A 55,372-nucleotide genomic window follows, 5' to 3' on the forward strand; every position below is an offset into this window, starting at 1 on the left:
GCGCATGGGGGCGCTCCTGGAGGGCCTTTCGGTCACCCATCACCGGGTCGACAACCCGGTGGGCGTCACGAAGCAGGGGCCGGCCGATCCGGCCCGGGGCGATGCCCTGGCCTATGTCGGCCGCCTGACCCGCGAGAAGGGCGTCGACCTCGTCGCGGACGCCGCCCAGGCCGCCGGGCTTCCGGCCCTGTTCGTCGGCACCGGTCCCCTGGAGAACGAACTGCGTGGGCGCCCCGGGGTCGAACTCGTCGGCTGGCAGACGCCGGAGGCGGTCTGGGCGCTGCTGCGCCGCCGGGCCCGGGCGATCGCTGCGCCGTCACGCTGGTACGAGACCGGGCCGCTGACGGTCTACGAATCCCTGGCCCACGGCATCCCGGTCCTGGCCTCGAACCGCTCCGGCGCTTCCGAGAAAGTCCTCGATGGGGTGAACGGTTATTCCGTTTCTCCGGAGCCTGAGGCCTGGGCGCGGGCTGCCGCCACGCTCCACGACGACGCCCTTACGGCCCGTCTCGGCGCCGCCGCGCATGCCCGCTACTGGGCGAGCCCGATGACGCTCGGGGCTCACAGCGATGCGCTGATCGCGGTCTACGAGCGCATCCTCGCGACGCGGGCCGTCGCGCCGGAGCACGCGCGGGCCATCGCCCCGGCGGCTTGAAGACGGCGCCGAAACTTGGCAAAATTCTGCAACTTTCGAGATCCGTGATCTTGACGCAGATGTTGCACCGCAACATAAGTCTCTCGCACTGCATTGAATGAGTCGATGCACAGTGGAGAGAAGCCAGATGAACGGTCAGACCTTCGAGATCCCCGCCGAGATGCGCGCTTTCGCCGAGAAGGGCGTCGATCAGGCCCGTACGGCCGTGAGCAGCTTCATCGGAACGGCCGTCAAGACGGCCGAGCAGATGCAGACCACGTCGAAGTCGGTGCAGGAATCCTTGCAGACCGTCGTCGCGAAGGGTCTCGACCAGGTTCAGGAGAACGCCGCCGCGACGTTCGACTTCGCGCAGAAGCTGGTCCGGACCCGCGACGTCCGCGAGGCGATGGCGTTGCAGGCCGAATTCATCCGCAGCCAGATCGCCAACCTGCAGGCGCAGGCCAAGGATCTGGGCGCCGTGGCCCAGAACACCCTTCGCCCCTCGGCCTGAGCCCGGCCTCGGACTCGCGACCCGCGGACGTCGCCGTCCGCATCGTTGGGATTCGCGGACGTCGCCGTCCGCATCGCGGGAATCCGCGGACGTCGCCGTCCGCATCACGGGAATCCGCGGACGTCGCCGTCCGCATCACGGGGCGCCGGCCGTGTGCGCGGCGCCCCGCAGACATCCCGCCGATTCGGGCTATTCTTCCCCTGACGTCGTTCGTCCCCCGAAGCGGCAAGGAGACACAAAGCCATGGCCAGACGGCGCAGAACGCCCTCCAAAGCTCAGGACCGAGCCGGAACGCTGCCGCAGACCGCGGCCAGCCAGGAAGATGGGCCGATGAACACCGACATCGCACAGGCTGTCGCGGTTGGTGATCCGAAGGAGTCATCGGGACCGGAATCCTCGGGACAGGAATCCTCGGGACAGGAATCCTCGGGACAGGAATCCTCGGGACAGGACTTCTCGCAGACGGAATCCCCGGGATCGGAACACGGGCGGAACGTCCATGACGCGCTCCTCGAAGGTGTGTCCCCGGGCGCGCTGGCGACGGCGAGCGACAGCGATGGCGAGCCATCCCCCGTCGTGACCGCGTCCGCTCCGGCCGCGACCGAGACCCCGGACCGCGTCGCGGATCTCACCGTGGTCCCGGAGGAGACGGCGGCACCGGCCGCGGGCGTGCGGGAAACGCTCGAGGCCGCGACCGACGCCGTCGAGACCGTCGTTCGGACCCTGCCCGCGACCATGGCCGAGCCCCTGCCGGCGGCGATGTCCGCCCGCGAAGGCTCCCCGGCTTCGTTCGGCACGAGCGCCGAACGCGCCCTGTCGCCACGGATCTCCGAAGGGCGGATCTCCGGGGTGCGGATCTCCGGGGTGCTGGGCGAACTCGGTGAGGTGAACACCACCGTGCTCAGCTACCTGCGCGGCGAGGGCGCTGCGGCTCTGGCCCACTGGCAGGCCCTCTCGGGGGCCAAGAATCCGGCCGATGCCATCCGCCTCCAGGTCAGCGAGATGCAGCGCGCGGCCGACGCGTCGCTCAGCTGCTTCGCGGCCCTCGCCAGGCGCGCCAGCCGGTTCACCGGCACGATCGGCCGGCGCTGACACATCCGGTGCCGGCGCCCCTCGCGCCGGCGGCCCGACCCGTCTAGATATCCCGGAATCCGTCGCGGCGCCGTCCCAGACCGGGGCAGGGCGCCGCGCCCTCGTTCCGGGAGTTTCCATGCCGCGCACGTCCCTCATGCCGCGCACCCTCCTTCTGCTCGTCCCGCTGCTGACCGCGACGCTCGCCGCCGCGCCTGCCACGGCGCAGATGATGAAGTCGCCGGCTGCCCCCGAGCCAGGCACGCCCGACAAGGTCGTCCCCCTCGCCAAGGGCCAGGTGCAGCTCTCCTTCGCCCCCGTGGTGAAGCGGGCCGCCCCCTCCGTGGTGAACGTCTACGCCTCGCACGTGGACACGCGGGGCCAGAGCCGCAGCGCCATGGACGAGTTCATGCGGCGCTTCTTCGGCGACAATGGCGGGGGCCGCGGGCGCGGCGGCGCGCCGGGCGAACGCGCCCAGAAATCCCTCGGCTCCGGGGTGATCGTCGATGAATCCGGCCTCGTCATCACCAACAACCACGTCATCGAGAACATGAACGAGGTGCGCATCGCGCTCGCCGACCGGCGCGAGTTCGAGGCCACCATCGTGCTGCGCGACCCCCGCACCGATCTCGCCGTGGTCAAGATCAAGAGCCCGTCCGGCGGGCTGATCCCGATGGCCTTCGGCGATTCCGAGTCCCTCGAGGTCGGCGACTTCGTGATGGCGATCGGCAATCCGTTCGGGGTCGGCCAGACGGTGACGCAGGGCATCGTCTCGGCGCTGGCGCGCACGCAGGTCGGCTCCTCCGACTATCAGTTCTTCATCCAGACCGATGCGGCCATCAATCCGGGCAATTCCGGTGGTGCCCTGGTCAACCTCCAGGGCCAGCTGGTCGGGATCAACACCGCGATCTACTCGCAATCGGGCGGCAGCCACGGCATCGGCTTCGCCATTCCCGCCAGCATGGTCCGCGCCGTGGTGGAGACCGCCAAGGGTGGAGCCACCGCCGTGCGGCGCCCCTGGCTCGGCGCGCGCGTGCAGAGCGTGACGCCCGATATCGCCGAGAGCATGGGCCTCGATCATCCCACCGGCGTGCTGGTGGCCAGCCTCCAGGCCAAGAGCCCGGCGGAGGAGGCCGGCCTCAAGCGCGGCGACCTCATCCTCACGGTGGACGGCAAGAGCGTCGACGATCCGGAAGCCTTCGGCTACCGCTTCGCCCTGAAGGGGCTCAGCGGCCAAACCCAGTTCGGCATCCTGCGCGGCACCGGACGCTCCAGCGTCTCGGTGAAGCTCAGCCCCGCGCCGGAGACGCGTCCGCGCGAGACCCTCAAGGTGCGGACCCGCTCGCCCTTCCTGGGCGCCACCCTGATGAACACGTCACCCGCCGTGGCGGAGGAGCTGCAGGCCGATTTCCCCGCGGACGGCGTCGCGGTCGCCAGCGTCGACGAGGGCTCGATCGCCGCGCGGGCCGGCCTGCAGAAGGGCGACATGATCGTGGCCATCAACGGCATGCCCGTCGCCACCACGAAGGACCTCGAGCGGATCACCCGCAACAGCCTCAACATGTGGGAGGTTTCGATCAACCGCGGCGGCGAGGTCATGACCTCGATGTTCGGGGGCTAGCACGTTCGAAGCGCGCCGCCTCACGCCAGCCGCTTGCCTCGGCGAGCGCAAGACGCTAACTACAACCTAAAGTTGAGATCGGTGCGTCGCTTCTCGGACGCCGGATGCCGGAGATGGGCGTGTCACTCAGGCTGCCCTCGAACGTCACGGCGGAACGCGCCGCTCATATCCTCCACGGGGACACGAACGGGGGCGGCCACTCGCCGCGAACCGGACATCCCGGAAAGTCGCACTTTCCAGGATCATGGTCGGATCAGACGATCCTTGATAAGATCTCCGAGATCGCGCTGGATCCGACGCTTCCCAAGCGGCCGAGTTACCAGGGCCGCCTGATTGTCGAAGGGGTGCGATCGGGTGTTCGGGTCAGGGTGGTCGTCGACCGGAACGGCCGGGTCATCACGGGATTTCCTCTCTAGACAGGTTGGTGCTCCGTCATGAGCGACGCCCTTCAGCCAAAAGCCGCGATTCTCGCCGGGATCCTCCAGGCCATCGAGAGCGAACTGGGCGACCACGATGCGACGGACATCCGCTCGTTCATCGCGGCGGGCGAGCTCGGTCTGGCGGCTGATACGCTCTTCTCGGCGATCGCCGCGCACGACATCAGGCTCGACGAGACGGTGATCGCGCAACTCGCCGCCGTGGAAGACCTCTACAACACCTTCGGCGACCTCGATCCCGAAGTGTCCGGGGAGGTGCTGCGGCACGAGCAACGGCCATCGTCCCTTCGCCTGTAGTCGACCCTCATCCGAAGTCCGTTTCCAGCGGGTGTTTCGGACGAAGGCGGAGCACCGCGCAGCGACATGCGCCGGATCGTTGGTGACAGGTGCGAAGGCTCGGTTGCTAAGCGGCGTCACCCGCGTCTTTGATGCGCCGATGTCCGATCTGTTCGCCTCGGCCGGCTTGGCAAACGCCGCCCCCCGCCCCCTCGCCGATGCCCTGCGTCCGAAAACCCTGGCGGAGGTCGTCGGGCAGGAGCACCTGACCGGGCCCGACGGGGCCCTGACCCGGCTCCTCAACGCCCGCTCCTTCGGCTCGCTGGTGTTCTGGGGGCCCCCGGGCACCGGCAAGACCACCGTGGCGCGGCTGCTGGCGCACGAGACCGACCTGCATTTCGAGCAGATCTCGGCGATCTTCTCGGGCATCGCCGAACTCCGGAAGGTGTTCGACGCGGCGCGCGGGCGCCGGGCCATGGGGCGGGGCACCCTGCTCTTCGTCGACGAGATCCACCGCTTCAACCGGGCGCAGCTCGACGCCTTCCTGCCCGTGATGGAGGACGGCACGGTGACGCTGGTCGGCGCCACCACGGAGAACCCCTCCTTCGAGCTGAACGCCGCACTCCTGTCGCGCGCCCGCGTCCTCCTGTTCCGCGCGCTCGACGACGCGGCCATCGCCAAGCTGCTGCTGCGGGCGGAGGCCCTGACCGGGCAACCGCTTCCCCTCGACGCGGAGGCGCGGGGCGTTCTGGTCCGCATGGCCGACGGGGACGGGCGCGCCGCGCTGACCCTGGCCGAGGAGGTCTGGCGCTCGGCCAAGCCCGGCGAGATCTTCGATGCCGAACAGCTGCAGGCGATCATCCAGCGGCGGGCGCCGATCTACGACAAGTCCCATGAGGGGCACTACAACCTCATCAGCGCCCTGCATAAGACGGTGCGCGGCTCCGACCCGGACGCGGCGCTCTACTATCTCTGCCGGATGCTCGATGGCGGCGAGGACCGCCTGTTCATCGCCCGCCGCCTCGTGCGCATGGCGGTGGAGGATATCGGGCTGGCCGACCCGCAGGCCCTGGTGGTGGCGACCGCCGCCAAGGACGCCTTCGACTTCCTCGGCTCGCCGGAGGGGGAACTGGCGCTCGCCCAGGTGACGGTCTACCTCGCCTGCGCCCCGAAATCGAACGCGGTCTACAACGCCTACAAGGCCGCGACGCGGATCGCGAAGGAACACGGCTCGCTGCCGCCGCCCCGCACCATCCTCAACGGCTCGACGAAGCTGATGCGGAAGATCGGCTATGGCGAGGGCTATCGCTACGATCACGACGAGCCCGACGCCTTCTCGGGCCAGGATTACTGGCCGGAGAAGCTCGGGCGCCAGCGTGTCTACGCGCCCACGGATCGCGGCATGGAGCAGCGCTACACCGAGCGGCTGGCCCATTGGGAGGCCTTGCGCCGGCAGCGACGCACCGACGAGGCCTGACCCTCCCGTCCCGCCCGCCGAAGGTCCGCGAACCCCGCGCGCCGGCGGCGGGAGCCTAGTCGTCCGCGCCGAGGCGGAGATGAAAGCCGTCCCGGATGGCGCTCGGGACCGGTCCGGTGAACTCCGCCGCCTCGCCCAGGCGCAGGGCGAAGGCCGTCTCGTTGGTCAGGATCGGCGTCGCGGCGACGGGCGGCATCGCCTGCGCCAGACAGGTGCCGAGGCCGATGGCCGCGGCGACCTGCGCGCCGATCCAGGGAAGGAGCTTGCGGAGGAGGGGATTGGGCTGCGACCCGGTGGTGGTTGCGTCCAAATTCGCCAGCGGCGTATCCAAGACCAAGGTCGCCCCGGGGACCGCGCCGTTCGGCGCCAGCGGGAATTCGCTGAAGTCGAACACAGCGGAGTCGTGGCTCTGCGGAAAGGGCAAGGTATCCATATCGCTCAGACTGGATCGATTCCGCTAACATCGTCTTAACTGCTTCGACCCGCGGCGAATCTGCACCGGCACGCAGGAAAGCAAATCTCGCGAGGGACAAGTCTTGCGAGGACCAAGTCTTGCGCGGTGTGCGCTACCCAGCGCCGGCCGGGCCTCGGGACGAGGCGATCGCGCGCGCCGGCCTTGCAACCTGGGGGCCGCCATGGTGGGATTCGCGCCGCGGGCCGTCCGGCGCGTGACGCCCCAGACCCGTTTTCCCGCGGCCGGCCGGCACCGTGTCGTGCCCACGCCTCGCTCCGACAGGACCCTCCGAGTCAGCATGCAGGCCTACGCGATCCTCTCCGCCCGCTTCGCGCGCCTCGGCGCCCTCGGTGACGCCGCAGGGCTTCTCCACTGGGACCGCCAGACGCTGATGCCCGCCGGGGCGGCCGACATGCGGGCCGAGCAGCTCGCGCACCTCGCGGTCATCGGCCACGAGATCCTGACGGCCGCCGAGACCGGCGACCTGATCGCCCGGTCCCTGGACGACGCCGCGAGCCTCGGGCCGTGGGAACGGGCGAACCTGCGTGAGATGCGCCGGGCCTATCTCCACGCCGCCGCGGTCCCGGCCGATCTCGTCGCCGCGAGCTCGAAGGCGTCCTCGCACTCGGGCATGATCTGGCGCGAGGCGCGGGCGCGCGCCGATTTCGCGATGCTGGCGCCGGCATTGGGCGAGACCCTGCGGCTGCAGCGGGAGGTCGGCGTGGCGAAGGGCTCCGCCCTCGGCCTCGATCCGTACGACGCCCTTCTCGACGGCTACGATCCCGGGATGCGCCGCGGGACGATCGACCCGCTGTTCGCCCAGCTGCGCGCCGCGTTGCCGGACCTGATCGCGGCGGCCCACGCGCGCCAGGCGCGGGAGCCGGCCCCGCTGCCGCTGACCGGCCCATTTCCGGTGGCGGGTCAGAAGGCGGTCGGCGAACGGCTGATGCGCGCCGTCGGCTTCGATTTCGAGCGGGGCAGGCTCGATGTCAGCCTTCACCCCTTCTGCGGCGGCGCCACGGACGATGTGCGGATCACCACCCGCTACGATGACGCCGATGCCACCAGCGCCCTGATGGGCGTGCTGCACGAGACCGGCCACGCCCTCTACGAACAGGGCCTGCCCGCCGCGTGGCATCACCAGCCGGTGGGGACGGCCCGCGGCATGACCCTGCATGAGAGCCAGTCGCTGCTGGTGGAGATGCAGGCATGCCGCTCGGAGGCGTTCTGCGCCTATCTCGCGCCGATCCTGGCGGAGGCCTTCGGCCGGGAAGGCCCCGCCTGGAGCGCCCGGAACCTGTACCGGTGCTACACGCGGGTGGCGCCGGGCTTCATCCGGGTGGATGCGGACGAGGTCACCTATCCGGCCCACATCCTCCTGCGCTACGCCCTCGAGACCGCGATGATCGCGGGCGATCTCGCCGTCTCCGACCTGCCCGGCGCCTTCAACGACGGCCTGCACGATCTCCTCGGCCTCACCGTCCCCGACGACCGGCAGGGCTGCCTCCAGGACATCCACTGGCCGAGCGGAAGCTTCGGCTACTTCCCGACCTACACCCTCGGCGCGATGGCGGCGGCGCAGCTGTTCCGCGCGGCGCGGGAACAGGTGCCGAGCGTCCCGGCCGATCTGACCCGCGGCGATTTCACGGCCCTGCGCGGTTGGCTGCGCGACGCCGTCCACGCCCGCGGCTCCCTGCTCGAGACCGATGACCTGCTCACCGCCGCCACCGGCAAACCCCTCGGCGCGCAAGACTTCATGGATCACCTGCGGCTCCGGTATCTCGGCGAGGGGGCGGTCTGAGGATCCGCACCGCCGCTGCGGGCTGCCCGAACGCGTGGCGATCTCGCGTGGGGTCGACAAGTCGGGCGGTCCAAGAGTCAGGCGGTCGAAAAGTCGCGCGGTCCAACCGTTGCAGCGCGGCGCGATCCGCCCCGGCCCGGGGCTCCGCGCGTGCAGGATGGTGGACCGGAAGCGGGTCAGCCTGTAGGCCGACGGCCCCTTACCTCAGCGGACCTGATGTCCGGAGATCCTCATGGCGGCCTGCGGCCTCGATTTCGGCACCTCGAACACCACCCTTGGCCTCGTCACCGGACAGCGCCCGCAGCTCGTGCCCCTGGAGGGGCGCCACGTCACGATCCCCAGCGCGATCTTCTTCCCACCGGGGCAGGCGCCCTTCGTCGGTCGCGCCGCCATGGCCGAGTACCTCGAGGGCACGCCGGGCCGGTTGATGCGGAGCCTCAAGTCGGTGCTGGGCTCGTCCCTCCTGGAGGAGACGACCCCGGTCGGGCGCGAGCGCATCAAGTTCCGCGACGTCATCGCGCGCTACCTCGCAGCCGTAAAGACGCGGGCGGAGGCTGAGGCGGGCCGCGCCCTCGACACGGTCGTCCACGGCCGGCCGGTTCACTTCGTCGACGGTGATCCGGAGGGCGATGCCCGCGCCGAGGACGCCCTTCGCGCGATCGCCACCGGCATCGGCTTCCGCCACGTCTCGTTCCAGTTCGAGCCGATCGCGGCCGCCCTCGATTACGAGCAGCAGGTCCGCGCGGAGGAGATCGCCCTCATCGCGGATATCGGCGGTGGCACCTCGGACTTCTCCATCGTGCGCCTCTCGCCGGAGCGTCATGCGCGGCCCGATCGCAGCGGCGATATCCTGGCCAACGATGGGGTGCGCATCGGCGGGACCGACTTCGACCGTCGGTTGAGCCTCGGCACGGTGATGCCGCTGCTCGGCCTCGGCAGCCCGATGACGCGGGGCGATATCGACGTCCCCACGGGCTATTTCCACGACCTCGCCACCTGGTCGAGCATCAACCGGCTCTACAATGCCAAGACCCTGCGCGAGATCGAGGAGGTTCGCCGCGACGCGCAGCGTCCCGACCTGCTGGCGCGGCTGCACACCGTCGTCGAAGCCGAGCGCGGGCATTCCCTGGCGATGGAGGTGGAAGGCGCCAAGATCGCGACCTCGGAAGCGGGCCAGGGCCGGATCGACCTGGACTGGGTCGAGGCGGGCCTCGAGGCCGAGATCGACCGGCAGGGCCTCATGGTCCAGACGGACGCGCTCGCGCGACGGATCGCCGAGCGGATCGAAAGGTGCCTCGCGCAGGCCGGCCTGACGGCCGACCGGATCGACGCCCTGTTCCTCACCGGGGGCTCCACCGGCCTGCCGCATGTCCGCGCCGCCCTGACCGCCGGCGTCCCGAACGCCCGGGTGGTCGATGGCGACACCTTCGGCTCCGTGGGCACCGGGCTGACCCTCGAAGCGGCGCGACGCGCAGCCTGACGCCGCCGGGAAGGCCCGAAACATCGGCGCGAACGGGCGACACGCGCCGTGCGCCCTTTGTGGTGGCGCCGTCGGGTGTTACGAGCACGCCATGACCACACGACCACCTTCACGCGGCGGCTCCGGGCGCAAGGGAGCCGGCAAAGGCCCGGGCGCCGGCAAAGGTACCGGCCCGGGCGCCGGCACCGGACGCGGCGCTGCTCCTGGCCGCCCCGGCCGGCCCGGCAAGCCGGGCGCCTTCAAGCGGCCGGACCGCGAGCGCACAGGGCCGCGCACCAGCGCCCTCGATGCCGCCCAGCGGGCAGCACAGGCCCGCGGAGATGCCGCGGCCAAGCATGCGCCCTGGCGCCCCGGTCAGGAGGCCCGGGACCGCGAGACCGGGTCCCCTGACGGCTTTGAACGTGACGGCTTCGCGCAGGACCACTTCGAGAAACCTGACGAAGCCCCCCGGCGTGCGCCGCGCACCCGCGCCGAGCGGCCGGCACCGGCCGGTGGCGCGCCGGCGCGTCGCCCGGGCGCGGCCCCGCGCGCGACCACGCCGGTGCCGGAGGGACCGACCCGGCGCGAGCAGCGCGCGGCCGCCTCCGCCACCCTGGCCTCCGGCGTCCAGACCCTCACGGTGGAGGAGGACGAGGCCGGGATGCGGATCGACCGCTTCCTCACCACGCGTTTTCCCCAGCTTCCCTTCACCCGCGTCCAGAGCATCGTGCGCAAGGGCGAACTCCGCGTCGACGGCAAGCGTGCCAAGCCCAACGATCGGCTCGAGCCGGGCATGAGCGTGCGCGTGCCGCCACTCAAGCTCGAGGCCCAGGGCGAGCGCCCCCGCTCGGCCGCGAAGGACGCCACCGACGCCGATTTCATCCGCTCGCTCATCCTCTACGAGGATGCCGAGATGATGATCCTGAACAAGCCCTTCGGCCTCGCGGTGCAGGGCGGCTCCGGCACCGTGCGCCACGTGGACGGTCTCCTGGAGGCGCTGACGGGCAAGGACGGCCAGAAGCCGCGCCTCGTACACCGCCTCGACAAGGACACCGCGGGCTGCCTCATCGTGGCCAAGACGCGGCTGGCCGCCGCGACGCTGGCCAAGAGCTTCCGGTCGCGCTCGGCCCGCAAGGTCTACTGGGCCCTGACGGCCGGCGTGCCGCGGGTGGCGCAGGGCCGGATCTCGACCTACCTCGCCAAGGAGGAGCCCACGGACGCGGATGCGCGCATGCGGGTCGCCAAGCACGGCGACGAGGGCGCCGCCCATGCCCTGACGTATTACGCCATGGTCGACAACGCGGCGCAGAAGCTGTCCTGGCTCTCCCTGAAGCCGGTGACCGGGCGCACCCACCAGTTGCGGGCCCACGCCGCCCATATCGGGCACCCCATCGTGGGCGACCCGAAATACTTCAGCATCGAGAACTGGGAGCTGCCCGGCGGCATTCAGAACCGGTTGCACCTGCTCGCCCGCAGAATCGTGATCCCGCACCCGCGCACGGGCCAGCCCGTGGACGTCACGGCCCCGCTTCCGCCGCATATGGCGCAGAGCTGGAACCTGCTCGGGTTCGACGCGTCCCGCTACGATCCCATCGTGGAGGCGCCGGAAGCCTGAGGCCCGCGCCCACCTCCGGGAGGTGCGGCACCTCGCCAGAGGACGAGGGGGAGGGCGGCCACGGTTGCACCTTGGCAAGCGCCCGCCATACCTTATCCTCCTGATCCATCCCGGCGGGCGCGTTGCCACCGGCCAAGGACCGTCGCGCCACGATGCATCGAGACACGATCCTGACGCCGGCGATCGGCTTCGCCCTCCTGGCACTCACGGCGATCGGCGCTGGCAGCACGCTCAGCACCGCCGCGACCGCACAGGCCACGCCGCCCGCCCAGACCAAGGCGCCGCCGTCGGCCCAGGCGCCGGCCTCGCCCCCGCCGCAGGCGACACCGCCGAATTCGGGACCGCAGCCGCCCTCGGCGCCCGCCGCCCAGCCCCAAGGGTCAGGCGCGCAGGGCCAAGGGTCGGGCGCGCAGGGCCAGGGCTCGCGACCGGCGGGCGCCAGCCAGGCCGTGGGGACGGCCGGTGGCCGTGGCGCGGCACAGGTCGGCCGGCCCCGGCGGCGATCCTACGCAGCCTGCAACCGCATCTCGCACACGCGCGGTCTGCGCGGCGGGGCCCGGCGTCGGTTCCTCGTCCGGTGCAAGCTCGGCTATGATCGCCCCCGAAACGGTCAGCCCCAGAGCACCCGACAGCCGTGAGGAAGGCCGCTCACCGCACGAGTCCGAACCCGTGAAGCTCATCGTCTTCGACGTCGACGGAACCCTCGTCGACAGCCAGCACCTCATCGTGGCCGCGCAGGGCGTGGCCTTCGCCGAGCATGGCCTGACGGCGCCGAGCCGGATGGAATCGCTCTCGGTGGTCGGCCTGTCCCTGCCGCAGGCCTTCCGCCGCCTGGTCGGGGACGACGGCCCGATCGAGGGCCTGTCCGAGAGCTACAAGCGCGCCTTCAACATCCTGCGCCTCGACCCGAGCTTCGAGGAGCCGCTGTTTCCCGGCATGGAAGCGCTGCTCACGCGCCTGCATGCGCGCGACGACGTGCAACTCGGGATCGCCACCGGCAAGGCGCGGCGCGGGGTCGATCGCCTGATCGAGACCCACGGCTGGGGGGGCTGGTTCGCCACGACCCAGAGCGCCGACGACGCGCCCTCCAAGCCCGATCCGGCCATGCTGCTCCAGGCGATGGCGGAGACCGGCATCTCGCCGGACGCCACCGTGATGATCGGCGACACCACCTACGACATGACGATGGCGATCAATGCCGGGGCCGCTGCCGTGGGCGTGGCCTGGGGCTACCATCCCGTCGGTGCGCTGTTCGGTGCCGGCGCCTCCATCGTCGTCGACACCGCGGAGGATCTCGGGGCCCTCTTCTCCGGCGATCCGCAGGCCGGGGCGGCGATTCGGGCCTGACCGGGCGCGAGACCCGCGACCCAAGGTGCGAAGCCCGAGACCCGGGACCCGAGATCCAAGGCGCGAGACGGAAGCGGAGAGGCGAGGCGTCTCGCAGCCCGCGCCGCGATGCCCTATCTGCAGGACCATGAGCGACGCTTCCAAACCCGATTGGCTCGGTGAGCCCGAGCCCCCCGCCCAGCCCGATCCGACCCGCGCGGCGCGCGGCCCGGGCAAGCCCGCCTTGCCCAAGCGGTTCTACGCGGAGGCCGGCCTCGCCCCGCATGGCGACGGCTTCCGGCTGACCCTCGACGGGCGCCCGGCGAACACGCCGGCGCGCAATCCCCTCGCCCTGCCGACGCGCGCCCTCGCGGAGGCCGTGGCCGCCGAGTGGGCGGCGCAGGTCGCGGTCATCGACCCCGCCACCATGCCCCTGACGCGGCTCGCCAACACCGCCATCGACGGGGTCGCGCCGCGCCGCGAGGCGGTCATCGACGACCTCTCGGCCTACGCGGGCACCGACCTGCTGGCGTATCGCGCCGGCGATCCCGAGCGCCTCGTGCGCGCCCAGGCCGAGGCCTGGGACCCGATCCTCGACTGGGCGCACCGGGATCTCGGCGCGCGCTTCATCCTGGGCGAGGGCGTGATGCACGTCACCCAGCCGGCCACCACCGTGGCGGCCCTGCGCCGGGCGATCGGCGAGACCGAAGGTCCTTTCCGGCTGGCCGCCCTCCACACGCTGACCACCCTGAGCGGATCGCTCGTCCTCGCCCTCGCGGTGTTGCGGGGTCAGGTCGGTCCGACCGATGCCTGGACGGCGGCCCATGTCGACGAGGCGTATCAGGCGAGCGTCTGGGGCCGTGACGCGGAAGCCGAGGCGCGCCACGCCGTTCGGCAAGCCGAGTTCGAGGCCGCGGCCCAGTTGGCCCAATTGAGCCGTTAAATCGATTTTCGCGGAAAGCGCCGCGTGCTAAGGCCGGTTCAAATCGCGACCGCCAAGGTTCGTGCGGAACGCGACGGGATCTCTCCAACCAGGGCTGGGCGCGCATGAAGGACATTCTCGAGAAGCTGGAAGAGCGGCGCGCCCAGGCCCGCCTCGGCGGCGGCGAGAACCGCGTCGTGGCCCAGCACAAGCGCGGCAAGCTGACCGCGCGCGAGCGCATCGAGCTCCTCCTCGACCACGGGTCGTTCGAGGAGTTCGACATGTTCGTGCAGCACCGCTCCACCGATTTCGGCATGGAGAAGCAGAAGATCCCCGGCGACGGCGTGGTCACGGGCTGGGGCACCATCAACGGCCGCACCGTCTTCCTGTTCTCCAAGGACTTCACGGTGTTCGGCGGCTCCCTGTCCGAGGCGCACGCGGCCAAGATCGTCAAGGTCCAGGACATGGCGCTGAAGATGCGCGCGCCGATCATCGGCATCTTCGATGCCGGCGGCGCCCGTATCCAGGAGGGTGTCGCGGCGCTCGGCGGTTACGGCGAGGTCTTCCGCCGCAACGTCGCCGCGTCGGGCGTCATCCCGCAGATCTCGGTCATCATGGGCCCCTGTGCGGGCGGCGACGTCTATTCGCCGGCCATGACCGACTTCATCTTCATGGTGCGCGACACGAGCTACATGTTCGTGACCGGCCCCGACGTGGTGAAGACGGTCACCAACGAAGTCGTGACCGCGGAAGAACTCGGCGGCGCCAAGGTGCACACGACCAAGTCCTCCATCGCCGACGGCTCGTTCGAGAACGACGTCGAGGCCCTGCTGCAGGTCCGCCGCCTGGTCGACTTCCTGCCCGCCAACAACATCGACGGCGTGCCGGAGATCGAGAGCTTCGACGATCCGCTGCGCCTCGACCTGAGCCTCGACACGCTGATCCCGGACAACCCGAACAAGCCCTACGACATGGGCGAGCTGATCCGGCGCGTGGCCGACGAGGGCGACGTCTTCGAGATCCAGGCGACCTACGCCCGCAACATCATGACGGGCTTCGGACGCATCGAAGGCCGGACCGTCGGCTTCGTGGCCAACCAGCCGATGGTTCTGGCCGGCGTGCTCGATTCGGACGCCTCCCGCAAGGCGGCCCGCTTCGTGCGCTTCTGCGACGCGTTCTCGATCCCGATCGTCACCTTCGTGGACGTGCCGGGCTTCCTGCCGGGCACCGCGCAGGAATACGGCGGCCTGATCAAGCACGGCGCCAAGCTGCTCTTCGCCTACTCCCAGGCCACCGTGCCCCTGGTGACCATCATCACCCGCAAGGCCTTCGGCGGGGCCTACGACGTGATGGCGTCCAAGCACGTGGGTGCCGACCTGAACTACGCCTGGCCGACCGCGCAGATCGCCGTGATGGGGGCCAAGGGCGCCGTGGAGATCATCTTCCGCAGCGAGATCGGCGATGCGCAGAAGATCGCCGAGCGCACCAGCGAGTACGAGGACCGCTTCCTCTCGCCGTTCGTGGCCGCCGAGCGGGGCTACATCGACGAGGTGATCATGCCGCACTCGACGCGCAAGCGCATCGCCCGGGCCCTCAGCATGCTGCGCACGAAGGAGATGGAGCAGCCCTGGAAGAAGCACGACAACATCCCGCTCTGAGGGCGGGGACCGGCCCGGTGTCCGACCGAGCCAGCGTCGCGAAACATTCCGGTGGCCTATTCCCGGAACGGTGCCATGATCCCGCACCCACAACCGGGAGGAGACAGGTCATGGCGACTGAACAGAAGCGTGGAAGTCGCGAGGCGAAGAAGCCCAAGAAGCCGGTGACGAAGACGATCGCGGCGGCGCCCTCGACCAAGGGGACGGTGGTGGCCGCGCCGAAAGCCGGCAAGAAGTAGGCCCGCAGGGCACCGGTGCGGGTCAAGCCCGCGCCGGGTTGCGGCCGAGGACCCTTCAGCCCTGGGCGTGCCCGGTTCCCTGGACGGTCTTGCCCGCCGGATCGGACGCGCCGCCGAGGTTCAGCAGGACGATCTCCGGCGGCACCCCCAGGCGCACCGGGATGCGGCTGACGCCGAACCCCCCCGAGACGATCATCTGGCGGCCTTTCCGGACCACGTGGCCGTAGGCGAAATCGTTGTTGCCGTGGATCGCCGCAATGGCCGGCGAGTAGCCGAACAGGCGAACCTGGCCGCCATGGGTATGGCCCGCGAGGGTCAGGGACACGCGGTCCGGCACGTCGAGGAACAGGTCCGGCTCGTGGATCATCAGGAGCACGGGCGCGGAATCGGTCACCTTCGCGAGCGTGCCCGGCAGGTCGTCGCGCCCACCCGCGTCATCGTCCACGAGGAACGGGATCTGGTCGCCGACGCCCGCGATCCAGAACGGCTTGCCGTCCTTCACGAGACGCAGGGCGTCGTTCTCCATGACGGGAATCCCGACCCCCTCCAGCGCCCGCTGCGCCTCCACGGGTCCGTCGCGGCGCGCCTGCGCCTGCTTGTCGTCCCACCAATCGTGGTTGCCGAGAATCGAGTAGACGCCGAGGGGGGCGCGGAGCTCCGACACCACCCGGGCGAAGTCCGTCAGCGGGACCTTCCGGTAGGTGACATTCGGTCCGGCCGGGTAGTCCCCCAGCATCAGGATGAGATCGGGCTTCAGCGCATTGGTGGTGTCGACGATCTCGGCGATCCGGTCGAGGGGCATGAACGGCTCGCCGACATGGAAGTCGGCCAGCACGGCCACGCGCAGGGACAAGCCGGGGGTCCAGTTCGGAAGGACAGGCGCGTAGGGCGTGACGACGAGCCGGTAGAGCGGCTCGATGCCGAAGGCGTAGACGCCCGTCGACCCGACGACACCCGCACTCGCCCCGAGCCCGGTCAGGAACTGCCGGCGGCTCGGCAGGATCAGCATGGTCAGGCTCCTCGGTCGCGCGACGGGCGCGGTGCGTCCCTCTCGCCACAAAAGATGACGAAAGCGAGGAGCGTGCCGCAGGCGCGGTGACGGATAGGCCCGCGGCGTCGAGGAAGGAAGACCGCTGCGGTGGATTCGCGCCCGGCGACGCAACCCACCCCGGTCGGTCAGGCGAGGGGCGTGTCCTCGTGCTCGAAGCGCGCCGAGCGTGTGCCGCTCAGGAGCCCCGTCCGGGCCGACTTCTGCGCCGTGGACACGGCCTGCACGGCCGCCGCCAGGGCCGGAAGCGCAACGGGCCGGAACGTCTCGGCCTGATGATCGACGATGATGGTCGAGCGATCGGAGCGTCGAGCGGTGCCTGAAGTCTGTTGGCGCGGATGCATATCACCAGTGTCCTGTTGTGCTCGACAGCTTCGGTCAGGGTCTCGTGCTGAATCCTGAGCGATGAACGTCTCGCGGGCACCCAATGGTTTGACCCGGACGCCTGTCGAGCGACGTGAAGACCATACAGCCGCGGCCGACCTGAATGAAAGCTTAAGGCGCTCACGATCCCTCGACCAAAGCGTAAATCAAGACGCTTACCGAGCGCTACAACACTTAAGCAGCGACAGTTTTGCGGCGCAAAAGACATCATGCACTGCGAAGAAGACCTTCGCAGTGCCGTCTCGACCCTCACGCTTCGCGGAGCGGCGCGGCCTCGAGCTTCTGCTCGGCGATCCAGGCCGCAGTCCGGTCGAGGGCGCGCGTCAGGCGATCGAACAGGGTGTCGATCTCGGACGGTGCGATCACCAGAGGCGGGCAAACCGCGACGCGGTCCCCGGCGAGGAAACGCACGATCAGCCCCTCGGCCTGGGCGAAGGCGACCACCCGAGCCGCCACACCGGCCTTCGGTTCGTATTGCCGCCGGGACGCCTTGTCGGCCACGAGCTCGATGCCGCCGATGAGTCCGATCCCGCGCGCCTCACCCACGAGGGGATGATCGCCGAGGGCCGCCAGGCGCGCCTGGAACTGCGGCGCTTTCTCGGCGACCCCCTCGACGATGCGGTCGCGCTTGTAGATCGCGATGGTCTTGAGGGCGACCGCGCAGGCGACGGGGTGCCCCGAATAGGTGGTGCCGTGCCCGAAGGTCCCGAGCTTGGCGCTCTGCTGCACCATCAGGCGGTAGAGCGGCTCGTCGACGGAGATGCCGCCGAGCGGGAGGTAGCCGGAGGTCAGTGCCTTGGCGAAGGAGAGGCTGTCGGGCCGCATACCCATCGCCTCGGATCCGAACCAGGTGCCGAGCCGCCCGAACCCGCAGATCACCTCGTCGGCGATGAAGCGCACGTCGTGCCGGTCGAGCACGGCCTGGATCTTGGCGTAGTAGCCCGCGGGCGGGAGGATGGCACCGCCGGCACCGAGCACCGGCTCGGCCACGAAGGCTGCGACGGTCTCGGGGCCCTCGCGGAGGATCACCGCCTCCAGCTCGGCGGCGAGGCGGGTGGTGAAGGCCTCCTCGCTCTCCCCCTCCTGCCCGAAGCGGTAATGGTGCGGGCAGCCCACATGCAGGAATCCCGGCAGCGGCAGGTCCCAGTCGGCGTGGTTGGCGGGCAGGCCGGTCATCGAGGCGGTGGCCACCGTGACGCCGTGGTAGCCCTTGATGTGCGAGAGGATCTTCTTCTTGCGCGGTCGGCCGAGCGCGTTGTTCATGTACCAGGTCAGCTTGACCTGGGTATCGTTGGCCTCGGACCCCGACGAGGTGAAGAAGATCTTCGAGGTCGGCACCGGCATGAGCTCCTTCAGGGTCTCGGCCAGCTCGATCGCCGGGTCGTGACTCCGCCCCGAAAACAGGTGCGTGAAGGGCAGGCGCGACATCTGCTCGCTGGCCGCCTCCACCAGCTCCTCGTTGGAATAGCCGAGCGCCGTGCACCACAGCCCGGCCATGCCCTCGAGATAGGGTCGGCCGTCGCTGTCGTAGACCCAGACCCCGTGGCCACGCTCGATGACCAGCGGACCCGTCTCGCGAAAGGTCTCCAGGTTGGTGTAGGGATGGATCAGGGTTTCGACGTCGCGGGTCGCGAGGTTCGAGAGCATATTTTTGCCTGACGGTTGGCTGATGGCCGACATGGGTGCGAGACTGTAACGAGGGGCGCCCGCCGTAGAAACCCGCGCGTCGTCGCAACCGGACCCGAACCCATGCTCGACCCCGCAACCATCGTGGCCCACCCCGCCCCCGGCCGCGCCTGCGGAACCTGCACCCTCTGCTGCAAGGTCTACGACGTGCCGGCGGTGGAGTCCGTTGCCGGGCAATGGTGCCGGCACACCAGGCAGGGTCGGGGCTGCGCCATCCACGCGACCCGGCCCGATCATTGCCGTGCCTTCCACTGCCTCTGGATGACCGAAGCCTGGCTCGGCCCGGAATGGAAGCCCGAACGCGCCAAGATGGTGCTGAGCCTCGACCCGGTCTCGCGGCACATGAACGTGCAGGTGGATCCAGGCCAGCCGAATGCCTGGCGACGCGAACCCTATTACGGCCAGCTCAAGCGCTGGGCCGTGTCGTCCCTGGCCCAGAAACGCCACGTCCTGGTCCATCTGAACAAGACCACCACCGTGGTGCTGCCCGACCGCGACGTGCCTCTCGGCGCCTTCGAGCCGGGGGACCGCATGGTGGCGCGCGAGCGCATGACCCCGCAGGGCGTGGTGATCGAGGTCGAGAAGGTCCGCGATGCGGCCTGAGACCCTGGGGACGACGATCCGCGGCATCCTGTTCGACAAGGACGGGACGCTGGTGGATTTCGACCGGACCTGGGGACCGGCCGCCTATTCGGTGATGACCGCGCTGTCGGGCGGCGACCGGTCGCGGCTCGAGGCCCTCATGCGGGTGAGCCACTACGACGAGGTCGGCCAGCGCTTCGCGCCGACCTCGCCGCTCATCGCCGGCTCCTCGGCCGGCTACGGCCCCCTCTGGGCCGAGGTTCTGGACCGGCCCGCCGGCCCAGCGCTCTACGCCGAGATGGACGCGCTGTTCCGCGCGGCCGGCCTCGCGGCGCTCACGCCGATCGGGTCACCGTCGGACCTCGCCGCATGCCTCGTCGCCGGCGGCTTCGCCCTCGGGATCGCCACCAACGACGCCGAGGCCTCGGCGCGGGCCCAATGCGCCGCCCTCGGCCTCGCGTCGCACTGCGCCTTCGTGGTGGGCTATGATTCCGGTCATGGCGCCAAGCCGCAGCCCGGAATGGTCGCCGCCTTCGCCGACTCCCTCGGATGGCCCGCGAACCGGATCGCCATGGTGGGGGATTCGCCCTACGACCTCATGGCCGCCCGCGCCGCCGGGGCGATCGCGATCGCGGTGCTGAGCGGACCGCTGGGCCCCGCAGCCCGGGACGCGATGGCCCCCCTGGCCGACGTCATCCTCGACTCGGCGGCGGACCTGCCGGCGCTCCTCGGGCTCTAGCGGTTGTCCGGGATCAGCGGGAACCGGTTCGCCCGATACGACAAACGTCAAGGCAGGGATCACCGGTCCGTCCGGCTCAGGATGAGCCTGACAGACCCTCGCCGGCTTCGCCCGTGACCGGCTGCGCCCGGGCCAGATCGCGCCACCGCAGCACGAGGCGCTCGAAATCCACGATGTCCTGCGCCGGCAACTGCCCGAGGGTGCGGGCCACATACGCCTTCTGCGCCACGATCCCCCGCGTGGCGAGGTCCGCTCCCGCGGCGGTGAGGTAGAGGGCGTGCGAGCGCCGGTCGCCCGGGATCGGACGACGCTCGACGAGGCCGGCTTCGACGAGACGATCGATCAGCCCGGAGACGTTGCCCTTGGTGACGTAGAGCCGCGCCGCGAGGTCCTGCTGCGTCATGCCCTCGCGCTCGGTGAGCGTCGAGAGGGCATCGAATTGCGGGATCGACAAGCCCAATCCGCGCAATTCCCCGGCCATCGCCGCGGTCACCCGCCGGTTGAGGCGGATGAAGCGAAACCAGACCCGCAGAGGATCGGCAGCCTCGGCGGGCATCGGAGTGGGTGGGGGCGCGGGCATCGTCGGGCGGCTATAGCAGAGACGGCGCCACTCCCGGAAGCTTCGCGATGCACGGCCCGGGTGGCGCCGGGGAGCGCGGACCGGTAAAGCTCCCAACGCACGGCCCCGCGGATCTTCCGGACAGCGAATCTCGTCACAGCATGCGTCGTCTGCCCTACGAAGATCCGATCACCCGCGCCGGCCCGATCTCGCGGACCGTTGCGGTGCTGGCGCTCCTCGTCAGCCTGTTCGCCCTCCTGCTGGTGCGCGATCCGCGCGCCGAGGCCGGCCCGGCCCTGGCGACCCTCGGCGCCGGTCTCGTGCTGGCGGTCGTCGCGGTGCTCCTCGCTCTCGTGGCCTTCGTGCGGGTCTGGCGCGAAGGTGCGCGGGGCCTCGGGGCGGCCCTGGCGGGCCTGTTCCTGGCGAGCCTCGTCCTCGCCTATCCGGCCTACGCCGCCCTGCGGGCCGTGAGGCTTCCGGCGATCGCGGACGTGACGACCGACACCGACAATCCCCCGGCCTTCTCGCGCTCCCGCACCGCCTTCGCCGCCCGCGATGGCCGCTATCCGCCCGATCCGGGCCCCGCCGCCCGGACCGCCCAGCGCGCGGCCTATCCGCAGATCGCGCCGCTGACCCTCGACCTCGATGCCGACGAGGCCTTCGAGCTCGCGCGCAAGGCGGCCGTGAACCGCCGCTGGCAGATCGTCGAGGCGATCCGCCCCGGCGGCCGTGTCGGGAACGGCCGCATCGAGGCGGTGTCGCGCGGTCCCATCCTCAACCTTGCGGATGACGTCACCGTGCGGGTCCATCCGCGGGCGGACGGGGCCCGCATCGATGTCCGCTCGGCCTCGCGCCTCGGGACGCGGGACCTCGGCAGCAACGCCGACCGCATCCGGGCCTACCTGGACGAAGTCGCCAACCTCGCCATCGCGGTGAAGTGAACGGGCGTCAGGCCGGCCTGTAGCGGCTGTCGAGCCGGGGCGGGCCGTCGCTCCGCACCATCCCGCGTTCGACCAGATCCTCGAGGTGGGCGAAGACCGACAGGGCCGCCGCCCCGCGCAGGGCGGGGCTCAGGCCCTGGTAGATCGACGCGACGATGGCGCGGATGTCCCGGTCGCCCGCCTCCAGGCGGTGGCGGATCGCGCTCTCGCGCTGGCGACGGTGGGTGGCGAGGCCCCGCACGAAGCGGCGCGGCTCGCGGACCGGTCCGCCGTGACCCGGCCAGTAGATCGTCTCGTCGCGGTCGCGCAGGGCCTCGAGGGACGCCATGTAGGCGCGCATCGCGCCGTCGGGGGGCGCCACGATGGTGGTCGACCACGCCATGACGTGGTCGCCCGAGAACAGGGCCGCTTCCTCCTGCAGGGCGAAGGCGAGGTGGTTCATGGTGTGGCCCGGGGTCTCCAGGGCCTCCAGGGTCCAGCCCGGCCCCGCGACGGTGTCGCCCATGCGCAAGGCCCGGTCGGGGACATGGTCCCGGTCGGCGCTGGCATCGAGCGGGGCGATCTCGCCCGCGCCCAGGCTGCGCGCCGCCCGGTGCGGACCGCAGCCGAGGATCGGCGCTCCCGTGCGGGCCCGGAGCAGCCGGGCGCCCGGCGAGTGATCCCGGTGGGTATGGGTCACCAGGATGGCCGTCACGGGTGCCCCGGCGCAGGCCGCGACGAGCGCCGCGATGTGCGCCTCGTCCGCCGGACCGGGATCGATGATGGCGACCGCCTCGTCGCCGACGAGGTAGCTGCAGGTCCCGGTGGCCGTGAACGGTCCGCCGTTCGGTGCGATCCGCCGCCGGACCAGGGGCGAGAGCCGGACCGTCTCACCGCTCGGAGGCGGAGCCCGGTCGAAATCAGGATCGGACGGCGTCTCGCTCATCGGGGCTCCTGAGCGCGTGGGATCGAACCCGCCCTAAGCCATCGCCGGTGCAGGGACAACGCCCCGCAGGCGGCCGGCGGCCGCTTCTATAGACGAGGGACGGGCGGCGGCCGCTTCCAAAGGCGAAACGGGGGGGCGGCCGCCCTAGTAGACGAAGGGCGAGGCCATCACGACCCGGGTCGGCGCCCGGGCTGGAACGAAGCGCGGCTCGACTTCGATCGGCGGCGGCACCGGCTCGAAGCCGGCGGAGGCCGCCACGCGGATGCGGGGCGCCCGATCTGCGCTGCGGACACCCTGGCGGAGGGCGCGGGCATCGGCCTCACGGCGGACCACGTCGACCTTGGCGTTGATGTCGCGCCGCGCCCGGCGCGACAGGCCGCGCGCCTCACGGAAGTCGACGACGGTGAAGCCGCCGGCGCGGAGCGGCGTCACGACGGCCGCACTCGCCTCGGTGGCGACGACGTCGCCGGCGCGCGCGGTCATGTCCTGGAGGATCGACAGCGGCGAGGCCACACCCTGGTCGGGCTGACAGCTGCAATGCTCCACGCGCTTCGTGCGATAGAGGTTGGCCACCGCAAGGCTGCGGTAGGGCTGTCCGTCGAGGCCGACGGCACGGTCGAGTTCGGTTTCTCCGCCTCCTAAGGTGAAGAGCCGCGTCGGGGTGTTCGGGCAGGCCGCCGCGCAGGCGGCCTCGTGGACCGGCAGATCGGATCGGGCGCCGAGGCGTCCGAGGGGGAAGACGTAGCCGTCGCAGGATCGCACGCAGACGGTGCGGGCGCCCAACGCGGTGCGGGCCGGGCCGACGGGACCCGCCGCCATCGGCCCGACCGCGGCCGGAGCCCGGGTGCGCCGGGCTCGGATCTGCCGGGTCGCCGTCGCCTCGACGACGGGGCGCGGAGTCTGGCGCAGGGGCCGCACGGCGCTCACCCGCCGGGCGTCGGGAAGGGACACGTAATGCCCGCGCCGGCGCGCCGGCAGCGATGCCGCCGGAGCCGGGGCCGGCTCGCGGAACAGCGTCTCGAGGAAGTTGAAGAGGCCCCCCTGTTCCGAGGCCTTGACCATCGTCGTCCCCGCCGTGACCCCACCGAGGCCCAGCAGGAGCCCAGCCAGCGCCGTCGCGACCATCTGCTGTCGCGTACCGGCCGGTGCGAGACGCTGCCACTTCATACCCGCCGGCTCCGATTCCGTCGCTCTGATCATCTGGGCCGCATCGCTCAGGCCGCGGCGTCCCCACGTACGCATCATCACGGACGAGGCGCAACGGCGGCAAACCACCGAGACGGGCACGCGCGGACGATGCTTCGGCGCCCTGGACGGTCCGGGGCCCCGCGCGGCGGCGGCCCTTTCCTTCGCCGCTTGCGGCCTGGACCTTCCGTGAGGGACGCAGCCACGCCCTGGAACAATCACTTGTGATGCATGCCAATCGCCTGATGGATCCGCTGGGCCCGACCGCGTCCCCGGAAGTGAAACCCCACCACAGGACGGCACCGCCGACGGCAAGCCCGGTCTCGGGAAAGATGACGGCCCTGCGCTCATCGGCGAAGTCCTTCGACACCGCCTCACCGCAATCGGTCCGGAGCCGCGGGAGGCGAACCCGACGGGCGAAGAGTACGAGTAATGCTTCGTGAAAGCCGACAACATGCCTGGTGCGTATTTCACGTATGATAATGACTTGTATTACAGATCTTCGGGTTGATCACAGGGAATTGAGCCGCGCTTTAATTCAGACTTAAGCCTTGTCCGCTTCCATCGGCGAGCACCCGTGAGAGTGCCAGCGGCTTCTTGCGAGGCTGCAGCAGAAACAGGCCACAGGGGATGTCGAGCGTTCCGGATCGTCGAGTCGACAACACCGTTCCCCCGGGGAATCGCGCCGCGCTTCCTCACCGGTGGCAGGGCCCGTCTCACGGCCCCCACGGAGGGCGCGGAGCTGTCGGCATCGCAATGGACCGCATCGCAGCCGAGGATTGCCCATGACGTTCTTCAACAGCCGCACCGCGGCGAAGCTCGAGGCGCTCGACCGGTCCCAGGCCGTGATCGAGTTCCTTCCCGACGGCACGATCGTGGCCGCCAACGAGAATTTCCTGAAGACCGTGGGCTATGACCTCGCCGAGATCAAAGGCCAGCATCATCGCATCTTCGTCGATGGAACGGATCGGGACAGCCCGGCCTACAAAGCCTTCTGGGCCGCCCTGGCCGGGGGAGAATTCCAGCGTGCCGAGTACAGACGGATCGGCAAGGGCGGCCGCGAGATCTGGTTGCAGGCGACCTACAATCCCATCCGGGGTCGGGACGGTCGCGTCACCGGCGTGGTCAAATTCGCCACCGACATCACGGAGGAGAAGCGGCGGAGCGCCGATACCCTGAGCCAGATCGAAGCCATCGACCGGTCGCAGGGCGTGATCGAGTTCGACCTCGACGGAACGATCCTGAGCGCCAATCGCAATTTCCTGGATGTGGTGGGCTACAGCCTCGAAGAGGTGAGGGGGCAGCATCATCGCCTGTTCGTCGACGGCCCCGAGCGGGACAGCGCTGCCTACCGGGTCTTCTGGGAGGGATTGGCCAAGGGCGTCTTCCAGAGCGGCGAGTTTCGGCGCGTCGGCAAGGACGGCCGGGCGATCTGGCTGCAGGCCACCTACAACCCGATCCTCGACCCGGCCGGGCGGCCGATCAAGGTGGTCAAGTTCGCCACCGACATCACGGCCGAGAGGCTGCGGACGGCAGAGCTGCAGGGACAGGTGGAAGCGATCGGCCGCTCGCAGGGCGTGATCCATTTCGACCTCGCCGGGCACGTCCTGGATGCGAACCCGAACTTCCTGGCCGTTCTGGGCTACGATCTCGCCCAGATCCGGGGTCAGCACCACCGCATGTTCGTCGAACCGAGCTATGGGGCATCGGCGGAGTACGGCGCGTTCTGGACCGCCCTGCGCCGGGGCGAGTTCCAGAGCGGCATCTTCCAGCGCGTCGGTGCGGGAGGCCGCATCGTCTGGATCCAGGCCTCCTACAACCCGATCCTGGACATGAGCGGCACGCCGTTCAAGGTGGTCAAGTACGCCACCGATATCACGGCGCGGATGCGCTCGCAGATCGAGGCGGCCAGCGCCTCGTCGCAGACCCTGGTCAACGTCCAGACGGTGGCCTCGGCCGCCGAGGAATTGAACGCCTCCATCGGCGAGATCGCCAGCAGCCTCGCCCGATCGCGCCAGGAGGTGGACGAGATGGACGAGCGCGCCCAGAAGGCCGATCGGTCGACGGGCCAGCTCGCCGACGCCGCCACGTCGATGAACGGGATCGTCCAACTGATCCAGGGTGTCGGAGGACAGATCAATCTCCTGGCCCTCAACGCCACGATCGAGGCGGCGCGGGCCGGCGAAGCGGGGCGCGGCTTCGCCGTGGTGGCCGGCGAGGTCAAAAACCTCTCCAACCAGGTCACGAACGCCACCGCACGCATCGCCGAGGACATCAAGACCATGCAGACGGTCTCCGGCGACGTCGTCACCTCCCTGACGGCGATCGGACAGGCGATCGACGTGGTTCGCGGTTTCGTCACCGGCGTGGCGTCTGCGGTCGAGGAGCAGAGCGCCGTCACCCAGGAGATCTCCATGAGCATGCAGACCGCGGCCCACGGGGTGGCGCAGATCGATCGCAACCTGCAGGCCCTCGCATCCTGACGGCCGGCGCAGCCAAACGACGCGGCATCGCGGACACGCCGACTTAGCCGTTTGCTCTTTTTATAGCCCCTGCTATAACGCGGTGGGCTGCCTGCAGGCGCCTGGCGGTCCTCTTGCCGGAAACACGCGTGCGCATGGCTCGACACGAACATCTCACGGCTCCGGGGCCCGTCTCGGCACCGGAGGGTCCCCCGGCGCATCAGGCGCCCACGGAAGGATCCTGGCGCTTCAGCCGGGACACGGGAGCCCAGCCGAGCCTCGGGCGGATGAACGGCAGCGTTCCGGTCCAGGCGACCGGCACCTGGCTGCGTCGGCTGCTCGCCTTCATCGGCCCCGGCTACATGGTCTCGGTCGGGTACATGGATCCCGGCAATTGGGCGACCGACATCGCCGGCGGTGCGCAATTCGGATACACGCTGCTCTCGGTCATCCTGCTGTCCAATCTCATGGCCATCGTGCTCCAGGCCCTCGCGGCCCGGCTCGGGATCGCCACGGGTCGCGACCTCGCCCAGGCCTGCCGGGATCATTACCCACGCCCCATCAGCCTGGTCTTATGGCTCGCCTGTGAAGCGGCGATCATCGCCTGCGACCTCGCCGAGGTCATCGGGACGGCCATCGCCCTCAAGCTTCTGTTCGGCCTGCCCCTCGTCGTCGGGGCAACGCTCACGGCCCTCGACGTTTTCCTGATCCTGCTTCTGATGCGGCGGGGGTTTCGCGCGCTCGAGGCCTTCGTCATCGCCCTGCTGGCGGTGATCTTCGTCAGCTTCGGGATCCAGATCGCCCTCGCGGCACCCCCGATCCAGGCGGTGCTCGTGGGCTTCCTGCCCTCATCCGAAATCGTGCGGAACCCGGCGGCGCTCTACATCGCCATCGGCATCATCGGCGCCACCGTGATGCCCCACAACCTCTACCTGCACTCGTCGATCGTGCAGACCCGCGCCTATCCGCGTACCGAGGAGGGCCGGCGCGGGGCGATCCGCTTCGCGGTCGCCGACTCGACGATCGCCCTGATGCTCGCCCTGTTCGTCAATGCCGCGATCCTGATCATGGCCGCCTCGGTGTTCCATGCGCAGGGACGCACCGACGTTCAGGAGATCGAGCAGGCCTACGAGCTGCTGTCGCCTCTGCTCGGTGCCGGGATCGCCTCGACGCTGTTCGCGGTGGCCCTGCTGGCCTCGGGCCTCAACTCCACCGTCACGGCGACGCTGGCCGGCCAGATCGTGATGGAAGGATTCCTGCGCCTCCACATCCCCGACTGGGCCCGACGCCTGATCACACGCGCGATCGCGATCGTGCCGGTGGTGGGTGTGACCGCGCTCTACGGCGAGCAGGGCACGGCGAAGCTGCTCGTGCTGAGTCAGGTGGTGCTGTCAATGCAGCTCCCCTTCGCCGTCATCCCCCTGGTCGGGTTCGTGTCGGACCGGCAGAAGATGGGCGCGCATACGATTCGGCCATGGCTCAAGATCCTGTCCTGGGCCATCGCGGCGGTCATCGTCGTGCTGAACGGGAGGCTTCTGTTCGACACCGTGATGGGCGCCTGACGGCGCCGCACCACGTCGATTTCAAGGAAAGGGCCTCAACGGCGACGGTCGGCGCGGACGCGCACGGGAACCGGCTGGGGCGCGGGCATCGGGCCTTCGAGGATCGCACCGATCAGCGAGCGGCTCGCCTCGGCGACGGTTTTGATCAGACGTCGCACGATGGAGGCGACAGTCGATTGTCTCATGACGGGCTCCTGACCGACGGGCTGAGGACGAACGTCGCAGTCCGGGCCGGGTTCCGGTTGCGATGAGACAGAGATAGCAAGTTCAGTGTCTCCTGCTCAGGGGTCGAGGGCAATCGGCCGCATCGGTGTGAAGCGCGCAAAAAAGCACCGGCGTGATGACGCCGGTGCCCAGAACTCATGCAGGCCGATTCTCCTGCAACCCGTTTCTCTTGCGACTTGCTTCTCCTGGGCCGCGATTTCCTTGCGACGCGGTTCTCACGGCCCGCCGGACGGCGCAGGCGTCGCGCCCCGGCGCCGCCTACGGCTTGCCGCGCTTGGCCATGAGTTGCTCGATCAGCGAACCACCCTTCTCGATGGCCGCCAGTTCCTCGGCGACCGCATCCACGGTCTCGCGGATCTGCTCCGGCGTATGCTCGGAGGTGATGAAGAAGCGCAGGCGCGACGCCCGCTCCGGCACCGCCGGATGGATGATTGGCTGAACGTTGATGCCGCGCTTGAAGAGGCGGTCCGACAGCGTCACCGACTTGAGGGAGTCGCCGACGATGACGGGGATCACCGCGAGGCCGAGGCTGGTCCCCGTGTCGAGCCCGTGCTTCTTCGCACAGGACAGGAACAGGTGACCGTTCTGGCGCAGGCGCTCCACCCGGTGCGGTTCGGCATGCATGATCTCGAGCGCCGTCTCGGCCGCGGCGGCGAGGGGCGGCGAGATGCCGACGCTATAGATGAAGCCGCCGGCCGTGCACTTGAGGTACTCGATCAGCGCCGCCGGTCCGGCGACGTAACCGCCGCAGGTGGACAGGGTCTTCGAGAGCGTGCCCATCCAGATGTCGACCCCGTGGGGATCGACGTCGCAATGCTCGGCGAGACCGATGCCGGTCCGCCCGAGGACGCCGAGCCCGTGCGCGTCGTCGACCATCAGCCAGGCATCGTAGCGCTGCTTCAGGGCGATGAGCGCCGCGAGGTCCGGCGCATCGCCGTCCATGCTGTAGAGGCCTTCCACCACGATCAGCGCCCGGCGATGCTCGTGGCGCGTGGCGCCGAGCAGCGTCTCCAGGGCGTCGAGATCGTTGTGGGAGAACGAGCGGCGCTGGGCCCCCGAGAGCTGGGCACCGGTGACGATGCTGTTGTGGCTCAGGGAATCGTGGAAGATCACGTCGCCCGGCTCCAGCAGGGCGCCGATCGTCGTGACGTTGGTGGCGTGGCCACTCACCATCACCACGCAGGCCTCGGTGTCGTAGTGGTCGGCCAGGGCCTTTTCCAGGGAGAGGTGTCCCGGTCGCTCGCCGGCCACGATCCGACTCGCAGAGGCCGAGGTGCCGTAGGTCTCGATCGCACGGGCCGCCGCGGCGTTGACGTCGGGATGCCCGTTGAGGCCGAGATAGTCGTAGGACGAGAAATTGACGAACGACTTGCCGGCGATGCGGGTCGTGGCGCCGGCCTTGGTCTCGTGCACCCGGAAGAAGGGGTTGCCGAGGCCGATCAGGTCGGCCGCCGAGCGCTGAAGGCGCAGCTCCCGGTAGCCCGGCAGCGACTCGAAGTTCTGCACGGACGCATCGCCCGACGGGCGCTGGGCCGCACGGGCCGGCGCCGGCCGGTTTGCGTTACGCCCGAGGCGGTTGGTGACGAAGCCCGCCAGGGCCGCGCGTCCGCCGTCGGGTCTCGCGGAATTGCTCATGCGGCATGCCTCAAGGGGGAATCGCTCACGGGAGGATTTCTTTGATCGCGAGGATGTTCTCTTCGACCATCGCGTGGAAGGGCTCGAGGGTGCGGACATCCACGCCCTCGCTGGCATGCCGCTGGGCCAGGCTCATCACGGCCGCCGCCGCCTCGTCCACCGGCGCCGCGATCGACTGGATCAGGGTCTCGGTGAGTTCGTTGACGGTGAGGCCGGAAGAGATGCCGGACGGCGGCGCCTCGAGGGCGAAGCGCTCCTGCAGGCTTGCGCCGAGCTCGACGCCCATCAGCGAATCGAGGCCGATCTCGGAGAGATGACGCACGCGGCTGATGTCGTCCTTGGGCAGGCGCAGGATGCGGGCGATGTCCTCCACGATGGCGTCGGCCACCGTCTTGCGCACCGAGTCGATGTCCTGCGTCTTCAGGAGCAGGCCGATATGGATGGCCGCCACCGTACCAGCTTCCATCTGCTGGTCCGAACCGAGCTCCGCGTAGCTCGGGCTCTTCATGGTGGCGAGGCGCTCGCGCGCCTTGCCCCAATGCATCGACGCGATGGCGATCACGGCGTCGTCCGGGTTCGTCCCCTGGCCTTCGAGCGCGTCCGCCATGAGGTCGAGGCAGTGGCGGGCATCCATCGGCGTCACGCCGACGCGGCCGGCCAGGGTCTCCATCACCGCGCGGTTGCGGGCCAGCACGCCGACATCGCCGATGGCGCCCCAGGCGACGGCGAGCGCCGGCAGGCCGAGCTTGCGCCGGCGGCGGGCGAGGCCTTCCATGAAGCCGTTCGCGGCGACGTAGGCACCCTGCCCGGGATTGCCGATGAAGGTCGTCGCCGAGGAGAACATCACGAAGTAGTCGAGCGTGCGCTCGCGCGTCGCCGCGTCGAGGTGCTCGGCGCCGATGACCTTCGGACGGATGACCGTGTCGAGGGCCGCGGCGTCGATGTTGGCGATGAGGCCATCCTGCAGCACCATCGCGCCGTGGATGACACCCGCCAGGGACCGGCCCTCGCGCTCCACCGCGGCCAGCAGCGCATCCACCGCCTTGCGGCTGGTGATGTCGCAGGCCATCGCGGCCACGTTGACGCCCCGGGCTCCGAGATCGGCCACCACCTGCTTGGCCTCGGGGCTCGCGGCCCCGTTGCGCCCCACCAGGACGATGTGCTTGGCACCGCGATCGGCCAGCCAGCGCGCCGCCTCGATCCCGAACCCACCGAGACCGCCGGTGACGAGGTGGACCCCCTCGGGCGAGATCGTGAAGGCCGATTTCTCCGCCTGCATCACGCTGCCGGGCTTCGGCGGGGCGATGACGATCTTACCGACATGCCCCGACTGCTGCATCAGCCGGAAGGCATCGGAGACCTCGTCCGCCGTGAAGGGCTGGAAGGGGAGCGGCTTCAGCCCGCCTTCCTTGAACAGGGACATCACCTCGCGGAACAGCCGCGCCCCGTCCTCGCCCTGGTGCTGAAGCACCTGGTCGAGATCGACGCCGAAGTAGGACAGGTTCCGCCGGAACGGACGCAGGCCGATATGGGTGTTGGCGACGTAGTCGCGCTTGCCCAGCTCGATGAAGCGGCCGAAGGGCTTGAGGACGTTGAGGCTGCGCTCCATCGCCTCGCCGAACAGGCTGTTCAGCACCACGCCGACCCCGTCGCCGGTGATGCGGCGGACGTCGTCGACGAAGGCAAGGGACCGGGAGTCGAGCACGTGCTCGGCGCCCAACGCCTTGACCAGGGCGCGCTTCTCCCGCGAGCCGGCCGTGGCGATGACCCGCGCGCCCTTCATCTTGGCGATCTGCAGGGCCGCGAGACCGACGCCGCCGGCGCCGCCATGGATCAGCACCCACTCGCCGCGGCGCAGGCGGGCGCAGCTGACGAGGCCGTAATAGGCGGTGAGGAAGGCCACCGGCACGGTGGCCGCGGCCTGCGGATCGAGGCCGGGCGGACTCGGGGCGACGACGAGCTCGGGGACGACGATGTGGGTCGCGAAGCCCGACTGCGCGAAGGCGACGACGCGATCGCCGGGCTTGAAGGCATCGACACCCTTGCCGACGGAGAGGACCCGGCCGGCCACTTCCAGTCCGAGGCGCGGACCGGCGAAGCCGTCCTCCAGGATCTCCTCCGGCAGCATTGACAGCGCCCAGAGGACGTCGCGGAAATTGAGACCCGTGGCCTCGACCGCGATCTCGACCTCACCGCGCTCGGGAGCCCGACGCGTCGCCGGCCCCCAGGCCATCTCGTTGAGGCCGCCGGTGTTGCTGCGCTCCAGGCGCGCCGCCTCGGCCGGGACCGCGTCGGCGCCGGGGCGGCGCGAGAGCTGGCCCGGGGAGAACCGGATCACGCGGGTCCGGTCGGCGTCGAGAATGATCTCGGTCTCGAGCGTGCCCGAGAGGATGAGATCGCGCAGGCGCTCGGCGGCAGCCTTGGTCGAGAGCGTCTCCGCGAGGTCGATCCGACGCACGTCGAGGTTGGCCACCTCGTTGGCGAGCGTCCGGCTGAAGGCCCAGACGCCGGCCTCCACGGAGCCGGTGGGATCGCCCGCATCGCGGGTGGCACCGGGGCAGACGACCCAGAGCCGGGTCTGGCGGCTGCCGAGATGCTCGACACAGCGCGTCAGGCTGAGGCAGCGCTCGCGCAGGCGGTCCGCCGCCGCGCCGGCATGGTTGAAGGCGCCGGCGAGGAAGACCACCGTGTCGGGGGTCTCACGCTCCAGTTCGAGCAGCGACTGCTCCGAATCCAGGATGATCGAGACGTGGACGCCGCTCGCCACCAGCAAGGTCGCCAGCGAGGAGGCCGTCTCCGCCGCGACGGCGTCGTGCGATCCGATCACGAAGGCGAAGGTCTGACCGGGCGCCGGCCTGGCGCGCACCGGGGCCTCGGCGATGAAGAGAAGATCGTCGCCATTGGCCGAGACGGCGCGATCGACGGCCACCCGCACGAGGCCGGTGTCGCTGAGGGCACGCTGCCAACCGGTGATGTCGTCGAGACGGCCCACCGGCAGGTCGGCCGTCGCCTCGAACCAATCCGGCGTCAGACCGAACACCAGATCGCGGAACAGCGACGCCCCGGGCTCGACGGCGGCGAGGAACCCACCGGTCGCCAGAGCGTCGGCGACCTTGCCGAGCAGCGTCCGCTCGGAGCGATGCAGGACGTTGCTGGCCAGGATCACGTCGAAGCTACCCGCGGCCAGCTCGGCCGTATCCTCGATCACCGTGACGCCGCGCGGCAGGGCGAGGCGCGCCCGCTCCGCCAGGCGACGATCGGCTTCGAAGACCGTCAGCTGCGCCTCGATGGTGTCCGTGAAGGCGGCGGCCTGCGCCGAGAGAGGCCCGAAGCCGACCTGCAGCACCCGCAGGGCACGGTCGCGGGGCAGGGCGCCGCGGCCGGACTCGGCGAGAGCCGCGATCACGTCGGCCGCGGCCCGTGCCGTCGCGCTGCGCAGGACGAAGGCGTCCAGCGCATTCTGCGACAGGGTCGGAGCCTCGGTCAGGTCCCCCGTGAGCAGGCGGCCGACCACGGCACCGATATCGGCGGTGAGCACGAGCTCGGCGGAGAGTTCGGGATGATCCGCCGCGATCCAGCGCATGATCTCGTCGGGGGCCGGCAGGGAGACATCCTTGCGCAGGGTCCAGCGCTCCCCCGTGAGGGTGGCGAGGTCGCTGCTCTCCAGGGCGTAGAGGGCGTTGAGGAGCCAGGGACGCATCGCCTCGGGCACGCGGTCGTCGATCGCCACGGTGCCGGAGCGCTGCAGGCCTTCCGCCAGGCGGTAAGCCATCGAGGTCGCCCAGCCTTCGAGAAGCAGGTGCCCCGGTGCCAGGGGTGCTTCGGCGGGTGCGACGGCGGCCTTGCAGGCCGGACGGATCGCGTCGGCGACGCGCTTCCCGCGCTCCATCGCGATGGCGGTGGGCTCGGTGGCGAGTTCGGGCCGCTGCGCGATGGCGTAGGCGGCCAGATCGCTGCCGTTCTTGGCGCGGAGCGCCTGGAACCGCCCCTCGCGCAGGGTGGCGATGACGGCGCCCTCGGCATCCACCAGGGTGAAGTCGGCCAGGATGCTGCGCTCGTTGGCACGCCGGGTCCGGATCATCGCCCGGGCAATGACGGCCCCCGGCTTCACGAGGCGGATTTCCCCGAAGCGAACCGGGACATAGGCCTTGGTCGAACCCTCGCCCATCAGACCGGCGAAGAGCAGGATCAGGCCGTGGAAGCAGGAATCGAGGCGCGCGGGGACGAGCCCGAACCGCTCGTCCGCCTCGGCGGGCAGGAGCTCCGAGACGATGGTCGTCTCGTCCAGGCGCGCACTCGCCGCGACCTGGCGGAAGCTCGGGCCGAAGCCGAGACCCGAGGCGGCGGCGAGGCGGTAGAGGCCTTCGCCCGCCACCGCCGTTTCGGCGGGAACGTGCATGTCCACCGGAGCGGGCGCCGGGAAGCTGCCATCGATGATCTTCGCCGCGGCGTGGAGCTGCCACGCGGCCTGGGTCAGGCGGGGCCGGCTGAGAATCTGGATGGCGTTGCCGGAGCCGGCGACCCGCACCGCGACCTCGCGCAGGGATTCCTCGCCGAACACCATCGGCGACTGGATCTCGAAGTCGGCGAGCGTGACGCTGTCGCTCTTCATCGCCTCGCGGGCGACGCCGAGCGCCATCTCGATGAAGGCGGCACCGGGCAGGATCGCCTGCCCGTCGATGCGGTGATCGTCGAGTTCCGGCACCGTCGCGATGTCGACGTGACCGTGCCATTCGAGGCCGTCCGGTGCGACGCGGGAGCCGTAGAGCGGATGATAGGGACGCGGTGTCGCCGCGCCGACGCCCTCGGTGGTCTCGGCGAGCCGGAAGGGTCGACGCTGCCAGGGATAGAGCGGCAGCGGCACGTCGCCGGTCGGATTCGCGCCGAACACCGTCGCCTCATCGACGGCGGCGCCCTGCACGAGGGCGGCCGCGACGGTGCGGGCGATCGGATCGCCGCCGGCCGGCTTGCGGTGGAGAACGCCGATGGTGGCGTTCTCGATGCCGAGGGGCTCGATGGCGTCGCCGATATGCGACAGCAGGGTGGCGCGCGGGCCGACCTCGATGAAGACGCGGGCGCCCTGTCGGGTCGCCTCCTGGACCGCCTCGCAGAAGCGAACCGGCTCACGGATGTTGCGCCACCAGTAACCGGCCCCGAACTGGTCGCCGGCCAGCACCTTGCCGGTGACGGTCGACACCATCGCGGTCGTCGCGGCATGCGGCTTGAGACCCGCGAGATCCCGCAGCAGCGGCTTCTCGGTCGGGTTCATCAACCGGCCGTGGAAGGGGTACTCGAGGTCGAGCTTGCGCCCGCGGCGACGCTTGCGCGTCAGCGCCTTCATGGCCGCGTCGATATCCTCCACCGGGCCCGCCACCGTGATGGCCTTGGGGCTGTTATAGGCGGCGATGTCGAGGCTCGGATAATCCTTCAGGAACAGCTCGATCTCGTCGGCCGGGGCGAGCAGCACGGCCATGGTGCCGAAGCCGCGCGTCGTCTCCTGGTGCTTGCTCCGGTAGAAGATGACCTTCACGGCCTGTTCGAGGCTCAGGATCCCGGCGGCTTCCGCTGCCGCGATCTCGCCGACGCTGTGGCCGAGGACGTAGCTCGGCTTGAGGCCGCGGGCCCGCAGGGCCGTCGTCGAGGCGCTCGAGATGGCGAAGATCAGCGGCTGCGACACCCGCGTGAGGGCAAGGCGCTCCTCGAGATCCTCGGCGAACAGGGCGTCCTTCAGGGACCAGCCGGACAGGGTGTGGAACAGGCCGTCGATGCGGTCGAAGGCCTCGCGGAACGCGGCGTTCTCGTCATAGGCCTCGCGACCCATGCCGGCCCACTGGCTGCCGTTGCCGGAATAGACGAAGGCGACCTCCGCGGCGCGGTCCACGGCGGTCCCGAGAAGGGCCTCGGGGGCATCCTCGGCCTCACCGACGGCACGCAGAACCCCCGGGAGATCGGCGTCCAGGGACACGGCCAAACGCGAGGACAGGCGCTCGCGGCGATGCGCGGCGGCCGCCGCGATGCGGGCGATCTCGGCCTTGCCGGCGCCGTCGAAGCGATCGGCGTAGTCCAGGGCGAGTTCGTTGAGGGCGGCACGGCTCTGGGCGGAGAGCAGGAGCACCTCCGGCATCCGGGCCGCATCGGGCGCGACGGAATCGGCACGGACCGGCGGTCCGTCGGTGAGAACGACGTGCGCGTTGGTGCCGCCGAACCCGAAGGAGTTGACGCCGGCGAAGCGCACCTTGCCATCGCGGGTCAGCGGCAGCGGCTTGTTCGTCACCGACAGGTTCAGATCCTGAAACGGGATCTCGGGATTCAGTTCGGCCGCGTGAAGCGAGGTCGGGAACAGGTCATGCTCGAGGGCCAGGCTGGCCTTCAGGAGACCGGCGAGGCCCGAGACCGGCTCGGTATGACCGATGTTGCTCTTGATCGAGCCGATCGGCAGCGGCGCCTTGCGCGGGCGACCGAGCTTACCGCCGATCGCGCTCGCCTCGATCGGATCGCCGACCGGCGTGCCGGTGCCGTGGGCCTCGACGAAGACCACGGAGTCGAGGTCGATCTCGGCCTCGCGATAGACCTGCTCCAGGAGCGCGCCCTGGGCATAGCCGGAGGGCAGGGAGATGCCGGTGGTGCGCCCGTCCGAATTGACGCCGCTGGCCGCGATCACGCCGCGCACGGTGCTGCCGTCGCGCAGGGCCGCCTTGGCGGATTTGAGCACGAGCACGACACCGCCCTCGGAGCGCACGTAGCCGTCGGCGCTCGACGAGAAGGCCTGGCACAGGCCGGTGCGCGAGAGCATCTGCGCGTTCGAGAAGCAGATGAAGTTGAAGGGGCTGGCGAGAAGGTTCACGCCGGCGACGACCGCCGTGTCGATCCGACCGCTGGAGATGGCCGCCACCGCCGCGTCGAGGGCGACGAGCGAGGACGAGCAGGCCGTGTCGACGGTGAAGCTCGGTCCCTTCAGGTCGTAGATGTAGGAGATGCGGTTCGACAGGATCGAGAGCGTGTTCCCGGTGGCCGCGTAGGCATCGCCCGACGACGTGTCGAGGACGCGCAGGTTGCCGTAATCCAGGGAGGAGGCGCCGACGAAGACGCCGATCTGGGTCCCGGCCACGTCCGAGGGGCGCAGCCCCGCATCTTCCAGGGCCTCCCAGGTCAGTTCCAGCAGCAGGCGCTGCTGCGGGTCCATCTGCTCGGCCTCGCGGGGCGAGATGCCGAAGACACCCGGGTCGAACGACCAGATGTCATCGAGGACGCCGGCCGACCAGGTATAGCTCTTGCCGCGCTCCTGCGCGCGCGGGTGGCCGAACCGCTCCAGGGACCAGCGGTCGTCCGGGATCCGACCGACGGCGCATCGCGCCTCGGTGAGCAGTTGCCAGAGACCGTCGACGCTCGAAGCGCCGGGAAGCCGGCAGGCACGGCCGATGATCGCGATGTCTGTACGTTGTGTCACGTTCGATTCGCACACGCTCTTGAACGGGGGACAGGATCGACTTGTACCACCGGCGGCAACCAACCCGATCCTTAGTATGGCTCCAGGCTACTGTCCAACCGGAGCGCCCGGAATCCGGGCAATCACCAACCGGGAACAGTCACCCTGTTGCACGTATTCATCGGTCTTCCGGCAAGACGAGGGAGTAGCGCGCCGTCACGTGCGACGACTTTCACTCGATCTCAGGCAAGCCTTCCAAACAAATGCCACAAATCAGATCGGCTCGCCCGGTCTGAGTCCTGTGTTATCACCGACCCGTGCCAAAGAGCCCGTGCCTTCGGCATCCCGGCCGCGGAGGGCTCGGACAAGCCGCACGGATGCGAACCATCGTCGCCCCGAAGGTTCCGGCCTCGGTGCCGCCTTCTCCGGTACCGACGCATCGCTTTGCCGGCACCACTGAAGGTAGGCGGATAGAGCGTCCGATTACGGCGACTTTGCGGTGCGACAGGACGCCGCTGCGCCGCACCATCAAAGCCGATAGCGCGCCGCGGTCTTCGAGAGATTGGGATTGTAGTACGGATCGGCGCGCAGAACCGGTCCCCAGCGGTCTTGCATGATCCGGACTTCGCGCTCGAACCGGGCCAGCTTCTCGGGCGTGTCCTCCGCGCCGCGGCTCTTCGATTCGTGGTGGATCAGGCGCGCATGGGGTGTCCACACGATCCGGTACCCGTGCGCGCGCAGCTTGAGGCAGAGGTCGACGTCGTTGAACGCGACGGCGAGTTCGTCGGCGTCGAAGCCCCCGCTCTCGGCGAAGACAGAAGCCCGCAGAAGCAGGCAGGCCCCGGTCACGGCCGAGACTTCCTGGGTCAGGACCATCCGGGCGAAGTATCCGGAATCGTCCTCGGACAGCCCGGGATGGCTGTGGCCGGCCACGCCGCCGATTCCGAGGACGATGCCGCCGTGCTGGAGCGTCCGGTCCGGGTAGAGCAGCTTCGCGCCCACGGCGCCGATGTCCTGCGTCAGCGCGATGGACACCATCTCGCGCAGCCAGCCGGGCTCGATGACCTCGACGTCGTTGTTCAGGAACAGCAGCAGCGCGCCCCGCGCCGCTGCGGCACCGCGGTTGGAGAGGTCGGAAAAGTTGAAGGGCCCGGGCACGGACACGACCCGCACGCGCGGGTCCTTGGCGAAGCGCGCGAAGAGGTCGCGCGTGCGGGTCTCCCGGCTGTCGTTGTCGATGATGAGCAGCTCGATGGCCGGATAGTCCGTCCCGTCGAGAACCCCCGCGAGCGCCACGGCGAGCAGGTCCGCGCGGTCGCGCGTCGGAATGATCACCGAGACGAGGGGCGCGGGCTCCGGGACCGGACGGACGAGCCGGTTGAAACCGAGGGGGCCGCGGACCGCCGTCGCCTGCAGGGGTGCTGCAACCTCGGCCAGGGCGCGCAGCCGCGCCACCTCGCTCCGCTCCAGGGCCCGGTCCGAGAACGTCCCCGAGCCGCCGGCCGCCCGCCAGTGGTAGAGGATCCGCGGAATGTGCCGGATGCGATCCGGCGTCAGTCGAGCCGTGATCCGCAAGAGCAGATCGTGGTCCTGGCTGCCCTCGAAGCCCGGACGCAGGCCCCCCACGGCCCGGATCGCCTCCGTGCGGATCACCGTGAGGTGATTGATGTAGTTCTGACCGTAGAGCAGCTCCCGATCGAAGCCCGACTTGAAGTGCGGCTCGAAGCGACGCCCCCGGCCGTCGATCTTGTCCTCGTCGCTGTAGATCAGAACCAGTTCGGGGGCGGCACGGATCGCGGCCGCGACGTGGTAGAGCGCGCCCTCGGCCAGCACGTCATCGTGGTCGAGAAAGGCAATGAACGGTCCGGTCGCCTGCGCGAGGGCGTCGTTGGTGGCGCGCGCGATGTGACCGTTCTCCGCACGCCGAAGCACGTGGATGCGTGGATCCTGCTGCGCGTGACGGGCGAGGAGGCGCGGGATCGCCGGATCCGTCGAGGCATCGTCGACGATGGAGAGCTCCCAGTTCGGGTAGAGTTGCGCGCGGACCGACCGGATCGCGGCGTCCAGGACGCGCGGCGCGGGATCGTGCACCGGCATCACCACCGAGATCCGCGGTGCGTCCGGCCACGCGTCGATCTCGTCGCGGATGCGCCGCCGATCGGCCTGCGAGAGGGTATCGAAGCGGGCGATCCAGGTGGCGTAGCCGGTCTCCGTTCGATCGTGCAGGGCCCGCAGGAGCAGCGCCCGCCCGCGGACCTTGAGCCCGAGGGCGCGCCAGTACACGGCGCGCGCGGTGAGACCCGGGTTCCGGGGCAGGGCGCGTGCGACGAGGCCGATCCGGCGGACCCGGCGGATCGTGAAGCCGTCGAGGTGGAACGCGGTTTCGCGGGTGAGGGGGGTCACCCGCAGGGCGCGCAGCCCCTCCGGGAGACGCCCCGTCCAGACGAAGCGATCCCCGCCCTCGGCCTCCTCGGAGAGGGCGACGATGCCGGGCCGGCCATCCGGCCCGAGCACCCGTGCGCTGAGCACCAGCCGGCAGACGCCCGCGCTTCCGACGTCCCGGAACCGGATCGTCGCCCAGCTCCCGCCGAGATCGGTATCGGCCAGGTCGAGATCGCGGGCCGCTCCATCCGGGACGAAGCTCCGCGTCGCAGGCCCCCTGCGACTGCGGGGGAGGGAGGCCGCCTGCGGCGAGCCGGACCGGTTCGGGGTCGTCATCACTGCCTCACGCCATTGCAGACCGTGCCCGAGGTGGCCCGGCCGGACAGTCCCGTACTCCGCTTCGAACGACGGGATCCCGCAGGGCAGGCCCGATCCACGCCCGAGCGCGCTCGGTCGGCATCGCCGCCCCAAGCGCGAACGGCCTCTCCGCGCCCCCCCTCGTCCCCGACACGCATCGTCTCAACGCAGCTCCAACCCGCCCGTGCTGGCCGCCGACCCCCTCAGCGGACCGGACCGGACCCCGCCTCCGGGACGCGACGCTTCCGGCTTACCGCATTTTCGAAGGCCACACAGGGCCGATGCCAGGGCCGACGATCGGCGAACCGAGAACCCGAACATTCGCGCCGCGAGGGCTCTTGCGTACCCCGGAACCCCAGGCTATAGCCCCCTCCACCGGCGCCGAGCGCACCGGTGAGGGCGCGTAGCTCAGCGGGAGAGCACTACCTTGACATGGTAGGGGTCACAGGTTCGATCCCTGTCGCGCCCACCATTAACTGCCTGATGTCACAGGGTTTTCCCTGAAGCGCAGTTAGTGACCCCAGGTTCAGCGAACCTGGTTGAGGTTCAGAACGGGTCTCCAGCAGGTTCGCTGTCGGTTCGAGCCTTATCCACGAGACCCATGCCACCATCATCAAAACCAAAGCTTATACCTGCCGACCCGCAATTGTGGCGCCAGGGTTTTCTCGACCTCCGGCCGAGCGTCGTCCCGTGCCCGGGCTTCACGCTTCAGTCCTGGGGCGGTGCGCACGAGGCGTGCATCGACTTCTTGGATCGCTGGGCCGATGAAGCGGTCGCCCTCGGCTGGACGACGCTGGACGTGTTCGGCGTGCATCCTGAGGTCGGCACCATCCGCCCCGACTATTGCGGCGCCCTAGTGCTCAGTGGGGAGCGCGTGTCCGGGATCGAAGAGACCCGCATCCGCCTCGGGAACACGACGTTCTAGCGGGACAAGCCGGGCCGGCCCGGCGGTGCGGTGCCGCTGTGGTTGTTCGGCAGGTGACGCGGCTGCGCAGCGCCCTATCTCGCCGCCATGGCTGAGAACCCCACGACCGGCGAGCTCTATAAGGCGAAGGCCATCCTTGAAGCGGACGTCCAGGCCGCTGTGGACGCCTTCATGGCGGATCCGACCACCACGGCGTTCCTTTTCGGTGACGGTTACCGGATCGACGTCGCCGGGGCTGTGGTGGCGAGCAAGTTCGCTAGCCTAGTGGTAAAGGACGTTCACGCGGCCGACCATCATAAGCGGGTCGCCGTGCGCACTGCCATCCTGTTGGCCCGGCCGGACAAGCCCTGAGTGGGAGCGAGAGGCCGGAGCTTTCCGACTCCGAATGATGATCAATGGACGATCGACGTAGAGCCTCACCCGGACCAGCCGGAGCGCTGGTGCTGGGTCATTCGCCTGAATGATGAGCGTGTCACCAGTGGCGGATGCTTCCGTACCGCCCGTCGCGCTACGAAGTTGGCGGCCGGCAGTCTTAGAGTGAGACAGGCCATCCATTACGCGCAGCTCGCGCGGTTGCCTGATGTCTAAGCCTGCGCTGTTGGCAGCTCTGTGACCTGCGTGGTGTAGCGTGGGCTGCGCATTTCGAACTTCGTCGACCAGGTTCGCTTTTCGGTGAGACCCGCCCGGGCCGGCACGACCGCACCCCGGCCGAAGCGCGCGTTGCAGGCGTCCATCGCCGCCATCAGCGGCGCGCTGCGCTCGCGGTCGAGCTGACCGATCAGCGCCCGCGGTGCGTTCTCCAGTAGCTTCAGGTCGGTGGTGACCACGCCGGCCTTGCTGTAGCGCCAGGGCCGATCGCCTGGCGCGTCACGCCAGGTCCGCGCCACGCCAGCCTGTGCGGCCTTGATCAGCGCCATCGTATCGTTCGTGGCTTCCGGTAGCGTCACGGTCGTGGAGACCGAGCGCATGGGATCGCCCCGGTCATGCTCGGACGTGTGGTAAAAGACCGACACGTGCGTAGTCCCGAGCCCACCGCGCCGCAGCTTCTCACCGAGCCGCGTCGCATGGGCGGCAACCGCCTGCTCCAGGGTCTCGCGCTCGGTGATGCGGCGGGAGAACGAGCGGGTCACCGCGCAGCCCTTGCGCTGGGCCGGCATCAGCTCGAGCGGCAGGCAGGCCAGCCCGCGCAACTCGTAGATGATGCGCTCGCCCACCACTGTCATGGCTTTGCGCACCGGACGTGGGTCGAGGTCGCGGAGGTCGGCGACTGTGTCGACCCCGAGCCCCATCAGCTTGGCGAGCGAGGCCCGGCCGATACCCCAGACCTCGGCCACCGAGATCCGGCAGAGCCAGTGGTCGTAAGCAACCGGGTCGGTCAGATCGCATACCCCATCCAGATCCGGGATCGTCTTGGCGATGTGGTTGGCGAGCTTCGCCAGGGTCTTTGTGGGCCCGATGCCGACGCAGGTCGGGATGCCGGTCCAGGCCCGCACCGTTGCGCGCAGGTCGCGCGCAAGCGTCACGCGGTCCCGGTCGCGCACATCGGAGAGGTCGAGGAAGCTCTCATCGATGGAGTAGATCTCCACCGCTGGCGAGAAGTCCCGGTAGACCGCGTTCGTGCGGGCGCTCATGTCGCCGTAGAGGGTGTAGTTCGAGGAGAAGACGCGCACCCCCTCGCGCTGGCACTGCTGGCGGATCTTGAACCAGGGATCGCCCATCTTGATGCCGAGGGCTTTGGCCTCGGCCGTGCGGGCAATGGCGCAGCCGTCGTTGTTGGAGAGCACGATCACTGGCACGCGGGCGAGCTTGGGGTCGAACACCCGCTCGCACGAGCAGTAGAAGCTGTTGCCGTCGATCAGCGCGATGGCCCGGCTCATCGCACCAGGCCGGCGCGCGCCACGTGCCAGCGGATGGAGAAGCGCACCACGCCCCAGATCTCACCTTCGATCAGATCCTCGACGGCAAAGGCCGGCAGATCCGGATTGTCGAAGGCGAGGCGTGCGACGTTGCCCTCGATGACGAGGCGCTTCAGGCTCATGGTGCCGTCGACGATCGCTACAACGACGCTGCCGTTGCCCGGCTTGAGGCTGCGATCTGCTACCGCCAGATCCCGGTCGAAGATGCCGGCGCCGCGCATGCTGTCGCCGGAGATGTTCCAGGCGAACGTGGCCGGGGGGTTGGGCGCAAGCCACCTGGGAAGCTCAAGAGAGCCCTCCAGGAAGTCGTCGGCCGGCGAGGGAAAGCCGGCACAAAGCGCCGCTCCCTGGATCGGGATGCGTACCAGGCCATCCCCAGCTTTCGCGAGTTCGTCGACCCGATAAAGGCCCACAGCGGCATCCTTCCGTGATAGAACGGAAAGAGAACAAACAGCCGCAGGGTTCCCGGTCAAGCTCGGCTATGCCGCGTGTGGATAACGGGGAAAACGCTCCTGTGCGCGGAACCGAGGAGCCATCAGATGGCGATGAAGTCGACGTTCATGGTCCAGACGTTCGTGACTAAGCGGAAGCGGCTCGTGCCGGGCGACCGCGAGGTTTCACCGACAGAGAGCGGCGCGCTGAAGAAAGCTGAGGCCATGGCCGGTCGGATGCCGGGCACGGCCGCGATCAAGGTCATCGCCGACGACGAAACGGGAGAGCTCGAAGCCGCGATGATTCTCGGGCAATTTGGTGAGATCCCGGACGACTTCGCTGAGGCGCTGCAGAACGCCTGAGGCGCGCATGACCTTCAGCGAAGAGGCAGCAGAGCTTCACCGCCTTGAGGCCGTGGCTTTGAGCCTCGGGCTCACCGAGCGGGCATTCGAGGAGATCCTGCTGGCGGTGGTCGCTGCAGGACGTGCGAGAGGATGCAGGCCGGCGGATCAGCTTTCCATCATCCGCCAGCGCATACACGAGAAGGCAGGGCGTGCCGGTGCATGGTGTCTGGATCAGTCGAACGAGCTTCAACCGAGCGAGTAGCACCGCCTACGATTGGCTGCGTCGCGGAGACCTGGATCCGGACGAACAACGGCCGCCGACGCAAAGTGTGCGATAACGGATTGGCGCGTTGGGTTAGAAAGGGACGGAAGTGAGTGATATAAAGCTGGAGGTCAAATTTCCCGGTAAGGTTATGATTGGGAGCGGGGTGATTGTACTCCCACCCAGTAACCGGAGCGTCTTTCTGGTCGTAAATAACCTTACTGTAGAATTAGAACTTCAAAGTAAGAGAGACACAGAACCTAGCGTGAGAAGGACAAATATTGCAGCTACACATGTAAAATTCTTTATGACCGGGTTTGATAATCCATTGGGCATATCATATTTGCTCGACGATATATTTATAATTGATGGTCAGGCTATTTCTCTACATATGGTGATACACGGAGTCGGCTCAAAAGAGACTACCTATTTGATTTCGTACACTGCGGTGGGGGGTGCGAAATGAACCACTTAAACCTGCCAGAGAATACTGAAATCGCGGGCCGTTTAATCGATACCGAGTCGGAGCATACATCTCAGAAACTAGAACTCGGCCTAATGGGCAGATTATTTGGATCATCTTCCAACAAGCCTGGCAATATAGCCGCCTTTTCCATAATCGTTTTTTCTATAATGTTCGCGTGCATGATGATTTTTGGCCATGATGAGCCAAGCATATCGAAAAAAGATGCACTTACGCTTATCGGCGGATTTATTACTCTGTCACTTGGTTTTGTCTTTGGCCGATCAAGCTCTTGATGATTGTACGATCAGGGCATTGAAATTGGATCGGATTGGGCGGGTGAAACTGGGTGTACTGGAAACAACGAAAGCCCCGGAGCCGAAGCTCCGGGGCGCTGTAGACGGCGGTGGATAGCAGGGATCAGCGCAGCAGACCGATCTTCGTCGGGATACTGGACCCTTGGCACGACGAACTGCGGCCGGGTGACCTGTGGGACTCGAGCGCGAAAAACCCGCCACGGCCGGAGCCGGGCGGGTGAAAGGTAAGCCGCTTCACGAGCGTGGGGCGCTGATTGATCCGCGGCCGAGAGAAGAGTGCAACTACTGGCTTGCGCAGGGCTGCTTGAGCGTACGATTACGGACAAAAGCTGCCACAGCAGAGATGAACGCGCGAAAGGCCTACTGCTGGCGCGGAGGCATCAGCAGCTTTTGCACTCGGCCGTCGGAGAAATATTTCGGCCCGGGAGCAGGCGCATGCCGGTCCTTCTCCCAACCTTTCCGCCCTTCAGCCAATCCAAATTCCAGAAAGTGGGACAGAGGATTGAACCCGTTGGCCCTGACGTCTGGATTGGCGGCGAGATAGCCATCCGTGCTGAAGCCGGCGCTGGGGTCTCGCCCTTCCTTCCATCCGTGCTGAAGGTAGTGCTGCAGCGGTGTGCCGGGAAACTGTACCGTGTCGCGATACCAGTAGCGGTAATAGACCTCATCGAAGCCGGGCATTCTTTCTTCGCAGGTTTCGGGGAGCAGCTTCTGGATCAATCGAGCGAGTTTCATGACCTGTTTCTTTGCGTGGCTCGACCCCGAACGACAGGCGGCCGAATGAAGAAACCCGCCCCGAGCCATCCGAAGCGGGTTAAGTGGAGACGGGTCAGCAAGCCGGCGAGCTGATCACACCGTCAGCTTGAAATAGAACTCAAAGGACGCATCGCCATTCCGCGTCGGATGGCTGAGCACTGACGCCACCGGCTGAGGACCGCTACGCCGGCTCTCGACGATGTAGTCGATCATCGCTGAGAAACTCTCATAGTCCCAGGTGTGGAAGTGGATGTTGTCCCGCTTCGCCATCGCATCACGGGCGGCCTCCACCAAGGCGACCCCTGACAGGCCGTGCGCCTTACTGAAGAACTCCAGATAGTGCTCGATGTCCCGTTCCTCGCGGTAGTCGATGTGATCGTAGATCAGGTGCTCGAGCGAGGTGATGCCACGCTCCCGGTCGAAGGTCTTATGCTTGTCGGGCACGACCAGGACGAGCGAGCCTCCCGGCCGTAGCTTTTCCAGGGCGTCGTGGATGCACTTGATCGGGCTGCGGGTGTGCTCGATGACGTGCGACGCTACGAAGTAGTCGCAGGACCCATCCTCGATTGCGGACAGATCTTCGAAATGCGCGACAATCGACGGTCGCACGATTTCATGCTTGTCGACGCTCGGATCGGCCGCGGCGATGAGCTGCTCGTAGGGCCAGTGATCCGCATAGGTTGTATCGCAGCGCAGGGGGAGCGGGAACGGAGCGGTGTAGGCGCCGATCTCGACGCCGCCGCCGCGCAAGTCCTGCGCTATGATTTCGCGCATATCTTGGCTCGACAAGTCTAGTGGCGGCCTTGAAACGATATGGTCGGGCCAGATATTCGGCGCCCACTGGCCACGATGGTAGCTATAAAGCTCTTCGTTAGAGACGTTCGTAATATTTCCGATATCTAGATTGTGTGCTCGCGCGACTCCACCGTCGCGCACGTAATACCGTTTTGTTTCGTCGACGATATAGACGGCACCGTTCAACTCCGGCCCAAGAGGTCTCAAGAGACGCATGCCGCCCTCGTCGATTTCGTGCGGCGGCAATTAATCTTGACCTCCTTAGGGTTGTCAACGGGCCTCACGATCTCGCGACCGCAATATTTGCCCGGTGTCGCAGCAGCAGCTGTCGGATGCTTGTGGCTTCTGGAGGTGCCTGGCGAATACGGTCGCCCTCCTCCACAAATCTGTACGTCACACGACAAAAGCCCCGGAGCCGAAGCTCCGGGGCGCTGTGGACGGCGGTGGATAGCGGGGATCAGCGTTTCGGGGCGCGCTCCGCCCGGGTCTCGCGCAACAGCTCGATCATCATCGTCATCTTCTCCTCGATACGCCCGAATCGCTCCTCAAGCTTCGGGAGCCGATCACGGTCCCGTTCCAGGCTTTCGAGGCGGTTGGTCAGCATCGCGTACCGTTCGTCGGACCGGGCCGTGATGCGCCCATCACTGTCGACGAGGGCGGTCAGGCGGTTGTCGATCGTGGTCGTGTAGGTCCCGGCCCAGAACACCTGCCCCGCGAAGGTGGCGAGGAAGCCCAGGCCGACGAGTAAGGGCATGCGCCGCGGCAGCACGACGTGCCCCTCGGTATCGGAAATGCTGGTCATTTCGGCCCCCAAGGCCTGAGGCGCGCCGGTGTCCGGTCGCGCGAGAGAGGATCAGCGGGCCAGGTCGCGACGCACGCTGTCGATCCAGAAGACGGCGCGGGCGCCGCAAGCGGTCTTGGCCCGGTCGAGCGCCTTGGCCTCGCCGATGAGTTGGACCACGTCGCGCTTCGTCAGGGCGCGGTCCGGGATTTCGGGGAAGGATCGACGCAGGCACTCGGCCACGCCGTCGGGCGCGGCAGGAAGCGTCACGCGGACGCTCGGCCCCGCGCCACTAGAATGCTCGCAGGCGCCGAGCATCGTCGCGAGTAGTGCAGCGGCGATCCCGCTCCGGGTCCTTGGCCAGCGCATCGTTGATCTCCTGGAGCTTTCGGTTCGTGGCTTCGGCGGCGGCGAGGTCGCGCACGGCCTGGATCGCGACACGGTCGGTGATGTCCTTCGCGACCTTGGTGCGGGTCTGTTCGGCCGCCACGGCTCGGGCCGCCTCGCGCGCGAAGGCCTCGTGGGCCCCTCGAGCCTGCCCGGCCTGGAACAGCGCGGCGCCGACGAGGAGGGCGAGGCCGGCCCCGATCAGCGGCCGGCGCAGGAAGCCCGGCAGGTAGGCCGTGCCGAGCAAGGCGAGCAGGATCAGCCCGAGGCCGCCCGCGCCGGTCAGGAGCGAGACGAGCGAGAAGGCGGTCCAGCCGTTCTGGAGGATGGTGAGGAGGGCGATCACTTCACGCCCTCGAGGCAGAGAGCCGTCTCACGGGCGCGTCGGGCGGTGAGGCCTGAAACGACTCGGCCGCCGGCCTTATTCCAGTAGCCCATGGCCCGGCAGGCCCCGGCGCGATCGCCGGCGTTGTAGAGCCGGACCGTGGTCGAGCCGCAGAACCCGCCGACCCCGACGTTGTAGGCCATGGACGTGAACGCCACGAGCGTCCGATCGCTCATAGGCGCTTTCACGCAGTGCTCGACCTTGCCGGCGAACTCGTCGAGCCGACTCAGCAGCAGCGCGTCGCACTGCGCCTTGGTGTAGGTCCGGCCCATCACAGCGCCTTGGGTCTCGCCGTAGCAGTAGGTCGGGACCCCGACGATGTCCTTGTACGTCCGCAGCCGCAGGCCCTCGTCCTTGCCCACGTTGACGATCGCCATCAGCCCGGCGGCCGTAGCGGCAAGCGCTCCGCCCCACATGGTCTTGCGCGCGAGCCGGCTCATTCGCCGCCCTCAGGCAAGGCTTTCTGCGAGACGAGGCGCGCCAGGGCGGCAGCGATCGTCACAGCGCCGGAAAGCGCGGCGAACCACCCGGCCGGGATCGGGGGGCTGCCGGCAAGGCATGACAGCGCGACCTCGGCTCCAGACAGGAGGACCGCGAGCGCGGCCAGCCGAACGCTCCAGGCGTGCCGCAGCACCGCCCGCCAGTTGGACTTCAGTTTCACGGGATGCCTCCGGGCATGAAAAAGCCCGCACGCGGCGGGCTGGGCGGAGAGACGGACGGTGGGAGGGTGGCGGCCTAGGGGGCGACGATGAGCCGGGCCTTCAGCGACGCGATGGCACTGGTCTTGGCTTCAGACGAGATGCCCGGCGGCCAGACCAAGGCATCCAGTGGCAGGACCCCTTCGCTGGGGAGCCGGCCGTCGCGGGGATTCCGCCCGGTGAGAAGCGCCTGCACCGTGCCGCCCTCCGCTCCGCTGGTGGCCGCGGCAAGCGCAACGGCGCAGGCGACCTGGGGGCCGTCCGTGGCCGATGGGTCGAGCTCGGCGTACATGCCGCGAGCGCCCGAGACGGGGACGCCGTTCAGGAGCGGCACCCAGAAACCGAGGACCTGATACTCCGCGATGACTTGGTTCGGAGCGAGGGCGACAGCAGTCCCGAGCGGGGGCAGAGATGTCATGAAGATTGATCCTCTTCGGTTTGGCGCTCAAGCCGCGTCTGCGTAGGCCTCCCACGAGACCGACGTATTGCCGGTCGCGGGCGGGTTCGGGACGAAGATCGTGAACGTGGTCGCTGTGATATTGCCGTACCAAGGCGCGCCGACGTTGCCGCCGGAAGACAGCATGACTCGGGCGGGTGGGATCGACATGCCGTGCGAGACGACGACGCTCCCGGCCGGCGGCACTTGGGCGATGCCGTCGGCGTCGGTCTTCCAGCCGTAATTATTGCGGCTCCGCGTCCCGGTGGTGTTCACCGCTGCACCGCCCTGCGGGAAGGTGTTGCCCTCGACACACACACGAGGGTTGCCCCCGGAACCAGTGTAGGTCTGGAGTGTCGTGACGCAGAGCGTAGGCCCGACCGGCGCGAACCCGTTGTTGATGACCTTGCCGTTCAGCACGCTGTCGAGCTGAATCGGCGACGAGGTTGAGACGCCGATCGAGTTTCCATCGATCACGACGTTGGAGCAGCGTTTCGTGGCGGTGGCACGCACCAGGATGTTGACGAAGCCGTTCGCGATCCCGCCGTTGTCGCGAATGCTGACGTCGTTGGTTCCCTCGCAGATGTCGATGGCCGTGACCTGGCCCGAGATGAAGTTGCCGCCGAAGATCTTGATCGTCGAGCTGTTCGGCCCGATGCGGATCGCAGTGCCGGGGCAGCCGTCGATCACCGAGTTGGTGAAGGTGAATACGAAGACGTTCTTCTGGAACCAGATGCCGTTTTGGTTGCCGAAGAACAGGCACTCGCTGAACCGCACGGCCTGGGGCTGGTCGAGGTCGGGGTTCAGCCCGTCGGCATAGGTGAAGTAGGCGCCGTAGGTGTCGCCATCGCTGATGTGCGCCGTGGTCTTGGAGTTATTCCAGCCTCCAGCCGAGTAAATCGAATAGCTGTTGTTGGCGGTGCTCGTGTTGAGCGTACGAAGGACGACGCCTTCACGCTCGTTATAGAGCGCATAGATGTTGTACTCTCCGCGCCAGTCCTGAAGGTTGACGTGGTCGCCACCGACCGAGAAGCCGCGCTGCGCATACGTGTTGCCGTTGGTAGCGAACAGGCGGCAATCGGTGCCCTGGAGGGCGCGGAAGACCCAATTGCAGGCCGTGGTCGGGCGCAGGATCGTCTCGCGCTCGCCGTCGCCCCGAAACCGCTTGCCAGCCGGGAGCGTAAAATTCCGGACGTTGTAGATGGCCGCCGGGGCGTAGACGGTCTGCGTCACCTGCGTTGCAAGATTGAACGCCGGCGTGTCGTCCGTATTCACATCACCTTTGGCGCCGAGCCAGAAGACATTGGCGACGTCGGGCGCGTTCAGCTTCCAGTAACCGGTCGGCGTGCTGCCATCAGGGACCTTGGTCGGGTCGGTGTCCGCCGCGCTGGTGCGGACCATCGGCATACCGAACGCCCGGTCGCCCTCGGCGTAATAGCCGGCCAGCGCCATGGAGAGGATGACGGCCGGGATCACGGCTTGGGCGAGGTTGGCCCGGGTCAGACCGAGCTTCGTCCTGATGGAGTCGCCGATCGGGTTGCCGGGCGCTGCGACCGTGGCCAGCGGCACGTCCTGCGGAGCCGCTTGATCCCCCGTCGAATTACCCTTCAGCGTGAAAGCGTTCATCGGCGCCAGGACGGCGTTGTCGAACGAGCCGTCCTCAAGGTCGATGCTGACGGCCGTGCCGCCTACCCGATTGACCTTGATGCGCCGACCGCTCCGAACGTCGATCGGGAAGCTGGGCGTCTGCGGATAGGCGGACATGAGCAGGGCTCCGGGCAAAGAAAAACCCGCCGGGTGAGGGCGGGTGAAGGGCGGTCAGGCAGGGGAGGCGGGGATCAGGCGAAAGCGATCGGCTCGTCGAAGATCTCGGCCGTCTCCGGCCCGATCGTGATGCTGATCCGGACGTCGTAGAGGCCGGGCGCGAAGCCGAGCAGAGAGCCGGCTGGGAACAGCGCCTCGACGATCCCCGGGTTCGCGACGGTCAGAGTACCGGCCGACAGCGACGCGCTCAGCACCGGTGCCGGGGCGCTGTAGCCATCTTCCCAGCCAAAGGCGGGCCCGCACCAGGCCTGATGCTGCACCGGAGGCCGGCGCGTCACGGTCAGGACGATGTCGGAGACGGTCGAGAAGTCGATCAGCCCGTTGTCGGACACGTCGACCCGTCCGTCCGCGCGTACGGCGCGCAGGATCTCACGGAATCGCCACTGGCCCCGGCGCGAGACCGAGCCGAGCGTGTTCAGGTACGAGGGCATCGGCGCACCTAAAGCTTGATGTAGAAGGTGCCGAGGCGGGTCGGCTGCATCGTCCGATGCGGCACGCCACCATCCGGGTTCGAGATCGGCACGCCGAACGTCTTGGCGCCAACCGGATTCGGTGACGTCTTGTAGTTCGTGGTCGCGGTCCAGACGTTCGGCACCGCTGCACCGGCCCCCTGCTGCACGACCTGCAACTGGGCGTAGATGACACCCTGCTGCTCCGGGTAGCTCACCTCGACCGACCCATCGGGCAGATCCTCGGGCAGGTTCTTCAGGCTGAGCAACGCGATGCAGTCACCGCCGGACCCGCCGGGCGTTTGGGCGTCGAGGAAGTAGGAGAACCGCGCAGGCACCGTGCCACTCGTGCCAGCTCCCGCCGGTGAAGACATCGTGATCGTGTTGCCGGTCTTCCCGATCACCCGGGTTCCGACCGGAAGTCCGTCGGCCACGATCGCCATGTCCAGCCCGATGCGTCCGCCGTTGTCGACCGTTGCGATGGCCGAGTTCGATGCGAGGGTGATCTGCGCCGAGACTTGAAGACGGTTGGCTGGGGTCGAGCCCATGTCGTCGAGCCCGGCCGCGACGAGTCCCTGCATGGTCGGGATCATGATCTGTCGGCCGGCCGAGAAGTCTTCCGTGGCCGAAACACCGCGCCCGCCGACCACGGACGCGACCGAGTCCGGAAAGGTGTTCCAGAGGAACAGGAACAGGGCCCTGGCGCTGGCGTTCGCGAGCTCGCTCGCGCCGGAGCCGGAACCGCCGATCGTGCGCGCGTTCATCCGCACCCAGCCGGCCTGGATCGAAGCGTCGAGGCGCCACTTGATGTCGCCGGTGGTCGCGATGGCAGTCGGGTCGATCGGCGCATCGGAGCCGTTATCTGCGGCAACCGCCTCGCCCAGACCGTCATCGTTCCAGAGCAGGTCACCGTAGGGTCCAAGCACCTCCTCGCGGTACTGGCCGGCGGCCAGGAAAACGCGTGGGAAGCGACCGAATCCGTCCGCCTTCACGGGCTGGGTCCAGGGCTTGGAGAGCGCCGCGTCCTTGTAGACCGTCAGCGGAGCTGTCGTGCCGGCGGCGTAGAAGTTCACGCTGGGCACGAGGAGCGGGCGACCGGAATCGTCGAGCACCTGCTGCCGCGAGAGCGGCCAGGAAATCGTCATGCAGGGGTGCTCCGGAAAAGCAAAAGCCCCGCGCGGAGGCGGGGCCTTGGGCAGCGCGGCGGATCGCTCGCGCGCGTCTCGGGACGGTGGTTGTTTCGGGCGGATTGCCTGTGAGGTCAAGGCCCGCCGCCGCAACGGTTATCTCGTGACCTGGAAGGGTGCGAAACTTTCGCAGGCTGCAGTCCACTACGGCAGCGAAGCTTGGCTGTTCCGCCGGCCATGGTATGAGGGTGGATGCCTCGCTGGTTCCGCCTCGTACCCGCCCTGTTGATTTACGCCGTGATCATGGCCGTGGTCGGCCGAACGATACACGTCTGGGCCCTAACGCCCGACGAGCGCACGTTCGAGACCATTGCCACCAGGATGGTGACGCTGTTCGCATTCGCTGTCGTTAGTGCGTTCGTCGTCTATCGGCTCTTCGTACGCACCGGCGATGGCCGCCAGGATGTTCGCTGATGACGCGCCGGCTCTTGTTGGTCCTGTCGGCAGCACTGGGCTTAGCTGCTGCCGGCAGTGCGCTGATCATCCTTCGGTCGCCGGCGCCTGTCGTGCAGCTGGTCGATTGACGTCAGGGCTGACTGAAGTTTGGGGTGCCTAGCCGAACTCAGGGGGCGAACTGAATCCGTTGAAAATGAGCGTAGCGGTGTAGACCGTCTCATGACGGTCGTTGCGCACGCGAACCGTCAGAGTGTGGTGGTCCCCATCCTCCGGCAGGATCTCCCTGGCAATCTCCGGCAGGACGCGCTTCGCTTCGCGGCGAACAGCATCGAAGTCGGCACAGTCCGTGCCCTGCTCATCCAACCGAAACGTCCCATCGTGGATGTCGAAATAATACAGCGCCATCGGTCTCTCCTCGCGCAGCAGGCGGGAGCACACGAGGTCTCACAGGCGCGGAAGGCCAAGGGCAGAGCCGCGATACACCGCTTCTATGCGACTGAAGTGCCGTTCGCATTAACATGGCGATCGCAGGCTTAGGTCCGGAAAGTTTCCGGAGCGTTAGGACGGCTCGGCCATAGTAGGGGCATGCGTCCGAGCATCATCCTGTTCGCCTCCTTGATCGCGATCGCGTCGCCAGCACAGGCAATGTCGCTTGCCGAGTACTGGCGGAGGGATTTCAATCAGCAGCGGACTTATTTGCTCGGCGTGCACGATGGCTTTCTGGGGATCGCCCTCACGTCAGACGACTCTCCGCCCAGAGCGCGGATTCGGGGCTGCCTCTCAGGCCTCAAGACGGATGCAGATCTCGCGACCGCGTTCGCTGCTTGGGTGCAGACGCACCCGGAAATGATGAGCCAAAACGTCTCTGCCGTGTATGTTCAGTACCTCTTCAACATCTGCCCAGCCCAGCAGGGAGGGGCGAGGTAGAGCATGCCCCGCTGGTTCGTCGTCGCCCTTACCCTGATCCTCTACGCCGCCGCCATGGGCCTCGTCTGGTGGGGCCTGAAAACGTGGGCTGGTCCGTGGCTTGGCACCTTCTACGATGGAGCGGGGGGCCTCGTGGCTTGGCTCGCGTTGGCCGCAGTGCTGACGATCGCTGCTGTAGCCGCTTTCTGGCCGCGTATCAGTGCCGGCTGGACGAGAAGTCGCCTATCGAGCCGAGACTGACGCGGGCGCCTGGACGGCGGAGGACACGCCCCGGTTCGTGAGCAGCAACAGCTTCGTCGTGAGAAGCTCGGCGCTGCGGCTGCCCTCCTTGGCGTGCGAGAGAGAGCGCAGGTACGGGATCGCCTTCGGATCGGTCAGGATGCGGGCGATCGCCTCGCCGTCCTTCAGCATGCGGCGCTCCTGGAGGAGATCCTTGCCCGCCCGCTTCGCACCGAGCACCGCGCCACCGGCCGCACCCTTCACGCCGCCGACCCCGGCGCCGGCCGCAGCACTTGACGCCACTTCGGTGATCGCTTTGCCGATTGGGCCAGTGCCCTCTTTCAGCCGCTGGCCGATCACGCTGTTGAAGTAGGTGTCCGAACCCTTGGCGGGTTTCCAGCCGGTCGCCTCCAGGGTGGTCAGCATGCGGTCGAGACCGCCCCAGACTGCGTCCCCGCTGGGCAGGGCGCGCACCGCCGCTTCGAGGTTCTGACGCTGCTGGCCGTTGCCTCGAACGGCTGAGGCGAACCCGGCGCCGCCGTACTGGCGAGCAATGCCCTTGGTGTCCTGGGTCGCCTCGTTGAATACGCGCTCCAGGTAGAAGCGGACGAGGTCGCGGGCCGCGCCCGGATTGCTGCGGGACAGCGCCTGAACAGCGGACGACACTTCGGCGTGCGAGCCGACATCCGGGTTCATCGGGAAGAGGGCGTCGACCGCAGCCTTCACGTCGGGTCGTTTCGCGATCCGCCCGAGCGGGGAGCGTTCCACGACCTCGCGCCCCTCATGGGCCAGGGCCAGGGCGCGAAGCCGCTGACGGGCCTCCGGCAGCTGCACGAGCAGGTCCTCGTTCCGGCGCATCGCGGCGCGGATCGAGGCGGCGGAGGCGCCGCCCTCGCCGGCGGAGACCTCGTCGAGGATTCGGGTGACCTCGCGGGCCTGGAAGGCTCGGCGCGCCTCGGGTGTCGCGTTCGCCAGGAACTCGCGCGCGGCGGTGGCGCCCTGGAGGTTGCTCGGTACCTGTTCGGCGGGCGTCGCCATGCGGCCAGTGTCCGCGTCCCGCTGCACGACACGGCTGAGCGGGGTGTTCCCCTCGAACGGCTCCAGCGGGCGCGAGTTGGCCGCGAAGTTCGTGTCGGCTCGGGCGACCTCAGGAACGGCCTTCAGCTCACCATCCAAGGTCGAGCGGGCAATCTGCAGGTCGCGCACCTTGGTGCGGTCGCCGATGTCCCGCGCGGCCTTGATGTCGAAGTCCAGGCGCTCGCGGGCCTTCAGCAGGCCTTCGACGGTGAGATCGATCTTTCCGTCGGGCCCATGCATGTCCTTGCGGGCCTGGACGAGGGCGGAGCGCACATCGCCCTTGGCGGTGCGCAGCCGCCCGTCGATCGCGTTGAGCGCGGACTGCGGATTCACCTGCCCGAAGCGAACGCTCGGGATTTCCTCCGTCACCACGGTCGACTTCACGTAGGGTTCGAGCGGCCCCTTCATCCGGCTGACGACATGCTCGTAGGCGTCGAGCGGGTCGGGGATCTCACCGCGCATCACGGCGCCGACGACGCGGCTCCGGATGTCGGGGTGAACCCCGGCCGGGTCGATCCCGGCGCGGGTCAGGTCCTCGTCGAGGCGCGACTCCGCCGTGGAGAGCGCGGCGTCGTACTCGTCTCGGCCACGGCTCGCTTCGGAGCGCGCGCGCGGCTTGCCCTGAGCGTCGAGCGGGTAGGATGGCACCCCGCGCTGTTCGTTCTGGAGCTTGCGCAGCAGCTCGGACGAGATGTCCCGCGCCATGCCTCCATCGGCATCTGGACGGAAATAGCCCTCCTCGATCAGGCGCTCGCGCCAGAAGTTGTCGAGGCTCTTGCCATCGGGCCGGGCGACCT

The 55,372-nt window shown here is 68.8% G+C and carries 53 protein-coding genes and 1 tRNA gene (2 of these 54 cut by a window edge); 28 read left to right on the forward strand and 26 right to left on the reverse strand.

All coding sequences use genetic code 11. The annotated features are described in order from the left end of the window. The 7 genes from AC0IY1_RS10130 to AC0IY1_RS10160 all read left to right on the forward strand — a co-directional run. Positions 1-655, forward strand: partial view of a glycosyltransferase gene (locus AC0IY1_RS10130; protein WP_471769280.1) — the 3' portion only. The gene continues 599 nt to the left of window position 1, outside the view; the window shows 655 of its 1,254 coding nt (coding positions 600-1,254); its start codon lies off the left edge, out of view; it ends in the stop codon at positions 653-655. Positions 656-782: 127 nt separating this feature from the next. Beyond that, positions 783-1,145 (forward strand): phasin, encoded by a 363-nt coding sequence (locus tag AC0IY1_RS10135; protein ID WP_103709973.1) that lies wholly within the window; start codon positions 783-785, stop codon positions 1,143-1,145. Between the two features lie 330 nt (positions 1,146-1,475). Further along, a complete protein-coding gene (locus AC0IY1_RS10140) occupies positions 1,476-2,237 on the forward strand; it encodes a hypothetical protein (protein WP_471769282.1) in 762 nt (253 codons plus the stop codon). A gap of 136 nt (positions 2,238-2,373) precedes the next feature. After that, positions 2,374-3,837: a Do family serine endopeptidase gene (locus tag AC0IY1_RS10145; RefSeq protein ID WP_471769436.1), complete on the forward strand. Its 1,464-nt coding sequence runs from the start codon at positions 2,374-2,376 to the stop codon at positions 3,835-3,837. A 113-nt stretch (positions 3,838-3,950) separates the two neighbouring features. Beyond that, positions 3,951-4,253, forward strand: coding sequence for an EndoU domain-containing protein (locus tag AC0IY1_RS10150; RefSeq protein ID WP_471769284.1), 303 nt, complete (start codon positions 3,951-3,953; stop codon positions 4,251-4,253). 18 nt (positions 4,254-4,271) lie between these two features. Continuing rightward, positions 4,272-4,571 (forward strand): hypothetical protein, encoded by a 300-nt coding sequence (locus AC0IY1_RS10155; protein ID WP_471769286.1) that lies wholly within the window; start codon positions 4,272-4,274, stop codon positions 4,569-4,571. Between the two features lie 139 nt (positions 4,572-4,710). Then, positions 4,711-6,027 carry a replication-associated recombination protein A gene (locus AC0IY1_RS10160; protein ID WP_471769287.1) on the forward strand — a complete coding sequence of 439 codons (1,317 nt, stop codon included), beginning with the start codon at positions 4,711-4,713 and terminating at the stop codon, positions 6,025-6,027. Between the two features lie 55 nt (positions 6,028-6,082). Here AC0IY1_RS10160 and AC0IY1_RS10165 read toward each other — a convergent pair whose 3' ends face one another. Then, positions 6,083-6,460, reverse strand: coding sequence for a hypothetical protein (locus AC0IY1_RS10165; protein WP_471769289.1), 378 nt, complete (start codon positions 6,458-6,460; stop codon positions 6,083-6,085). Between the two features lie 319 nt (positions 6,461-6,779). Between AC0IY1_RS10165 and AC0IY1_RS10170 the strand changes: the two genes are divergently transcribed. From AC0IY1_RS10170 to AC0IY1_RS10205, 8 genes are all read left to right on the forward strand, one after another. Beyond that, entirely contained in the window at positions 6,780-8,282 is a 1,503-nt protein-coding gene (locus AC0IY1_RS10170) for a carboxypeptidase M32 (protein WP_471769291.1), read from the forward strand. 232 nt (positions 8,283-8,514) lie between these two features. Then, entirely contained in the window at positions 8,515-9,762 is a 1,248-nt protein-coding gene (locus tag AC0IY1_RS10175; protein WP_055950348.1) for an Hsp70 family protein, read from the forward strand. Between the two features lie 91 nt (positions 9,763-9,853). Then, positions 9,854-11,356 (forward strand): RluA family pseudouridine synthase, encoded by a 1,503-nt coding sequence (locus AC0IY1_RS10180; protein ID WP_471769293.1) that lies wholly within the window; start codon positions 9,854-9,856, stop codon positions 11,354-11,356. A gap of 152 nt (positions 11,357-11,508) precedes the next feature. Beyond that, positions 11,509-11,994: a hypothetical protein gene (locus tag AC0IY1_RS10185; protein WP_471769295.1), complete on the forward strand. Its 486-nt coding sequence runs from the start codon at positions 11,509-11,511 to the stop codon at positions 11,992-11,994. Positions 11,995-12,025: 31 nt separating this feature from the next. Continuing rightward, positions 12,026-12,703, forward strand: coding sequence for an HAD-IA family hydrolase (locus AC0IY1_RS10190; RefSeq protein ID WP_471769296.1), 678 nt, complete (start codon positions 12,026-12,028; stop codon positions 12,701-12,703). A gap of 127 nt (positions 12,704-12,830) precedes the next feature. Then, positions 12,831-13,625, forward strand: a complete 795-nt coding sequence (locus AC0IY1_RS10195; protein WP_471769298.1) for an ATP12 family chaperone protein — start codon at positions 12,831-12,833, stop codon at positions 13,623-13,625. Between the two features lie 104 nt (positions 13,626-13,729). Further along, a complete protein-coding gene (locus AC0IY1_RS10200) occupies positions 13,730-15,262 on the forward strand; it encodes an acyl-CoA carboxylase subunit beta (RefSeq protein WP_055950365.1) in 1,533 nt (510 codons plus the stop codon). Positions 15,263-15,372: 110 nt separating this feature from the next. After that, a complete protein-coding gene (locus AC0IY1_RS10205) occupies positions 15,373-15,501 on the forward strand; it encodes a hypothetical protein (RefSeq protein WP_277996193.1) in 129 nt (42 codons plus the stop codon). Positions 15,502-15,556: 55 nt separating this feature from the next. Here the strand turns inward: AC0IY1_RS10205 and AC0IY1_RS10210 are convergent, their stop codons facing one another. The 3 genes from AC0IY1_RS10210 to AC0IY1_RS10220 all read right to left on the reverse strand — a co-directional run bounded on the left by AC0IY1_RS10210 (position 15,557) and on the right by AC0IY1_RS10220 (position 18,580). After that, complete coding sequence (locus AC0IY1_RS10210; protein WP_471769300.1) at positions 15,557-16,510, reverse strand: metallophosphoesterase; 954 nt, start codon at positions 16,508-16,510, stop codon at positions 15,557-15,559. Between the two features lie 167 nt (positions 16,511-16,677). Then, complete coding sequence (locus AC0IY1_RS10215; protein ID WP_471769302.1) at positions 16,678-16,893, reverse strand: hypothetical protein; 216 nt, start codon at positions 16,891-16,893, stop codon at positions 16,678-16,680. Positions 16,894-17,182: 289 nt separating this feature from the next. Further along, on the reverse strand, positions 17,183-18,580 hold the full coding sequence (locus tag AC0IY1_RS10220) for an aminotransferase (protein WP_471769304.1): 1,398 nt from the start codon (positions 18,578-18,580) through the stop codon (positions 17,183-17,185). A 102-nt stretch (positions 18,581-18,682) separates the two neighbouring features. On the opposite strand from AC0IY1_RS10220, the gene AC0IY1_RS10225 reads away from it, so the two are divergent. After that, the gene (locus AC0IY1_RS10225; protein ID WP_471769306.1) at positions 18,683-19,222 is read left to right on the forward strand and encodes a hypothetical protein; all 540 of its coding nucleotides are present in this window, start codon (positions 18,683-18,685) and stop codon (positions 19,220-19,222) included. Next, positions 19,212-19,940, forward strand: a complete 729-nt coding sequence (locus tag AC0IY1_RS10230; RefSeq protein WP_471769308.1) for an HAD family hydrolase — start codon at positions 19,212-19,214, stop codon at positions 19,938-19,940. Before AC0IY1_RS10225 ends, AC0IY1_RS10230 begins: the two co-directional genes overlap by 11 nt. Positions 19,941-20,016: 76 nt before the next feature. Here AC0IY1_RS10230 and AC0IY1_RS10235 read toward each other — a convergent pair whose 3' ends face one another. Then, positions 20,017-20,496 carry a MarR family winged helix-turn-helix transcriptional regulator gene (locus AC0IY1_RS10235; RefSeq protein ID WP_471769309.1) on the reverse strand — a complete coding sequence of 160 codons (480 nt, stop codon included), beginning with the start codon at positions 20,494-20,496 and terminating at the stop codon, positions 20,017-20,019. A 164-nt stretch (positions 20,497-20,660) separates the two neighbouring features. Between AC0IY1_RS10235 and AC0IY1_RS10240 the strand changes: the two genes are divergently transcribed. Beyond that, entirely contained in the window at positions 20,661-21,440 is a 780-nt protein-coding gene (locus tag AC0IY1_RS10240) for a DUF1499 domain-containing protein (RefSeq protein WP_471769311.1), read from the forward strand. Positions 21,441-21,447: 7 nt separating this feature from the next. Here the strand turns inward: AC0IY1_RS10240 and AC0IY1_RS10245 are convergent, their stop codons facing one another. Both AC0IY1_RS10245 and AC0IY1_RS10250 read right to left on the reverse strand, forming a co-directional pair. Next, positions 21,448-22,365, reverse strand: coding sequence for an MBL fold metallo-hydrolase (locus tag AC0IY1_RS10245; protein ID WP_471769312.1), 918 nt, complete (start codon positions 22,363-22,365; stop codon positions 21,448-21,450). Positions 22,366-22,509: 144 nt separating this feature from the next. Further along, complete coding sequence (locus tag AC0IY1_RS10250) at positions 22,510-23,532, reverse strand: DUF2865 domain-containing protein (protein WP_471769314.1); 1,023 nt, start codon at positions 23,530-23,532, stop codon at positions 22,510-22,512. Between the two features lie 803 nt (positions 23,533-24,335). Between AC0IY1_RS10250 and AC0IY1_RS10255 the strand changes: the two genes are divergently transcribed. Then, entirely contained in the window at positions 24,336-26,033 is a 1,698-nt protein-coding gene (locus AC0IY1_RS10255) for a methyl-accepting chemotaxis protein (RefSeq protein ID WP_471769316.1), read from the forward strand. 134 nt (positions 26,034-26,167) lie between these two features. Further along, entirely contained in the window at positions 26,168-27,574 is a 1,407-nt protein-coding gene (locus AC0IY1_RS10260; RefSeq protein WP_471769317.1) for an Nramp family divalent metal transporter, read from the forward strand. Positions 27,575-27,609: 35 nt separating this feature from the next. On the opposite strand, the gene AC0IY1_RS10265 is transcribed toward AC0IY1_RS10260, so the two are convergent. The 4 genes from AC0IY1_RS10265 to AC0IY1_RS10280 form a co-directional block, all read right to left on the reverse strand. Continuing rightward, a complete protein-coding gene (locus tag AC0IY1_RS10265; protein ID WP_471769318.1) occupies positions 27,610-27,759 on the reverse strand; it encodes a hypothetical protein in 150 nt (49 codons plus the stop codon). 298 nt (positions 27,760-28,057) lie between these two features. Beyond that, on the reverse strand, positions 28,058-29,434 hold the full coding sequence (locus tag AC0IY1_RS10270; protein ID WP_471769319.1) for an aminotransferase class I/II-fold pyridoxal phosphate-dependent enzyme: 1,377 nt from the start codon (positions 29,432-29,434) through the stop codon (positions 28,058-28,060). 25 nt (positions 29,435-29,459) lie between these two features. Continuing rightward, positions 29,460-36,881 (reverse strand): SDR family NAD(P)-dependent oxidoreductase, encoded by a 7,422-nt coding sequence (locus tag AC0IY1_RS10275; RefSeq protein WP_471769320.1) that lies wholly within the window; start codon positions 36,879-36,881, stop codon positions 29,460-29,462. Between the two features lie 507 nt (positions 36,882-37,388). Next, complete coding sequence (locus tag AC0IY1_RS10280; RefSeq protein ID WP_471769321.1) at positions 37,389-39,578, reverse strand: glycosyltransferase family 2 protein; 2,190 nt, start codon at positions 39,576-39,578, stop codon at positions 37,389-37,391. Between the two features lie 418 nt (positions 39,579-39,996). Between AC0IY1_RS10280 and AC0IY1_RS10285 the strand changes: the two genes are divergently transcribed. From AC0IY1_RS10285 to AC0IY1_RS10295, 3 genes are all read left to right on the forward strand, one after another. Continuing rightward, positions 39,997-40,071: transfer RNA gene (locus AC0IY1_RS10285), tRNA-Val, on the forward strand. A gap of 129 nt (positions 40,072-40,200) precedes the next feature. Further along, positions 40,201-40,524, forward strand: a complete 324-nt coding sequence (locus AC0IY1_RS10290) for a hypothetical protein (protein ID WP_471769323.1) — start codon at positions 40,201-40,203, stop codon at positions 40,522-40,524. 87 nt (positions 40,525-40,611) lie between these two features. Then, positions 40,612-40,875 carry a hypothetical protein gene (locus AC0IY1_RS10295; protein ID WP_471769325.1) on the forward strand — a complete coding sequence of 88 codons (264 nt, stop codon included), beginning with the start codon at positions 40,612-40,614 and terminating at the stop codon, positions 40,873-40,875. 233 nt (positions 40,876-41,108) lie between these two features. On the opposite strand, the gene AC0IY1_RS10300 is transcribed toward AC0IY1_RS10295, so the two are convergent. Together AC0IY1_RS10300 and AC0IY1_RS10305 are read right to left on the reverse strand one after the other, a co-directional pair. Beyond that, a complete protein-coding gene (locus AC0IY1_RS10300; protein ID WP_471769327.1) occupies positions 41,109-42,401 on the reverse strand; it encodes a Y-family DNA polymerase in 1,293 nt (430 codons plus the stop codon). Continuing rightward, a complete protein-coding gene (locus AC0IY1_RS10305; protein ID WP_471769437.1) occupies positions 42,398-42,853 on the reverse strand; it encodes a LexA family protein in 456 nt (151 codons plus the stop codon). The genes AC0IY1_RS10300 and AC0IY1_RS10305 overlap by 4 nt, the downstream gene beginning before the upstream one ends. A gap of 126 nt (positions 42,854-42,979) precedes the next feature. Between AC0IY1_RS10305 and AC0IY1_RS10310 the strand changes: the two genes are divergently transcribed. Next, positions 42,980-43,234 carry a hypothetical protein gene (locus AC0IY1_RS10310; protein WP_471769328.1) on the forward strand — a complete coding sequence of 85 codons (255 nt, stop codon included), beginning with the start codon at positions 42,980-42,982 and terminating at the stop codon, positions 43,232-43,234. Between the two features lie 7 nt (positions 43,235-43,241). Beyond that, positions 43,242-43,478, forward strand: a complete 237-nt coding sequence (locus tag AC0IY1_RS10315; RefSeq protein ID WP_471769330.1) for a hypothetical protein — start codon at positions 43,242-43,244, stop codon at positions 43,476-43,478. A 1,140-nt stretch (positions 43,479-44,618) separates the two neighbouring features. Here AC0IY1_RS10315 and AC0IY1_RS10320 read toward each other — a convergent pair. From AC0IY1_RS10320 to AC0IY1_RS10370, 11 genes are all read right to left on the reverse strand, one after another. After that, the gene (locus tag AC0IY1_RS10320; RefSeq protein ID WP_471769332.1) at positions 44,619-44,993 is read right to left on the reverse strand and encodes a hypothetical protein; all 375 of its coding nucleotides are present in this window, start codon (positions 44,991-44,993) and stop codon (positions 44,619-44,621) included. Between the two features lie 114 nt (positions 44,994-45,107). Continuing rightward, on the reverse strand, positions 45,108-46,055 hold the full coding sequence (locus AC0IY1_RS10325) for a methyltransferase domain-containing protein (RefSeq protein WP_471769335.1): 948 nt from the start codon (positions 46,053-46,055) through the stop codon (positions 45,108-45,110). Positions 46,056-46,266: 211 nt separating this feature from the next. Then, positions 46,267-46,611, reverse strand: coding sequence for a hypothetical protein (locus tag AC0IY1_RS10330; RefSeq protein WP_471769337.1), 345 nt, complete (start codon positions 46,609-46,611; stop codon positions 46,267-46,269). Positions 46,612-46,662: 51 nt separating this feature from the next. Then, positions 46,663-46,860 carry a hypothetical protein gene (locus AC0IY1_RS10335; RefSeq protein ID WP_471769338.1) on the reverse strand — a complete coding sequence of 66 codons (198 nt, stop codon included), beginning with the start codon at positions 46,858-46,860 and terminating at the stop codon, positions 46,663-46,665. A 22-nt stretch (positions 46,861-46,882) separates the two neighbouring features. Next, a complete protein-coding gene (locus AC0IY1_RS10340) occupies positions 46,883-47,323 on the reverse strand; it encodes a hypothetical protein (protein ID WP_471769340.1) in 441 nt (146 codons plus the stop codon). After that, positions 47,320-47,802, reverse strand: a complete 483-nt coding sequence (locus AC0IY1_RS10345) for a lysozyme (RefSeq protein WP_471769342.1) — start codon at positions 47,800-47,802, stop codon at positions 47,320-47,322. The genes AC0IY1_RS10340 and AC0IY1_RS10345 overlap by 4 nt, the downstream gene beginning before the upstream one ends. Next, positions 47,799-48,023, reverse strand: coding sequence for a DUF7940 domain-containing protein (locus AC0IY1_RS10350; RefSeq protein WP_471769344.1), 225 nt, complete (start codon positions 48,021-48,023; stop codon positions 47,799-47,801). The genes AC0IY1_RS10345 and AC0IY1_RS10350 overlap by 4 nt, the downstream gene beginning before the upstream one ends. Before the next feature lie 74 nt (positions 48,024-48,097). Further along, positions 48,098-48,478: a hypothetical protein gene (locus AC0IY1_RS10355; RefSeq protein ID WP_471769346.1), complete on the reverse strand. Its 381-nt coding sequence runs from the start codon at positions 48,476-48,478 to the stop codon at positions 48,098-48,100. A gap of 27 nt (positions 48,479-48,505) precedes the next feature. Beyond that, entirely contained in the window at positions 48,506-50,260 is a 1,755-nt protein-coding gene (locus AC0IY1_RS10360) for a right-handed parallel beta-helix repeat-containing protein (protein WP_471769348.1), read from the reverse strand. 74 nt (positions 50,261-50,334) lie between these two features. Continuing rightward, the gene (locus tag AC0IY1_RS10365) at positions 50,335-50,751 is read right to left on the reverse strand and encodes a hypothetical protein (protein ID WP_471769350.1); all 417 of its coding nucleotides are present in this window, start codon (positions 50,749-50,751) and stop codon (positions 50,335-50,337) included. Positions 50,752-50,759: 8 nt separating this feature from the next. Further along, entirely contained in the window at positions 50,760-51,914 is a 1,155-nt protein-coding gene (locus AC0IY1_RS10370) for a hypothetical protein (RefSeq protein ID WP_471769352.1), read from the reverse strand. Positions 51,915-52,148: 234 nt separating this feature from the next. On the opposite strand from AC0IY1_RS10370, the gene AC0IY1_RS10375 reads away from it, so the two are divergent. Further along, on the forward strand, positions 52,149-52,370 hold the full coding sequence (locus tag AC0IY1_RS10375) for a hypothetical protein (RefSeq protein WP_471769354.1): 222 nt from the start codon (positions 52,149-52,151) through the stop codon (positions 52,368-52,370). A 138-nt stretch (positions 52,371-52,508) separates the two neighbouring features. On the opposite strand, the gene AC0IY1_RS10380 is transcribed toward AC0IY1_RS10375, so the two are convergent. Beyond that, entirely contained in the window at positions 52,509-52,757 is a 249-nt protein-coding gene (locus tag AC0IY1_RS10380) for a DUF6894 family protein (RefSeq protein ID WP_471769356.1), read from the reverse strand. 180 nt (positions 52,758-52,937) lie between these two features. On the opposite strand from AC0IY1_RS10380, the gene AC0IY1_RS10385 reads away from it, so the two are divergent. Both AC0IY1_RS10385 and AC0IY1_RS10390 read left to right on the forward strand, forming a co-directional pair. Beyond that, on the forward strand, positions 52,938-53,279 hold the full coding sequence (locus AC0IY1_RS10385; RefSeq protein WP_471769358.1) for a Rap1a family protein: 342 nt from the start codon (positions 52,938-52,940) through the stop codon (positions 53,277-53,279). A gap of 3 nt (positions 53,280-53,282) precedes the next feature. Then, positions 53,283-53,519: a hypothetical protein gene (locus AC0IY1_RS10390; protein WP_471769360.1), complete on the forward strand. Its 237-nt coding sequence runs from the start codon at positions 53,283-53,285 to the stop codon at positions 53,517-53,519. Here the strand turns inward: AC0IY1_RS10390 and AC0IY1_RS10395 are convergent. Next, positions 53,502-55,372, reverse strand: partial view of a hypothetical protein gene (locus AC0IY1_RS10395; protein WP_471769362.1) — the 3' portion only. 1,429 nt of this gene lie beyond the right edge of the window; 1,871 of the gene's 3,300 nt are visible here — the last part of the coding sequence; its start codon lies beyond the right edge, outside the window; it ends in the stop codon at positions 53,502-53,504. The genes AC0IY1_RS10390 and AC0IY1_RS10395 overlap by 18 nt on opposite strands.

The organism is Methylobacterium sp. AC690 (genome assembly GCF_979256535.1).

Excerpts from the sequence above, each read along its gene's own strand:
- AC0IY1_RS10320 (WP_471769332.1), bottom strand. The coding sequence starts at position 44,993 with ATGAAACTCGCTCGATTGATCCAGAAGCTGCTCCCCGAAACCTGCGAA.
- AC0IY1_RS10200 (WP_055950365.1), top strand. The coding sequence starts at position 13,730 with ATGAAGGACATTCTCGAGAAGCTGGAAGAGCGGCGCGCCCAGGCCCGC.
- AC0IY1_RS10280 (WP_471769321.1), bottom strand. The coding sequence starts at position 39,578 with ATGACGACCCCGAACCGGTCCGGCTCGCCGCAGGCGGCCTCCCTCCCC.
- AC0IY1_RS10295 (WP_471769325.1), top strand. The coding sequence starts at position 40,612 with ATGGCTGAGAACCCCACGACCGGCGAGCTCTATAAGGCGAAGGCCATC.
- AC0IY1_RS10165 (WP_471769289.1), bottom strand. The coding sequence starts at position 6,460 with ATGGATACCTTGCCCTTTCCGCAGAGCCACGACTCCGCTGTGTTCGAC.
- AC0IY1_RS10195 (WP_471769298.1), top strand. The coding sequence starts at position 12,831 with ATGAGCGACGCTTCCAAACCCGATTGGCTCGGTGAGCCCGAGCCCCCC.
- AC0IY1_RS10385 (WP_471769358.1), top strand. The coding sequence starts at position 52,938 with ATGCGTCCGAGCATCATCCTGTTCGCCTCCTTGATCGCGATCGCGTCG.
- AC0IY1_RS10135 (WP_103709973.1), top strand. The coding sequence starts at position 783 with ATGAACGGTCAGACCTTCGAGATCCCCGCCGAGATGCGCGCTTTCGCC.
- AC0IY1_RS10240 (WP_471769311.1), top strand. The coding sequence starts at position 20,661 with ATGCGTCGTCTGCCCTACGAAGATCCGATCACCCGCGCCGGCCCGATC.
- AC0IY1_RS10185 (WP_471769295.1), top strand. The coding sequence starts at position 11,509 with ATGCATCGAGACACGATCCTGACGCCGGCGATCGGCTTCGCCCTCCTG.
- AC0IY1_RS10365 (WP_471769350.1), bottom strand. The coding sequence starts at position 50,751 with ATGCCCTCGTACCTGAACACGCTCGGCTCGGTCTCGCGCCGGGGCCAG.
- AC0IY1_RS10175 (WP_055950348.1), top strand. The coding sequence starts at position 8,515 with ATGGCGGCCTGCGGCCTCGATTTCGGCACCTCGAACACCACCCTTGGC.
- AC0IY1_RS10140 (WP_471769282.1), top strand. The coding sequence starts at position 1,476 with ATGAACACCGACATCGCACAGGCTGTCGCGGTTGGTGATCCGAAGGAG.
- AC0IY1_RS10370 (WP_471769352.1), bottom strand. The coding sequence starts at position 51,914 with ATGACGATTTCCTGGCCGCTCTCGCGGCAGCAGGTGCTCGACGATTCC.
- AC0IY1_RS10345 (WP_471769342.1), bottom strand. The coding sequence starts at position 47,802 with ATGAGCCGGCTCGCGCGCAAGACCATGTGGGGCGGAGCGCTTGCCGCT.
- AC0IY1_RS10260 (WP_471769317.1), top strand. The coding sequence starts at position 26,168 with ATGGCTCGACACGAACATCTCACGGCTCCGGGGCCCGTCTCGGCACCG.
- AC0IY1_RS10310 (WP_471769328.1), top strand. The coding sequence starts at position 42,980 with ATGGCGATGAAGTCGACGTTCATGGTCCAGACGTTCGTGACTAAGCGG.
- AC0IY1_RS10390 (WP_471769360.1), top strand. The coding sequence starts at position 53,283 with ATGCCCCGCTGGTTCGTCGTCGCCCTTACCCTGATCCTCTACGCCGCC.
- AC0IY1_RS10170 (WP_471769291.1), top strand. The coding sequence starts at position 6,780 with ATGCAGGCCTACGCGATCCTCTCCGCCCGCTTCGCGCGCCTCGGCGCC.
- AC0IY1_RS10160 (WP_471769287.1), top strand. The coding sequence starts at position 4,711 with ATGTCCGATCTGTTCGCCTCGGCCGGCTTGGCAAACGCCGCCCCCCGC.
- AC0IY1_RS10270 (WP_471769319.1), bottom strand. The coding sequence starts at position 29,434 with ATGAGCAATTCCGCGAGACCCGACGGCGGACGCGCGGCCCTGGCGGGC.
- AC0IY1_RS10375 (WP_471769354.1), top strand. The coding sequence starts at position 52,149 with ATGCCTCGCTGGTTCCGCCTCGTACCCGCCCTGTTGATTTACGCCGTG.
- AC0IY1_RS10180 (WP_471769293.1), top strand. The coding sequence starts at position 9,854 with ATGACCACACGACCACCTTCACGCGGCGGCTCCGGGCGCAAGGGAGCC.
- AC0IY1_RS10230 (WP_471769308.1), top strand. The coding sequence starts at position 19,212 with ATGCGGCCTGAGACCCTGGGGACGACGATCCGCGGCATCCTGTTCGAC.
- AC0IY1_RS10145 (WP_471769436.1), top strand. The coding sequence starts at position 2,374 with ATGCCGCGCACCCTCCTTCTGCTCGTCCCGCTGCTGACCGCGACGCTC.
- AC0IY1_RS10300 (WP_471769327.1), bottom strand. The coding sequence starts at position 42,401 with ATGAGCCGGGCCATCGCGCTGATCGACGGCAACAGCTTCTACTGCTCG.
- AC0IY1_RS10255 (WP_471769316.1), top strand. The coding sequence starts at position 24,336 with ATGACGTTCTTCAACAGCCGCACCGCGGCGAAGCTCGAGGCGCTCGAC.
- AC0IY1_RS10225 (WP_471769306.1), top strand. The coding sequence starts at position 18,683 with ATGCTCGACCCCGCAACCATCGTGGCCCACCCCGCCCCCGGCCGCGCC.
- AC0IY1_RS10220 (WP_471769304.1), bottom strand. The coding sequence starts at position 18,580 with ATGCTCTCGAACCTCGCGACCCGCGACGTCGAAACCCTGATCCATCCC.
- AC0IY1_RS10355 (WP_471769346.1), bottom strand. The coding sequence starts at position 48,478 with ATGACATCTCTGCCCCCGCTCGGGACTGCTGTCGCCCTCGCTCCGAAC.
- AC0IY1_RS10290 (WP_471769323.1), top strand. The coding sequence starts at position 40,201 with ATGCCACCATCATCAAAACCAAAGCTTATACCTGCCGACCCGCAATTG.
- AC0IY1_RS10155 (WP_471769286.1), top strand. The coding sequence starts at position 4,272 with ATGAGCGACGCCCTTCAGCCAAAAGCCGCGATTCTCGCCGGGATCCTC.
- AC0IY1_RS10150 (WP_471769284.1), top strand. The coding sequence starts at position 3,951 with ATGGGCGTGTCACTCAGGCTGCCCTCGAACGTCACGGCGGAACGCGCC.
- AC0IY1_RS10360 (WP_471769348.1), bottom strand. The coding sequence starts at position 50,260 with ATGTCCGCCTATCCGCAGACGCCCAGCTTCCCGATCGACGTTCGGAGC.
- AC0IY1_RS10215 (WP_471769302.1), bottom strand. The coding sequence starts at position 16,893 with ATGCATCCGCGCCAACAGACTTCAGGCACCGCTCGACGCTCCGATCGC.
- AC0IY1_RS10250 (WP_471769314.1), bottom strand. The coding sequence starts at position 23,532 with ATGAAGTGGCAGCGTCTCGCACCGGCCGGTACGCGACAGCAGATGGTC.
- AC0IY1_RS10330 (WP_471769337.1), bottom strand. The coding sequence starts at position 46,611 with ATGACCAGCATTTCCGATACCGAGGGGCACGTCGTGCTGCCGCGGCGC.
- AC0IY1_RS10210 (WP_471769300.1), bottom strand. The coding sequence starts at position 16,510 with ATGCTGATCCTGCCGAGCCGCCGGCAGTTCCTGACCGGGCTCGGGGCG.
- AC0IY1_RS10315 (WP_471769330.1), top strand. The coding sequence starts at position 43,242 with ATGACCTTCAGCGAAGAGGCAGCAGAGCTTCACCGCCTTGAGGCCGTG.
- AC0IY1_RS10205 (WP_277996193.1), top strand. The coding sequence starts at position 15,373 with ATGGCGACTGAACAGAAGCGTGGAAGTCGCGAGGCGAAGAAGCCCAAG.
- AC0IY1_RS10265 (WP_471769318.1), bottom strand. The coding sequence starts at position 27,759 with ATGAGACAATCGACTGTCGCCTCCATCGTGCGACGTCTGATCAAAACC.
- AC0IY1_RS10245 (WP_471769312.1), bottom strand. The coding sequence starts at position 22,365 with ATGAGCGAGACGCCGTCCGATCCTGATTTCGACCGGGCTCCGCCTCCG.
- AC0IY1_RS10235 (WP_471769309.1), bottom strand. The coding sequence starts at position 20,496 with ATGCCCGCCGAGGCTGCCGATCCTCTGCGGGTCTGGTTTCGCTTCATC.
- AC0IY1_RS10380 (WP_471769356.1), bottom strand. The coding sequence starts at position 52,757 with ATGGCGCTGTATTATTTCGACATCCACGATGGGACGTTTCGGTTGGAT.